The following is a 50,331-nucleotide window of genomic DNA, read 5'->3' as shown; positions in this document are numbered from 1 at the left end:
GGATATGGTCTCCTCTCGTTCGGTTGTTGTCCGCAACTTCAACTATAACCGATGAGGCCCTGTCCTTCATCCTTTTTTATTCAGATGTCCAATATGTATTGTAGTCCTACAACAATTTTTTCAGTTTTTTCTTCAGAGGGCTTGACACTTGTCCAGAGGTGTGGTAATATAATCTACGCTGTCTGGACGATTAGCTCAGCTGGTATGAGCATCCGCTTGACGTGCGGGAGGTCACAGGTTCAAGTCCTGTATCGTCCACCATTTAAATCCCCTGAAGCCGCAAGGCTTCGGGGGATTTTGTTTTGCCCAAAACAAGTTTTTAGCCTTATTTTTAGCCTTTTCGCATGGAGCCCATGATTGAGTTATCAAAATGGAACGTGCACATTCAATGATAACATATATTCCTCTTAAATTTCTTCCCGGCGGGTTCTTGAAATTCCAAATCGCAAAAGGTACAATAGGGGCGAAAACATCATTGCGGGCAGGGTATGACGGGCGGCAACCCGCCATACTTCTATGCGAGTGAATGCAGCACTCAGCACAGCAACATATGTTGCACCACGGGGTTATGATACCTATTTCACCGTACTTTTTCAAGGCGGAGGGATAGGTTTGATTGCTTTGTGCTTCGCATTGATTACTTCAAGGCGGTGTTGAGTACATAACTCGACACCGCTTTTATGTTTCCGGCGGACACCCTGAGCGGGGAGCACTCTCCGCCCAGGGCATCCACCGGAGCAGCAAATTCATCTAATACAGCAGGAAACAAGGGATGAAGAAACAATTGCTGGCTCTGGTATCAGCCGCCGCTTTGTGCGCGGGGCTGATGGGTCCGGTCTCAGCCGCCGGGCAGACATTCACCGATGTTCCCCAGGGACACTGGGCCTATGAGTCTGTCGACTACGCCGTGGATAAGGGGTACTTCTCCGGCACCGGCGTGGACACGTTTTCCCCGGACTACACCATGACCCGCGCCATGCTCTGGACGGTTCTGTCCCGTATGGACAACTACACCGGCACCTCCGCCCTTGGCCAGCCCTGGTATCAGAGCGGTCAGGATTGGGTGGTGAAGAACGGCATCAGCGACGGCACCAACCCGGACGCCGATATCACCCGAGAGCAGTTTGCCTCCATGCTCTATAACTTTGCCAGGCACGCCGGCCGGGACACCAGCACCGACAGCACGGTGCTCAATCAGTTTGTTGACCGGAGTTCCATTGCCTCCTATGCCGTGGACGCTATGGCCTGGGCGGTCACTCAGGGTATCGTGTCCGGCACCACCAGCACCACCATCTCCCCCGCTGTCGTCACCACCCGTGCCCAGGCGGCTACCATGCTCATGCGGTTTGACCGGATGGACGAAAACGGCGAGACCGTAAACCCTGGCCAATCTGATACGCCTGCACAGACGGCGGACTACACGACCACCATCCGCGTCATCGACGTGCCTCCCCTGTACCCCGGCGACCCCATTGAGATTGGCCATGTTGCTTATGTCGCCATCCAGTCTGATCCCTTTGCCGAGAATTTGAAGGCTGGCGTGGAGTACACGCTGACCTGTGCTGACCCCTCCATGGTCACCATACACCAGGCGAACGAAATTTCTCCGGGCGAGATCTGCTACATGGCGGAGGGCCTGAAGGCTGGCAAGGCAGTCCTCACTGCGGTAGGCTCCGATGGGTTCCGCGGCTCCGTCACCATTACCATCACGGACCCGGAGAATGAGAACACCGGTACGACTAGCAGCGTGGATTGGGGTACGTACGCGGAGCTGAAGCAGGAAGTCGTGAAGCTCATCAACGAGGAGCGCAACCGTATCGGGCTGAATACGCTGGAGGTAAGCCCGAAAGTCATGCAGGCGGCTGAGATTCGTGTCCAGGAATGTACGACTCTTTGTGACCACACCAGACCTGATGGGACTTCCTATAATACCGTATTCAAAGACGTAAAGCTTTCCTCTGGCGGAAATGAGATTTTGGCAAGAGGACAAAACGTCAGTGTGGAAACGGTAGTGGACGCATGGATTGCCTCTCCCGGACATTACAAATCCATGACGGATAGTGAGGTTAATTACATTGGTGTTGGGATTGCTGAGGGGGCAAACGGCACTATGTATTATATCGTAGAGCTCTGTGTTGCAGGGGATTGACGAGTAAACGCGCAAGCGTTATGGTTCAAAACTGCTAACCAAAGTCATACCCGCAGCGGATGTCGTCCGCTGCGGGTATTTTATCTTTATTCTCAAAAGGCCATGTGGCAGTCCCGTATTTGGTATGTCTGCGGGCGGATTTTTTAGCCTCAACAGATCGCTGCGGCTGTGTGCATGGGCCGTCGTCCTCCCGCGCTTCTAATTCTTGTATTTCTTTCCGTTGCAGCAGGCGTCACTCCCGTCCTTCCCGCTCCTCTTTCCGCTTCTCCAGGCGCTTGTCCAGGAGGGTGCCAATGGCGATGCCCATGATGGCCCCGAAGATGACCCCCAGCCCCACATTCTGGACCCGGAGCCCCACCAGCAGGCCAATGACCACCCCCGGAATGACAAAGATCCAGGTAAAAAAGGGCTTCTTAGCCATCTGGGACTCGTCCTTGAATTTTCCGTAGTAGGGGTTGTACGCCTCCCGGGGCGCTCCCAGCTTCTTCTTTTTGCCCACAATCCTCCGCCCTCTCCTGTTTGGTGGCACCATCATACCACAGTCCGCCCCAAAAGTCCAATCCCCCGCCCGGCTCTCGCCGGACGGGGGATCGTTTTTATGTTACGTTCTGCTTTTGCTTACAGCTTGCACAGCTCCGCAGCGGTCTTGGCGGCCAGACGGGCGTTGTTGAACACCAGCTGGATGTTGGAATCCAGGCTGTCGCCGCCGGTAAGCTCCTTCACCTTGGCCAGCAGGAAGGGGGTGCTCTCCTTGCCGTGGATGCCCTGGGCGTTGGCCTGGGCGATGGCCTCGTCGATGGCCTTGTTGATGACGGCGGGGTCCATAGAGAACTCCTCGGGGATGGGGTTGGTCACCAGCATGCCGCCCTTGAGGCCCATGTCCTGGCTGGCCTTGAAGGCAGCGGCCAGCTCGGCAGGGCTGTCCAGCTCATAGTCCACGGAGAAGCCGCTCTTGCGGGTGTAGAAGGCGGGCAGCTCCTTGGTGCCGTAGCCGATAACGGGCACGCCGTGGGTCTCCAGGTACTCCAGGGTGAGGCCCAGGTCCAGGATGGACTTTGCGCCGGCACACACCACCATGACGGGGGTCTGGGCCAGCTCCTCCAGGTCGGCGGAGATATCCATGGTGGTCTCGGCGCCCCGGTGGACGCCGCCGATGCCGCCGGTGGCGAAGATGCGGATGCCCGCCATGTAGGCGATCATCATGGTGGTGGTGACGGTGGTGGCGCCGTCGGCACCCTTGGACACCAGCACCGCCAGGTCACGGCGGCTGGCCTTGGTGACCTCGTGGCCCTTCTTGCCCAGGTACTCGATCTCCTCGGGGGTGAGGCCGGCCTTCAGGCGGCCACCCAGAATGGCGATGGTGGCGGGCACGGCGCCGTTTTCACGGATGATGGACTCCACCTTCAGCGCGGTCTCCACGTTCTGGGGATAGGGCATGCCGTGGGAGATGATGGTGGACTCCAGGGCCACCACGGGCTTGCCGGCGGCGACGGCCTCGGCCACCTCAGGGGAGACGTCCAGATACTTGTTGAGAGACATGATCGTTACCTCCATAATATATATCAATGTTTGTTGTGCTTTGCTCAAAGGCCGGCGCGGCGGCGCAGGGCCTCCACGCTCAGGTCAGGGTTGATGGTCTCCTTGCCCTCCATGGAGATGGCGGAGGCGGCTTCCCCCGCCAGGGCGGCCTCCCGGAGCCCCAGGCCCTCCAGCCAGCCCCAGGCCAGGGCGGCCATAAAGGCGTCTCCGCAGCCGGTGGTGTTCACCATTTCGGCGGGGAGGCAGGGTACCTTTTCCCGTCCACCCAGGTGGTCGGCGGCGTAGACGCCGTCGGCCCCCAGGCTGATAAAGACCCGGTGGAGTCCCGTCTCCAGCAGGGCGTCCGCCGCCGCGGCCAGGCTGGCGTCGTCGGTAATGGTCACCCCGGAGAGGAGCTCAGCCTCGATGCGGTTGGGCTTGAGGGTGTGGAGCTTGCCCAGCACCGGCTTCACCTTCACCGACTTAGCGGTGGACACCGGGTCCACAAAGACGGGCGCCTTGCAGTTCTCCGCCAGCCACTGGAGGCTCTCCGCCGGGATGTTGGTGTCGGCCACCACCAGCCGGGCGTTGTTCAGCAGGGCCTCCTTGGTGGCCAGGTACCGGGGGGTCAGGTGCTCATAGATGGCCATGTCGGACACCGCCAGGGCCATGTCCCCCTTCTCGTCGTTGAGGAAGAGGTAGGTGGAGGTGGTGCCCCCGGGGACCTGAAGGGAGGGAGCCAGGTCGATCCCCAGCTCGATGCAGGAGGTGGTGATCTTCTGGGCGTTCATGTCGTCCCCCAGGGCGGTGAGGAGCCGCACGTCCATATCCAGCAGGGCCATGTTGTGGGCGATGTTACGGCCCACGCCCCCCAGACTCATGGTCACCCTGCCCGGGTTGGAGTCCTGCCCCACCAGGGGGGCGAAAGGGGTGCCGCCGATGTCCATGTTCACGCCTCCCACCACTACGGCGTAGGCCTGGTCCCGGACGATGTACCCCTTGCCGCCGATGTAGCCCTTCTTCATCAGGTTGGAGATGTGGACCGCCACCGACGACCGGGTGATCCCCGCCCGGTCCGCCAGCTCCTGCTGGGAGATCATGGGGTTTTCCCGAATCCACTGGAGGATCTGTGCTTCCCGCTGGGTCATGGCATAACCTCCTAAGCTTTTCTTTAGTTTTTCGTCATATGTTTATGATACCTGTTTTCACGGAAAAGTCAAGGGGGCGGGAACGATTTTTCCCTTCTCTCGTCTAAAAGCGTACCAAAAAGGAGGGGATCTCGATGAAACGCCATCTGTTTGCCCTATTGCTCCCCTGTGTGCTGCTGCTCTCCGGCTGCGGCGGGGAACCCCGGGAGACCGCCATCCCCGCTGTCTCTCCGTCCGTGGAGCTGCCCAGCCTGGCCCAGGACGAGGAGCCCAGCTACCTCACCGCCACCATCGTGGACGGGGCGGAGACGGGGGAGCTGCTGCTGGCGGGGGAGGAGGCCTATGACGTCTACACCATCGGCGTGCAGGACCTGTCCGTGTGGCTGGACGGGGTCAAGACCGACTACACCGCCCTCCGGGACGGCATGACGGTGGAGCTGGCCTTCAACGGTTTCATCGCCGAGAGCTTCCCCGCCCAGCCCGGGGAGAGCTACGGCCTCACCGTGGTGGAGGAGGGGGACGGGCAGTGCGCCCTGTGGCTCCAGGTGCTGGAGGACCTGTGGGCCGTGGACGACGGTCTCAACGGCGGCATCACCCAGGTGGGGGTGGACCTGTCCCAGGTCCCCGGCCTCACCGAGGGGGAGCGGTCGGCCATCGCCTGGGCCTTCGCCAGCGCCCACGGCGTCAGCCCCGTCACCGGCACCCTGGAGGAGCTGCGGGAGGAGGGGTACTTCACCCCCACCACCGAGCCGGCGGAGGGGTATGACGACTCCCTGGCCCTCTACTGGTGGGAGGACGGGGTCCACTTCTCCATCGACGTGGACGAGGACGCGGTGTGGAGCCTGCCCAGCCTGGGTCCGGGGGAGGAGCCGCCGGAGCTGGTGGCCTTTGACGCCCAGAAGTGGCGCTCCGGCCTGGGGGCCTACTTTTTTGGAGACTGCGTGGGTCAGCGCGGCGAGGACGGCACCTGGACCTACACCGTGGGGGCTGAGATGATCTCCTGACCGCTTTCTGCAAAAAAGTTCCCTCTGCCATCAGGCAGAGGGAACTTTTTGTCTCTTTACCGGAAGAGCTCCGGGTGGGCGAAGTTGGCCACACCGCCGCCGGTGTGGAAGAACACCACGGTGTCCTCCTTGGTGAGGACCCCCTTGCGGATAAGGTCCACCATGCCGACAAGGGCCTTGCCGGCGTAGGTGTGACAGAGGATGAGGCCCTCGGTGCGGGCGGCCATGGACACCGCCTCCAGGGCGGCGTCGGTGACGGCGCCGTAGCCGGCGCCGATATAGTCATAGTTGACGGAGATCTGGTCGGCGGTGAACCGCTCCCCACAGCCCAAAAAGTCCATGGTGGCGTTGCACAGCTCGGCGATCTCCTCCTCCTTGGGCCGGGTGTGGTAGCTGACGCTGATGCCCAGCATCTTGGTGTCCATACCGGCCAGGCGCAGGCCGCACTCGATGCCGGCCTGGGTGCCGCCGGTGCCGGTGGCGGCGATGACATAGTCCGCCTTCACGCCCAGCTCCTTCAGCTGGTCATTGAGCTCGTCCACGGCGTTGATGTAGCCCAGGTTGCCCACGGGGGTGGCGCCCCCCAGGGGCATGAGCACCGGGCGCCGGCCCTTGGCCCGGTACTCCTCGGCGATCTTGCCGGTGATGGGGAAGACCCCCTGGATCTCCAGGTCCTCCACGTCCTGGGGCACGTTGGGCTCGTAGCGCAGCTCGGCCCCCATCAGGTGATCCAGCAGCAGGTTGCCCTGGAGGTCCCCCTTGGGAGGCTCCCCCTCCAGAACCACCACCGCCTCCATGCCCAGCTTTCGGGCGGCGGCCACGGTCTGCCGCACCCAGTTGGACTGAAGGCCGCCCAGGGTGATGACGGTGTCCGCCCCCTCTGCCGCCGCCTGGGGCAGCAGGAACTCCAGCTTCCGGGTCTTGTTCCCGCCGAAGGCCAGGGCGGTGAGGTCATCCCGCTTGATGTAGATCCTGGGTCCCCCCAGCAGGGCGGTCAGGTTGGGGGCAAACTCTAGGGGCGTGGGCAGCGGCGTCAGATGCAACCGCTCGTGTTCCGCGATGAGCTTTTTGATTTCCATAAAAACACCCCCGGTTAAAAATATGGGTTTAGGCTCTGGGCTGGGAGATGGACTCCACCATTCCCGCGTCCTGGAAAGGCAGGAGCACAAAGAGGGCCCGGCCCAGGATGCACCGCTCGTCCACCACCCCGATGTTGGGGGAGCGGCCATCGGTGGAGTTGTTGCGGTTGTCGCCCATGACGAAGACGCAGCCCTCGGGCACCTCCACGTGGGTGGCATACTCCTCGGGCAGCTCACGCATGGGCTCCAGGATATAGGGCTCGTCCAGAGCCACGCCGTCCACGTAGACGGTGTTGGTGTCGTAATCGATGTCCACGGTCTGGCCGCCCACGGCGATGATGCGCTTGACGATGGGGGCGCCGTCCCGGAAGGTGTTCTTGCTCAGCACCACCACGTCGCCCTGGTCGGGCTCGTAGCCGATGGACTGGAGCAGGAGCATGTCCTTATTGTGGAGGGTGGGCATCATGGACTCGCCGTCCACCCCGATGATGCGCCCCACGAAGGTAAAGACCAGGATGAGGCCCACCAGGGCCATCACCAGGGCCTGGAGCCAGAAATACATGTCCACCTTCATGGCGTCGCCGTCGGAGAGCTTGACGCCCTCCTCCTGTTCCTCCTCCGGCTCCTGGGCCGGGTCCAGCTTCCGTTCCTCGGACAAGTGGGATCAACTCCAAATCAAAATAATTATCGTCATTATACCCCTTCAATAAGGGGGTTGCAAGGGAAAGGACAGGAGGCGCCTCACCCCTCCAGGCAGGCCTTTTCCCGGCCGTGGCAGGTGAAGAGGAGGATCTGCCGCTCCTGCGAGAGGTCTTTCAGGCAGTCCAGGGCCAGGGCCATGCGGCCGTCGTCGAAGTCGGTGAGGGCGTCGTCCAGCACCAGGGGGGAGGGGTCCTCCGCAGGCAGGGCCAGCTCACACACCGCCAGGCGCACCGCCAGGTAAAGCTGGTCCACCGTGCCCTGGGACAGGGTGATGGCCCGCCGGGGCAGCACCGCCCCCGCCTCCCGGGCGGAGGCCTCCAGCTCCCGGGTGAGGGTGACCTCCTGATACTTTCCGCCGGTGAGGGCGGAGAAGAGCTCCCCCGCCCGCTGGTTGAGCCGGGGGGAGAACCGGGACTGAAGGGCGCTGTTGGCCTCCCGGAGGACCTCCAGGGCCGTCTCCAGGGCGGCGTACTCCCCCCGCCGCCGGGCCAGCTCCTCCCGGAGCTCCTCCTGCCGGTGCTCCAGCTCCTCCGGGTCCCCCAGGGCGGCGCGCTGGCCCTGGGCGTGGGAGAGAGCCTCCCGCACCCGCTGGAGCTCCCCCGTCACCGCCGACAGGGCGGCGGCGGTCTGCTGGGGGCTGTGCGCCACCGGCGGCGGCTCGGGGCAGTCGGTCTCTCCGGTGCGCTGAACCCGCTCCAGGATCACGTTGTTCTCCGCCGTGGGGGCGGGGAGGGAGTCCACCAGCTTCTGGGCACCCTCCACCTTCACCCGGGCGGTGGCGAGCCGCTCCTCCCGGGAGAGGCCCCGGGACAGGGCCGCCGACACCCCAAAGGCGTCGGTGACCTCAGGGGCGAAGCCGTGGACGAAGGTCAGCAGCTCCTGCCACAGTGTCCCCCGCTGGTCCTCCAGGTCCTTGATGGACTGCTCCAGCTGCCCGGCATTCCGCCGGGCCTCCTCCGCCGCCGTCCACTTCTCCCGAAAGGCATTGGCCTTCTCCAGGATGTCGTCGGGGAACTGGGCGCCGTACCGCTCCAGCAGGGCGGCCCGCTCCTCCCGCCGCTTGGCGGCGGTCCGGCGGGCGGTGAGCAGAAAGATGGCTCCGGCCACGACAAAGCCGCCGGCGGCGGCAAAGAAGGGGAACGTCTCCAGCAGAATCGCCGCCGCCGCAAAGCCGGCAGCGGCCAGAAGGCAGACCGCCCCCGCTCCGGTGAAGCCGGCGGCGCCGGACTTCTCCAGGTCCCGGATCTGGGCGGCGTCGCCGCTGGCCTGCTTCCAGGCCTCGTCCGGGTTGAGGCCGGGGAAGAGGGGGTCCACGGCGGCGGTCTCCGCCGCCTCCACCTGGGCCCGCACCGGCTCCCGCTGGCCTTTGGCCTCCTTGATGCTGAGGGCCAGGGTGTTATAGTAGGTCAGATCCCCCTGGGCCTTCCGCAGTTCCTCCCGGCTGGGGAGATGCTCCCCTTCCAGGGCGGAGAGGGCCTCCTGGGCCTTCCGCAGCTCCTTCACGGCGGAGCTGTACTGCTCCAGCACCGCCCAGTCCCGCCGGGCCCGCTGGGCGTCCCGCTCGGCCTCCAGCGCATCTTTGCGGGCCTCCAGGGCCTGGGACTGGACCTGGGCCTCCCGCAGCCGCCGCTGGTTCTGGACGGCAGCGGTCCGCTCCCCCTCCAGGGCGGAGAGCTCCTCCTCCAGCTGGGGGATGAGCCCGGTTTTGTTGTGTTTGCGGCGGTTGAGCCAGCCCTTCAGGGTCTGCTCCGTCTCGGAGAAGGAGACGTCCTCCTCCCCGGAGGACACCAGGGCGGCGATGCGCCGCTCCAGCTCCGGATCGGCGTCCACCCCCAGGCCGGACTGGCCCACGAAGGCGCTGCGCTGCCACACCTCCCGGCTGACGCCCAGCAGTACCTCGCCGCAGTTCTCCCCGGTGAGGCCGGGGACGGCCTCGCCGGTGGCGGCGTCCACCGCCTCAAAGCCACTGAAGGGGGACGCCCCCTTGGCAAAGCGCCGGATCACAATATCCCGGCCTCCCCAGGTGAGGAGGACCTCCCCCGCCATGGGGGAGCCCGACCAAGGGGCGTACCGGTTCTTCTCGGCCAGGGTAGTGCGGGTATCCCGCTCCCGGGTGGGGATGCCGTAGAACATGGCCCGCAGGAAGGCGCACCAGGTAGATTTGCCCCCCTCGTTGGGGAGCTGGAGGATGTTGAGTCCCTCCTTCAGCTCCAGCACGGCACTCTCCAGCTTGCCGAAGGTGGCCGTCATTTTCTTGATGATCATGCCATGGGCTCCTCTCTGTGCTCCAGGGCGGCCAGGCCGAACCGGACGGCCTCCTCCAGCCGCCCCCGCTCGTCCTCGTCCGCCGCCCCCTCCAGCCGCAGCCGCATCTGCCGCAGGAAGAGGCCGGTGAGGGTGTCCTCCTCCGCCCGGCTCCACAGGTCCCGGCGGACGGTGGTGCGGTCCAGCACCTGGGCGCTCCAGCACTTCGTCTCGGCCAGGGCCTTCAGGCGGGCGAGGTCCAGCCCCTCCACGTCGCTCTCCCCGGTGAGCACCACCCGGAGAATATCGTCTCCGGCGTCGGCCGGGAGGGTGGAGAGGAGGGCGTCCCCGGGGCTCTCCGCCCCGGAGAGGTCGACCTCCACCAGCCGGTAGCGGCGTCTGGCCAGGGGGAGGAACTCCGCCTCCACCGAGGCGCCGTCCACCGTCACCCAGAGGCAGCCCTTTTCTCCCAGCTCGTCAAAGCCCCGGCCCTCGGGGCAGCCGGGGTAGGCCCAGGCGGTCTCCCCGGCTCGCTGGAGGCCGGAGCAGGCGTGGATGTGGCCCAGGGCCAGGTAGGTGAGGCCGGAGGCGGCGATGTGGCTCTCCGGCAGGGGGGCGTAGCGCCCCTTGCCCTCCACGTCGGCGTGGAGGACGCCGATGTGGACGTCCCCGTCCCGGGGGGCGGCAAAGCCGTCCAGGGGGGAGTCCTCCCGGCTCACGCCGATGAAGGCGGCGCCCCAGATGGTGCAGCCCAGCTTGGGCAGGGGGACGGCCTCCATGGCGGCGGTCTGGAAGATATGGACGTTCTCCGGCCAGGACAGAAGGGCATAGGGGGACCGGGGCCCGTAGGGGTCGTGGTTACCTGGGGCGATAAAGACGGGGCAGCCGGTCTGGCCCAGGGCCCGGGAAAGGGCCTGGGCAGTCTCGGCGTAGGGGTCGGAGCCGTCGAAGAGGTCGCCGGAGAGGAGGACCAGGTCAGCCCCCCGCTCCCGGGCCAGCTCAGCCAGGCGGCGGGGCAGCTCCCGCAGCTCGGCCCGGCGCTGCCGGGCCTGTTCGGCACTCAGGCCGGTAAAGGGGGCGTCCAGATGGAGGTCGGCCCCGTGGAGGATGTGCAGCATGGGTGGCTCCTTTCGGTCTATCAGGTCTCATTTTCGCCGATGTCGATACGAGTGACCGACTGGCAGCGGCCGGTGGCGGTGTCGATGGCAAAGACGGCCCCCTCCAGCTTGCAGGGGCCCTCGGCGGGCTCAAAGCGCATGGGGAGCCCCCCCAAAAAGCGGTTGATGGCCTGGCTGCTCTTCATGCCCAGCACCGAGTCGGCGGGGCCGGTCATGCCCAGGTCGGTGAGGAAACCGGTGCCCTTGGGCAGCACCCGGCCATCGGCGGTGGGCACGTGGGTGTGGGTGCCCCACACCGCCTGGACCCGGCCGTCCAGATACCAGCCCATGGCCCCCTTCTCGCTGGTGGCCTCGGCGTGGAAGTCCACCACCTTGATCTCAGCGTCCACGTCCCGCAGGAGGCGGTTGGCCACAGTGAAGGGATTGTCGAAGTTGGGGTCCATCTCGCACCGGCCGATGAGGTTCATGACGGCGATGCGCAGGCCCTGGGGACCCTCATAGATGCCCAGCCCCCGGCCGGGGACCCGGTTGGTATAGTTGGCGGGGCGGAGCAGCCAGGGCACCTCGTCCAGCAGGTCCTTGATCTGGATGCGGTTCCAGGTGTGGTTGCCCAGGGTGACCACGTCGGCGCCGGCGGCGTAGAGGGCCTTGGCCTGCCGGGGCAGCACCCCCACCCCGGAGACGTTCTCCCCGTTGGCCACGGTGAAGTGGACGTTGTGGCGCTTTTTCAGCCGGGGCAGGTTGTCTTCCAGAAAGGCCAGGCCGGGCTCTCCCACCACGTCGCCGATGGCCAGAAGATTCAGAATCATCGTTTTTCTCCTCCTCAAAAAAAGGACCGCCCACGGGGATAGGGCCCGTGGGGCGCGGGCAATATTATATACCAAATCCCCCGTCCTGGCAACGTGAGCCGTCCCCCTTTTCCTAGGCTTGACCGGCCGGGCGGCCCACGGTATACTGGTGGAAAGAAAAGGAGGTTTTGCCCATGACGGAACGTGTCTCCCTGCCCCTTCTGTGCGCCGGACTGCTGCTCCTGGCCGGGTGCGGCGGCGCCCCCGCCGCCACGTCTGCCCCCGTCTCCTCGCCGCCGGTGGAGACCGTCCAAGCCGCCCCGTCGCCCTCACCCACACCCGTGGCCACGCACACTCCGACGCCCACCCCGTCGCCCACGGAGACCGCCGCCGCGGCGGAGACGGAGCTACCCGTCGAGACCCCCGCGGACCCGGGCTGGACGGCCCTGGACACCGGCTCCTCCTTCGGCCGGACCTCCGGCACCGGCGGGGCCCTGGTGGTGTATGATGTTCAGGCAGATGAGGACGGCCTCACCGTCACCCTGGCCCCTCTGCCCAACGAGGCCGATGTCACCGCCTTCCAGGAGGCGGAGGAGACCCTCCCCGCCGGCACCATCGAATACTGGTCCGACGCCGGAGCCCTGGTGCTTAAGCTGGAGAATACGGTCCTCTCCAGCGGTGAGATCGGCGGCGACGACTGGCTCCACGACTTTCTCCGGGAGGGGGGGCTGGAGTACCCCATGAGCACCCCCATGGGAGTGGTCCCCGGGAACTGCCCCGACTTTGAAAAGGCGGCCATTTCCTCTGACGGCGCCAATACCACCATTTCCCTCATCCCCCTGGGCGGCATGACCGAGTACCAGGTCACCTCCCTGGGGGTGGACGGCCTCACCGTCTCCTTCCGTCTGGCCCTGCAATAAGAGACGGGGGGTGATGCACCACATTTGTGTAGGGCGCGACGACCCGGCGCGCCAAACCACATGCAAAAATGGGGTCCCCGCGCGAGCCCAGCGCAGCGGGTCGCGTGGGGAGAGGACGAGCAAGGGAGCGGAGTGAGAAATGCCCGGCAGGGCGTTTTGAACGGTGCGGACTTTGCGAGGACGACAAAACCCGTTTCTTTTTCCCTGCTGGAAAAAGAATGGTTTTTGGAATCCAAAGAAAAAGGGGCTCCCGAGCGGGTTAGGTGATTCCAAATAGGAATCCGGCGGCCCGTCTTTACGCCCCCATAGAGCACCAGCACCGTCCACAGGTGACTCCGCTGGTGGAACAGGGACAGGCTGTGGTCCTATCCCACATTTTTTCGCCGCCTGCGTGGGTGGGTATCGGGGCGTGACACCGCTGCCTGGTGTTACCTCTATTGTGGCGTGCAGCTCCATCCCTCTTCACTGTTACCTCTTCCTTTGTCTGTGGGGCGCGACGACCTCGGCGCGCCAAACCACGCCGCAAAATGGCGTAGGGGCGGCCTATGGCCGCCCGAAAGACGTTTCATAGTGCGATATGAGCGCAAAAAAGCCCGCCTTTCGGCGGGCTTTTTTCTTGGCTGTGGCGCTCTTACTTCACGCCGTCCTTGAACATCTGGATGGCGGTGTCGTTGTCGCCGGAGATGATGAGCATGATGTAGTCGCCGCTGGTGACCACCTGGCCGTTCTTGGCCCGCTCCAGGGGCTCGGGCAGGTACTGCTCAAAGTTCTGCTGGGTGAGGGCCCGCTGGGCCTCCAGGGCGGCCTTGGCGTCGTCCATCTTGCCGTCGGCCACCTTGCCGATGATGACGGTGTCGGCGCTGACCATCATGGGGAAGAAGCCCACCGCCTCGGTAAAGCAGTCGCTGGGGATGTTGTAGCTCTCGGCCATGCCGGCGGCGTCCAGCTTCATGGTGGCGGCCATATCCACCTTGCTGATGATGCTCCGGGCCAGGCTCACCAGCGCATCGGCGTTGGGGGTGGTGACGGTGACGTCGCTGCCCTTGACCTGGGCGGTGTAGCCGTCCAGCTTTCCCAGCACGGAGGCGGGCACGAAGGTGATGCCATTGACGAAGGTGGCCTTCGTGTTGGCCAGCTTCTCGCCGTTGACCTCAATGGCGCCGGTGGCGCAGTCCACGTAGATGCTGTTGCCGTCCAGGGAGAAGTAGGACCGGTTCTCGTCGGCGTACCAGTCAGCGAAGCCGTAGTCGGCCTCGGCCACGGTGCGCAGGGGGATGACGGCACCGGCGGGGGCGTCGGGCAGCTTGGAGGTGTCCAGTTTGGTGCCGTTGAGGGTGATGGTGCCGGAGTAGGCCAGGGCGGAGGCGCCCAGGGAGAGGGTGAGGGTCATGGCCGCAGCGGCAGTGAGAACTCGCTTCATGAGATGTGCGCTCCTTTTCCTTTTGAAGTTCATACGGGCTCTTAGACGACGCCCAAATTGGAAAGTTCCCGTATTTCAGGAAACCGAACCGAAATTTTGGAAGGGGAAGAGCACCAGCTCCACCTTACCCAGGACGTAGCCCTCCTCCACCGCCCCCAGCGCCTCGTCCCGGCTGTCGTCGGAGATGTTGCGGTTGTCCCCCATGACGAAGACGCAGCCCTCCGGGACGGTGAGGGTGGTGATGCTCTGCCAGCTCTGCTGGACCATGGGCTCCAGGATGTAGTCCTCGGCAAGGACCACCCCATCCACCGCCACGGTGCCTGCGGCGTAGTCGATCTCCACCCTCTGGCCCTCCACGGCGATGATCCGCTTGACGATGGGGCCGATCACGTTCCGGAATTCCTTCCGGAGGACCACAACGTCCCCCGGCTCGGGGGTATAGCCCACCTGCCGGACCAGCATGAGCTCCCGGTCCTGAAGGGTGGGCAGCATGGAGTCCCCATCCACCATCACGGGTCGCCCTACGAACACAAAGAGCAGCACCAGGGCCACGATGGCGGCCACAATGGTCTGGAGCCAGATGTGGGCCTCCCTCGCGGCGCGGACGTCAGGCCGCTGTTCCATAAAAGCACACTCCTTTAAAAATGCCGCTGCCTCCAAAGAGACAGCGGCATAGGATCATTTCGCGTATTCGATGACCTTGGTCTCCCGGAGCACGTGGACCTTGATCTGTCCGGGGTACTCCAGCTCCTCCTCGATCTTCTTGGCGATGTCCCGGGCCAGCAGGACCATCTGGTCCTCGGAGACCTGCTCCGGCTTGACCATGACCCGGACCTCGCGGCCGGCCTGGATGGCGAAGGACTTCTCCACCCCGGGGAAGGAGGAGGTGACCTCCTCCAGCTTCTCCAGGCGCTTGATATAGTTCTCCAGGTTCTCCCGCCGGGCGCCGGGCCGGGCGGCGGAGATAGCGTCGGCCGCCTGGACCAGGCAGGCCACTACGGTACGGGGCTCCACGTCGTTGTGGTGGGCCTCGATGGCGTGGATGACGGCCTCCGACTCCTTGTACTTCCGGGCCAGCTCCACGCCGATCTGGACGTGGGAGCCCTCCACCTCGTGGTCGATGGCCTTGCCCAGGTCGTGAAGCAGGCCAGCCCGCTTGGCCTCGGCCACGTTGGCGCCGATCTCGGCGGCCAGCAGCCCGGCCACATGGGCCACCTCGATGGAGTGGTTGAGGACATTCTGTCCGTAGCTGGTGCGGTACTTCATGCGGCCCAGGAGCTTGACCAGCTCCGGGTGCAGGCCGTGGACGTTGGTTTCGAAGACGGCCCGCTCGCCCTCGGCCTTGATGGTGGCGTCCACCTCCCGCTTGGCCTTCTCCACCATCTCCTCGATGCGGGTGGGGTGGATGCGGCCGTCCTGGATGAGCTTCTCCAGGGCCAGGCGGGCGATCTCCCGGCGGACGGGGTCGAAGCAGGAGACCGTGATGGCCTCCGGCGTGTCGTCGATGATGAGGTCCACACCCGTCATGGTCTCCAGGGTGCGGATGTTGCGGCCCTCACGGCCGATGATGCGGCCCTTCATCTCGTCGTTGGGCAGGGGCACAACGGAGACGGTGGCCTCCGCCACATGGTCGGCGGCGCAGCGCTGGATGGCGCCGGAGATGAGCTCACGGGCGATGTTGTCGGCCTCTTCCTTGTAGTGGGCCTCGATCTCCTTGATCTTCATGGCGGACTCGTGGGTGACTTCCTGCTCCAGCTGGGAGATGATGTAGTTCTTGGCCTCCTCGGCGGTAAAGCCGGAGATCCGTTCCAGCACCTCCATCTCGGAGCGCTTGAGGGTGGCTACCTCCTCCCGGGCGTCCTCCAGCTCGGAGAGCTTGCGGGAGAGGGTCTCTTCCTTCTTCTCGATGTTCTCGGTCTTGCGGTCCAGGTTCTCCTCCTTCTGCTGGAGACGGCGCTCCTGCTTCTGGAGATCGGCCCGGCGTTCCTTGGCCTCTTTCTCATACTCGTTTCGGGCTTTGAGGATCTCTTCCTTGGCCTCCACCAGCGCCTCGCGTTTCTTGCTCTCGGCGCTCTTGATGGACTCATTGATGATGCGTTTGGCCTCCTCTTCGGCGCTGGCGATCTCCTTTTCCGCCACTTTCTTGCGGTAGAGGACCCCCAGCGGGAAGGCGATGACAAGCCCGATCAGAATTCCGATCAGGATAAATCCCATAGGTTCTCGATACACCTCCGTCTAATCATTTCGGTTCACGTCCCGGAGCGCATCCGCAGGCGGCGGACGGACTCCGGCACATAAAATGACTCGTGTGGGTCCCCGAGCATCAGACGGTCTTGGACTTTGATGCTCACCCACACGATCTCGTGAAAAACATCCCCTGAAGTTCTTCAGTTTTGTCCTTTTATATTGTAAGTCCCCCTCGCTTTTCTGTCAAGAACATTCGCAGGCGAAATGACGAAAAGCAGGGGGGACGCACCCCTCCGGTATGTGAAAAGGACCGCCCCGGTGCTTTCGCGCCGGGGCGGTCCTTTTTCCTTTTTTACACTTACCCGCAGCAGCCGCAGCCGTGCTCACCGCCCGGGGCCTCGCCCAGGGCCTGGGGCAGGCTGTCGTCCTCCCGGATCCAGTCCTCCACGTGGACCACGCTGTACTGGTCCGGGGTGCGGCGGATGACCACCCGCTGGATGCCGGCGTTGATGATGAGCCGCCGGCACATGGAGCAGGAGGTGGCGTCGGGGAGAAGCTCCCCGGTCTTGGCGTCCCGGCCGGCCAGGTACAGGGTGGAGCCCAGGGTGGCGCTGCGGGGGGCGGAGATGATGCAGTTGGCCTCGGCGTGGACGGAGCGGCACAGCTCATAACGCTGTCCCGAGGGAACCCGGAGCTCCTCCCGGGTGCAGCGGCCCAGGTCGGTGCAGTTCTTCCGGCCCCGGGGGGCGCCGTTGTAGCCGGTGGAGAGGATCTCGTCGTTTTTCACGATGATGGCGCCGTAGCACCGGCGCAGACAGGTGGAGCGCTTGAGCACCGTGTCCGCAATATCCAAATAGTAGTTTTCCTTGTCGATCCGGGCCATGTCGCCGCCTCCTGTGTTTTTTCCACCAGTATACAGGCTTTGCCGCCCCGGCGCAAGCAAAATCGGCGATGGCCGGCGCTCAGCGTTTCCGGCCCCGGCAGTCGGCGGCGGGATCGATGCCCAGCTTGGCCATCTTTTTGTAGAGGGCGCTGCGGTGAATGCCCAGCTCCTCCGCCGCCCGCTGGCAGTTCCCTCCCTTGTCCCGGAGGACGGCCAGGATGACCTCCCGCTCGTAGTCGTTCATGAGCTCGGTGAGCTGCTTGCCGGAGCCGGCGCCCGGCACCGCCGGTCCCCTGGGCTGGGACATCTTGCCCGGCAGGTCCCGCATGTCGATGGTGAAGCCGTCGCAGGTGGCGTAGGCTCCCTTGATGACGTTGTCCAGCTCCCGGATGTTGCCCGGCCACTGGTAGCTGGCAAAACACTGCTTGACCTCCGGGGAGAGGACGGTGGTGCGCTGGAACTCCTTGTTGAGCCGGGCCAGGAAGTAGTTGGCCAGCTCCAGGATGTCCGCCCGGCGGCAGCGCAGGGGCGGCATCTCAATGTTGATGACGTTGAGCCGGTAGTAGAGGTCCTCCCGGAACTCCCCCGCCTCGATGAGGGCGGGCAGGTTGCGCCGGGTGGCGGAGATCACCCGCACATCCACTGACACCGGCCCCGACCCGCCCACCGGCTCCACCTCCCGCTCCTGGAGGGCACGGAGGATCTTGGCCTGCATATTGAGGGGCATGTCGCCGATCTCGTCCAGGAAGAGGGTCCCCCCATTGGCCAGCTGGAACTTGCCCGGCTTGCCCCCCTTCCGGGCACCAGTGAAGGCGCCGTCCACGTAGCCGAAAAGCTCCGACTCCAGCAGCTCGTTGGGAATGGCGGCGCAGTTGATGCTCACCATGGGCTTGTCCGCCCGGCTGCTGGCCTTGTGGATGGACCGGGCAAAGACCTCCTTGCCGGTCCCCGTCTCTCCGGTGAGCAGGACGGGAAAATCCGTACGGGCCGCCTTGAGCCCCAGGCGCTTTTTTTCCAGAAAGGCCTCGGTGCTGCCCACGATGGATTCAAAGCTGGCCTGGCAGCCGCCGGTCTTGTGGTACTCCTCCTTATAAAACTCCAGCTCGGCGTACTCGCTCATGAGCCGCTTGGCCGAATCCAGGGTCTGGAGGCGGAATTTGACCTGGGCCACCCCCGCCACCACCCGGTCCTCTTCGTCGCAGACGCAGGAGCGGCTCACCAGCAGGAAGTTGTTGTCGTTCTCCTTGCTCTGTCCGGGCAGAAACTTGTGGAGGGCCAGCTCCTCGCTGTACCTCCGCTTCACGATGTCCACCATCTTGGAGTTGCTGATGGTCTTCTGGATGGGATAGCCCACGATCTCCTCCTTGGGCTTGCCCAGAAAATCGCAATACTGGTCATTGATGTCCGTCACGATGCCGTTGGTGTCCACGACGATGAAGCCGTCGTCGGTCATCCGGAGGATCTCGTCAAAAATGTGCTTGTAGCGTGCGATGTCCTGTTCCGACATATCCGTCCTCCTTTCGCACACTCCTCCTGTGCAGTCCATCATACCATAAATCGGAAAGCGGGAAAACCGTCATTTCGGTCGCAGACCAAAATGACGGTTTCCACTGTATGTGTTGGGGTAGGGAGGGATCTTGAAAAAGTTACTTGAGCAGCTCTCTGGCAATGACCACCTTCTGGATCTCGGAGGTGCCCTCGTAGATGGGCACGATGCGGGCGTCGCGGTACATGCGCTCGATGGGGTAGTCCCGCATGTATCCGTAGCCGCCGTGGATCTGGAGGGCCTTGTTGGTCACCCACACGGCGTTCTCGGAGGCGTAGTACTTGCACATGGCGGCCAGCTTGGAGAGGGGCTCACCACTGTCGGCGGCGCAGGCGGCCTCGTACACCAGCGCCCGGGCGGCCTCGGTACGGGTGGCCATATCGGCCAGGTACCACTGGAGGCCCTGAAGCTTGGCGATGGGCTTGCCGAACTGCACCCGCTCCTTCATGTACTTGATGGAGGCCTCGATGGCGGCGTCGGCAATGCCCAGGCCCTGGGCCGCCATACCGATGCGGCCGCCGTCCAGCGCCGCCATGGCGATCTTGAAGCCCTCGCCCTCCTGGCCGATCAGGTTGCTGCGGGGCACACGGCAGTCCTCAAAGATGAGCTCGGAGATATCGGCGCCCCGGATGCCCAGCTTTTCCTCCCGCTTGCCCACGGTGAAGCCGGGGGTACCCCGGTCCACCACGATGGCGGACATGCCCTTGGTCCCCTTCTCGGGGTCGGTGAGGGCAATGACCACCACGTAGTCGCCCTCGGTGGGGCCCATGTTGGAGATAAAGCACTTGCTGCCGTTGATGACGTAGTCGTCCCCGTCCACCACGGCCTTGGTCTTGGCGGAGGCGGCGTCGGAGCCGGCACCCGCCTCGGTGAGAGCGAAGGCGCCGATCTTTCCCTCCACGGCGGCGGTCAGATACTTCTCCTTCTGGGCCTCGGTGCCGTGCTTGAGGAAGATGTCGTTGACCAGGGTGTGCACCGCGATGACCTCGGCGGTGCTGGCACACTGCTTGGCCAGCTCGGAGACCACCAGCACCTTGCACACGGTGTCCAGCTCGGGGCCGCCATAGGCCTCGGGCACGTTCAGAGCGGTGAAGCCGATCTCCGCCATCTTGGCGATGATCTCCTTGGGAATCCGTTCCTCCTGGTCGATCTGGGCCGCGATGGGCGCCAGCTCGCTCTCGGCAAAGTCCCGGGCCAGCTGCTGGATGGTGGCCTGGTCCTCAGTCAAATGAAATGTCATGGAAAAAACTCCTTTCCGAAGCCTTACAGCTTGTCGATGTAGACCACCTTGGAATCGATGAGCTTCTGGATCTCCTCATCGGAGTAGCCGTGCTCCTTCAGGATCTCGGCGGAGTGCTCGCCAACCAGGGGAGCCTGCCGGTCCATGGTGGGGGCGATGTCCTCGATGCAGGAGGGCTCGGCGGTGGCGAACCGGATGGGGGTCATGGGCTGCTTGGTAATGGTGCCGTCCCGGTTGGCCACGGGGATGATGTACATGTTCTCCAGGGCCTGGGGATCGTCCAGCACCTCCTTGATGTGCTGCACCCGGTCATAGGCGATGTCGGCCCGGGCAAACATGGCGGCGATGTCGTCCATGGTGTGCTTGGCAAACTCGGCGCTGAGGATCTCCACCAGCTCGGCGCTGTGGGCCTTGGAAGCGGCGGCGGTGGCGTAGTCGGGATGGTCCACCAGATCCTCACGGCCCAGCTCCTTGAAGAGGGCGTTGTTGTAGCGGTCGGGCTCCAGGATGCTCATGTAGAACCACTTGTCATCGGAGCTCTTGAAGGTATCCATGACGGGAGAGCCGGGGTTCTTGCGGGTCTTGGGGTACTCGTCGCCGTACTGGGTGGACACCATGCCGGCGCTCTCGCTCCAGATGGCCTGGGAGAAGAGGGAGACCATGACCTTGCAGCCCTTGCCGGTCTTGGCTTTCTGGTAGAGGGCGGCGCAGATGCCGCCGGACAGGGAGCAGGAGGTGGTGGCGTCGCCGAAGCCGATGAGGGGGTTCACAGGGGAGGTGTCCTTCTCGGTGATGTCGATCATGGCGCCGGAGCGGGCCCAGAAGGCCACGGTGTCGAAGCCGGCGTTGTCCTTGGCGGGGCCGAAGTCGCCAAAACCGTTGATCTGGGCCCAGATGAGGTGGGGGTGCTTCTTGCTCAGGGAGTCATAATCCAGCCCCAGGCGCTTGAGAGCGCCGGTGCGGTAGCTGGAGACAAAGACGTCGGCGGTCTCCAGGAGCTTGTCCAGGACGGCCTTGCCCTCGTCGCTCTTCAGGTTGAGGGAGAGGCCCCGCTTGTTGGCGTTGTAGGCGGTGTAGAAGGGGTTGCAGTCCTTCTGGATGGGGCAGGACATGGTGGCGCCGGTGCCCCGGCCGGGATCGCCGAAGCTGGGCTCCACCTTGATGACGTCGGCACCCCAGTCGGCCAGGATGCGGGCGGCACCGGGGCCGGCCACGAAGTAGGTGAGATCGATGACTTTTACTCCCTCTAAGGGTTTGAACATAGGTCAGGCACTCCTTTCGGTCAAAGGGCGGTCAGAGGGGACGGCGCGTGGAAGGTAAACGCGCCGTCCCTCAGCCCGCATGTATGGATGATGGCAGTGATCCGCAGATGGAAGTTAGGGCAGGTTGGGGAAGATCGTAAACAGGGCCACGCCCACCAGAGAGCCCAGCAGGGGGATGACCACCGTGAGGGCGAAGGTGAGGCCGTAGGAGTCCTTGTGGGTCTCCCGGCACAGGCCGTTGGTGACGGTGACGATGTAGCCGTTGTGGGGCAGGGAGTCCAGCGCGGAGGAGGACAGGGCCATGACGCGGTGGACGATGCTGGGGGCGATCCCCATCTGGGTGTAGACCGGCCCCAGGATGGGCACGGCGATACCCAGGCCGCCGGAGGCGGAGCCGCAGATGCCGCAGATAACGGTGGTGCCGATGAGCAGGCCCAGCAGCTTGGGACCGGGGATGTTCACCATGGCGTCGGTGATGGTGGAGAACACGGGGCTGTTGGAGGCCACGCCGCCGAAGCCGTTGACGGCGCAGGTGTTGGTGATGGAGATGAGGGCCATGGCGGCGCCGTCGGCAAAGTGCTTGGGCAGCTCCTTGGGATCAATGTGCTTGATCATCAGGACCACGGCGGACACCGCGCCGGCCAGCACGCCGCCCTCCACGGGGCAGAGGGCCACGCCGCCGATCTTCACATTGACCAGGACGATGGTGATGACCAGGGGCAGCAGGGCGATCACGAAGTTGGGCAGCTTGCCGTCACCCTCCTCACCGAACTCGTCGCCCTCCTTGGCGATGAAGTGCTCGCCGTTTTTCTTGGCCTTGTTGAGCCAGAAGTGAAGGTAGATGATGCCGGCCACCAGCATGAAGCCGCAGGCGATGAAGCCGTTGACGGCGCCGGCCATATAGGTGGTACCCAGCTCGGTGGAGGGCACGTTGTTGTGGATCTGCACGGCGCCGGGGGCGATCATGGCGAAGGTGGAGCAGCCGAAGCACAGGGCGCCGGGGATGCCCCGACGGGGGAGATCGGCGGCACGGAAGACCTGCAGGGCGATGGGGAAGACGGCGAAGGAGCACACGAAGGCAGAGACGCCGCCGTAGCAAAGCACACCGCAGGCCACAGGGACAGAGATAAAGGCCCACTCGGTACCCATGACACGGATGATGGTCTTGGCAATGGACTTGGCCGCGCCGGTGACATCCATGGCCTTGGCCATCAGGGTGCCGGTAAGGAAGATGAGGTAGTTGTTCTTGAAGAACGTGGTAAAGCCGTTCATAAAGTGGACTTTATAGGCGTCGTAAATATTCATCTGACTGGTCACAGCCACCACCAGGGTGCAGACAAACACGGTCAGATAGATATTGAACCCCTTCATGATCATATACATCAGCAGGGCAAAGGCCAGGATGATGCCGATGATACCTAAGGCGGTCATAGATTCTCCTCCTTATTTCCAATCTTTTTATCGGGTGGTTGGAAATCTTTTACCTGTTATGGAACTCGGCGGGCCGCTTGGCCAGGAAAGCGTCCATACCCTCCTGCTTGTCCTCGGTGCCGAAGGTGATGGCGGCCAGGTCCTTTTCCAGCTCCAGGCCGGCCCGGAGATCCACGTCCATGCCCCGGTTGATGGCCACCTTGGAGTAGCGGATGGCCATGGGGGCCTTGGCGGTAATGACCGCCAGCATGGCCTTGGCCTCGTCCAGCAGGGACTCGGCGGGGACCACCTTGTTCACCAGGCCAATGGCCTTGGCCTCGTCGGCCTTCACCTGACGGCCGGTGTAGATGAGCTCCTTGGCGATGCCGGTGCCCACCAGGCGGGGCAGGCGCTGGGTGCCGCCGAAGCAGGGGATGACGCCCAGGTTGGCCTCGGGCTGGCCGAAGATGGCCTTCTCGGAGGCGATGCGGATGTCGCAGCTCATGGACAGCTCGCAGCCGCCGCCCAGGGCGTAGCCGTTCACCGCGGCGATGACGGGCTTCTCCAGGGCCTCGATCTTATTAAAGAGGGTCTGGGCACGGTTGGCGTAGTTCCGGCCCTCCTCGCTTCCGTAACTCTGCATCTGGGAGATGTCGGCGCCGGCCACAAAGCCCTTGCCCTCTCCGGTGATAATGACGCCCAGGACCTCACGCTCCGCCTCCAGGCAGGTGAACACGCGGTCAAGCTCCTCCAGCGTCTGGTCATTGAGCGCATTGAGCGCCTTGGGACGGTTCATGGTGATCACCACAATATTGCCGTCCCGCTGGACGCGGATGTTTTCCACTTCGGACATTACCTTCTCAAATCCCTTGCTCAAAAGAAAGACCTCCTTTGTTTCTCGATGGGCCGCACCGTCAGGCGCCGTGCCGGCAACGCCGCCCGGTCTGCTGCCCGCCCACTAATATTGCAAGTCAGATGCCAATTTCTTTTTTGTGAAAAATGTCGAATTATCCCGTATTTCCTTATTTTCTTTTACCATTTTTCCTTTTTCCATCCTTTCCCTTCTCAGCCCCACTGTCTCTGATCGGAGAAAACGTCTCCATTCAGAGACGTTTTTCCTGTCGGTTTTTGGGCCCATTTCACCTGTCCACACCTCTGCCTTCCTTGTTATCTTCTGATTTTTCCTGTTCTTTCTAGTTCAGGTGGTTCTTTTCCGCTGTTCAGACCCACCTGTCGGCCGCCCCGAACCGGCCTTGTCTCCAAAAGTGGTCACACCAAAATGCACACCCTCCAAACCGGCCCGTAACCCGGTCTTTCCCCCTGCTTTTGCGGTGTCCATGGTACAATTCACACTTTGTTTACGTTTGCTTTCTTGACGAGTACACATCCTACAGCTATGATAAATACATAAAAATCAAGGCATATGCGCACCTGCAAGGAAGGAGGCAACGGCCATGAACTTCATACAGCGGCTCCTTTATGGCCGGTATGGCTGGGATCAGCTCAACTTCTGCCTCACCGGAGTTGCACTGGTCCTCTATCTTTTAGACCTGTTTCTGGACGCTTCCCCCCTCTATATCCTCTATCTCCTGTGCATCCTGGTGGTGCTCTTCCGGGTCCTCTCCCGGAACTACGCCCGCCGCCGGGCCGAGAACGCCAAGTTCCTGACCGTGGCAGGGCCGGCCATCCGCTGGTTCAAGCTCCAGCGCACCATCCACCGGGACAAGGAGCATCGCTATTTCAAGTGTCCCAACTGCGGTCAGCAGCTCCGGGTCCCCCGGGGCAAGGGCAAGATCTCCATCACCTGCCGCAACTGCGGCGTATCCTTTGACGAAAAGACATAAAAAACGGCCTGCACCCTGGGGGTGCAGGCCATTTTTTATACTTTTTAGTAGCAGGCGATGTTGCTGTCGGTGCGGGACTCAGTGCCGCCCACCAGCACGCCGTTGTCCAGCCGGACGATCATCTGGCCCCGGCCGAAGCTGGGGGTGGAGAGATCGGCCCGGATGTCGTGACCCATGCGCTGGAGCTTACGGGCCATCTCCATGGAGAACCGGGTCTCCACAGTGACGGTGTTGTCCCGCATCCACTGCCAGCGGGGGGCGTCCAGGGCCTGCTGGGGGTCCAGGTGGAAGTCCACGTAGTTCATGACCACCTGGACGTGGCCCTGAGGCTGCATGTAGCCACCCATGACGCCGAAGGGACCTACGGCCTTGCCGTCCTTCATGAGGAAACCGGGGATGATGGTGTGGTAGCTCCGCTTGCCGGGCTTGAGAGCGTTGGCGTCCTTCTCGTCCAGGGAGAAGTCGTGGCCCCGGTTCTGGAGGGAGACACCGGTGCCGGTGACCACCACGCCGGAGCCAAAGCCCATGTAGTTGGACTGGATGAAGGAGACCATGTTGCCCTCCCCGTCGGCGCAGCAGAGGTAGACGGTGCCGCTCTTGGGGGGGATGGAGTGGGTGTAGACCTGGGCGGTGGTGCCGATCTCGGCGGCGCGCTGGGCGCCGTAGGCGGGGTCTAAGAGCCGGTGGTAGTCCAGCTCCATGTGGTCGGGGTCGGTGACATAGTGGAAGGCGTCGGCGAAGGCCATCTTCATGGCCTCCAGCTGACGGTGGTAGGTGAGGGCGCTCTCCTTCTCGGGGAAGTCGAACTCCTTGAGGATGTTGAGGGCCATGAGGGCCACGATACCCTGGCCGTTGGGGGGGATCTCGCAGACCTGGTAGCCGTGGTAGTCCACCGTGATGGGCTCCACCCACTTGGGTTCATAGGCGGCCAGGTCCTCGTACCGCAGGTAGCCGCCGAACTGCTTGCTGTCGGCGTCAATCTTCTTGGCGATCTCCCCGGTGTAGAAGGCGGCGGCATCGGTCTCACCGATGGCCTCCAGGGTGTCGGCGTGGTTGGGCAGGCGGATCAGGTCCCCCGCCTCGTAGGGCTTTCCCTCCGGGGTGAAGGTCTTGTACCACTCGTCAAAGACGGGGCCGGTACAGGTCCTTTGGAACTTGTCAAAGGCCCGCTTCCACATGACGGCCAGGTTGGGGGAGCAGGGGTAGCCCTCCCGGGCGTAGCGGACGGCGGGGGCCACGTTCTGGGCCAGGGTCCGCCGGCCGAAGCGCTTCGTCAGCTCGGCCCAGGCCTTGGGGGCGCCGGGCACCGTCACGGGGGTCCAGCCGTAGGTGGGCATCTTGCCCTGCTCATCGCTGCCGTCGGCCAGCAGCTTCTCGATGGAGGCCGCCATGGGGGCGGGGCCGCTGGAGTTGAGGCCGTAGAGCTTCTGATCCTTGGCCGACCACACCAGGGCGAAGGCGTCGGAGCCGATGCCGTTGGCGGAGGGCTCCACCACGGTGAGGGCGGCGGCGGCGGCCACGGCGGCATCCATGGCGTTGCCCCCGTTCTGGAGGGCCTCCAGACCGGCGGCGGCAGCCTGGGGACTGGAGCAGTTCACCATACCACCCCGGGCATAGAGGGGGTAGCGCTGGGAGGTGTAGGGCTGGTAGACGGGGTCGAAGGGCGTGTACATGGGACAGCCTCCTTGTAAATTGTGATAATATGCCATTTCCTGGAGCGCTTTGCGCTCCAGGAAATGAAAGTGGTCCTTATTTCTTGTCGTAGAGGTGGCAGGCCACGAAATGGCCGGGCTCCTGCTCCACGATGGGGGGCTTCTCCTTGGTGCAGATGTCCATACACTTGGAGCAGCGGGTGTGGAAGGGGCAGCCCTTGGGGGGATTCATGGCGCTGGGCACGTCGCCCTCCAGCACCGACTCGGTGGAGTGCTCCTGGCCGATCTTCAGCCGGGGCACGGCGGCCAGCAGGGAGTCGGTATAGGGGTGGAGGGGGTTGTGGAAGAGCTCCTTGCTCTCGGCCAGCTCACAGACGTTGCCCAGGTACATGACCACGATGCGGTCGCAGAAGTGCTTGACCACGCCCAGGTCATGGGTGATGAAGAAGTAGGTGAGATGCTTCTCCACGCTCAGCTCGTTGAGGAGCTGGAGGATCTGGGCCTGGACGGACACGTCCAGAGCGGAGACGGACTCGTCCAACACCACGAACTTGGTGTCCAGGGCGATGGCCCGGGCGATGCCCACGCGCTGCTTCTGGCCGCCGGAGAGGGCGTGGGGATAGGAGTAGTAGTGCTCCCGCTTCAGGCCCACCTTTTCCAGCAGCTCCATCACCTTTTCCTTCCGCACATCGGCGGGGTAATCGGTGTTGATGACGTAGACCTCTTCAATGGACTTGCCGATGGACTGCCGGGGGTCCAGGCTGGCGGCGGGGTCCTGGAAGATCATCTGCATCTCCCGGCGCATGTCCCGCATCTCTTCCTTGGTGAGCTTGCCCAGGTTGATGCCGGTCTCATAGTTGCCGTCCAGCTTGGCCTGGTAGGCGGGGTCCAGAGTGCGCTCGGTGATGGGGAGAACGTCCTTGCCGTGGTAGTCCTGCCAGGCCTTCACCCGGAAGCCCTTGGCGGCCTCCACGTGGCCCTGGGCCTCCTTATGGGCGGCCTCCATCTTCTCCTTGAGGGCGGTGTCGGCCTTGCCGGCCACCCGGCCCTCCTCGTACTGCTTCTCCAGCTCCCGGAACTTCCGGATAGACTCGGCGGCCTGGGCGGTCTCCTTCTGGGCCTTGTCGTAGAGGGCCTGGATAGCGGGCAGGTCCTTGCAGAGAATGAGCGAGCCCACGGTGCGGGAGCCCTCACGCAGCTGCCGGGAGGCGTCCTTCTTCAGCTCCTTGGACTTGAACTCCAGGGCGCTGAGCTTCTTCTGGAGGGCGGCCTCCTTCTTGACCTCCTTGTTGGAGCCCAGGGCGGAGAGGGCGTCGATCTCCTTTTTCAGGACCTCCGCCTTCTTGTCCACCTCCAGAGACTTCTGATAGAACTCCCCGGCCTTCTTCTGGTACTCGGGCAGCTTGGCCACCTCTTTGGCCAGGTATTTGGGGCACATCTCGTCCCGGGTGCGGCCGTGGTAGATGCACGCGCCGCTGGTCTGGGGGTAGAGCTGGAGGATGACGCGGCCCAGGGTGGACTTGCCGCAGCCAGACTCGCCCACCACGCCGAACTTCTCCCCCTCGTAGATGGAGAAGGAAACGTCCTCCAGAGCCTTGATGCTCACGCCCCGGCGGACGGGGAAGTATTTTTTCAGCTTCTTGAGCTCCAGAAGCACCTTTCTCTCGTCACTCATTTCCTGTGCTCCTCCTCCACTTTGTGGCAACATACCAGATGGCCGGGCTCGATCTCCAGCTCGGCGGGGACCTCCGTCCGGCACCGCTCGGTGGCGTAGGGGCAACGGGGGTGGAACCGGCAGCCGCCGATGTCCTCGGTGATGTTGGGGAAGGTACCTGGGATGGGCTGGATGTCGAAGTCATCCTCATCCACGTTGGGCACCGCCTTCATGAGGCCGATGGTGTAGGGGTGGAGGGGCTTGGCGAAGATGGTCTCGATGCTGCCCTCCTCCACCTTCCGGCCGGAGTAGAGAATGATAACCCGGTCGGCGATCTCGGCCACCACGCCCAGATCGTGGGTGATGAAGAGAACGCCGGTGCTCACGTCCTTCTTGAGCTTGTTGAGGAGCACCAGCACCTGCTTCTGGATGGTCACGTCCAGGGCGGTGGTGGGCTCGTCGGCGATGAGCAGGCTGGGCTCCACCGCCATGACCATGGCGATCATGATGCGCTGCCGCAGGCCGCCGGAGAGCTGGAAGGGGTACTGCTTCATCCGGTCCTCCGGGTTGGCGATGCCCACCTTCTCCAGGTAGGTGACGGCCACCTTCCAGGCCTCCTCCTTGCTGAGCCCCTTGTGGAGGCGCAGGCCCTCGGTGAGCTGCCGGCCGATGGTCAGCAGGGGGTTGAGGGCGGTCATGGGCTCCTGGAAGATCATGCCCATCTGCTTGCCCCGGAGGGCGTTGCGCTCCTTGGGGGACATAGTGGTGAGCTCCTGGCCGTTGAGCTTGATGCTGCCCGAGACCACACGGCCGTTGTTGGGCAGCAGGTCCATGATGGACAGGGTGGTGACGCTCTTGCCGCAGCCCGACTCGCCCACCATGCATACGGTCTCGTTTTCGTTGATGTCGAAGGAGATGCCCCGCAGCACCTCGTATTCCTTTTTGCCGATCCGGAAGGTGGTGACCAGATCCTTCACCTCAAGCACTTTTCCCATAGGAAGATCTGCCTCCTTGCTGTGTCCTAAGGTCTGGCCTCCGCCCGGGGCGGGGAACAGACCTTAAGACACATGTCCATGTGTCTTAAGATCCGGTGGACCCGGCGGGCAGCCGCCCGCCGGGGACCGGGAGTAGACTCATCGGTGATGATGGTCATGGTCACGTCCTTGATGGCGGGTTTCTCGCCCCAGTACTCCTCATTCCGGGTCAGCACCACGTTGGAGCCGGACACGGAGGAGACGAACTTGTAGGGGCCGGTGCCGCAGGGCTCCACCATCAGGTCCTGGTTCTGCTGGGCGGTGGGGGAGACGATGGCGGAGTTGGTGTGGGCCAGCTTGGCGGTGAACACACCGTCCTCATAGAGGAGGTGGAACAGGATGGTGTAGTCGTCGGGGCACTCCATGGACTCGATGGAGCCGGCAATGGAGGCGCGGGAGGAGCCGAATTCAGGGTCCTTGATGAGGTCGAAGGTGTACTTCACGGCCTCGGAGTTGAAGGGGGTGCCATCGTGGAAGGTGACGCCCTCCCGCAGCTTCACGGTGACGGTGAGGCCGTCCTCGGAATACTCGGGCATATCGGCGGCCAGCAGAGGCACATACTCATCGGTCTCGGGATCGATGCGGTACAGGGTCTCATAGATCTGGGCGTTGACGTAGGTGGAGGCGGAGTCGTTGGTCCGCAGGGGGTCAAAACCGGTAAAGGCGGCGGTGAGGGCCACGTTGAACATCTTGCCGTCGGTAGCGGCGTCGCCGCTGCCGACGGCGGAAGTCTCGGTGGCGGGGGTGGTGGTGCCGCTGCAGCCGGCCAGCAAAGAGACAGACAGGGCGCAGGCCGCGGTCAGGCTGAGCAGCTTTTTCCAGGATCTCATTTCTACTTTTCTCTCCTTTTGATTTTGTTATATGTCACCACAATGGGTGGGCATATCAACCTAAAAAGCGGGGAGATAGGGCTGCCGGAGCAGCGCCGGTATCCTTCCCCATGTCAGGCGCCGCCTTTTCGAGGGGGGTCCTACGTGACAGAGTGGTTCCCGGCGGGCGGAGCGGCCCGCCGGGACCTGTCATACACCTGCGCGGTGCTCAGCTGGCGTACTGGAAGTCCTTCACATAGAAGGTGCCGCCGGGATCGCGGGTGATGTTGGTGTACTCGCTGCTGTAGCAGAAGAGGTTGGTGGAGTGATAGATGGGCTGGACATAGGCCTCGTCCTGAAGCAGGTCGTTGCAGGCCACCAGGTTTTCGGTACGCACCGCCAGGTCGGTGGTGGTCTTGCTGGCCTCGATGTAGCTGTCCACCAGGGCCCAGTCATCCTCGTCCAGGCGCACGCGGCGCTGGCCGTTCACAGAGTGGAAGTTGGGCTCCATGAGCTCAGAGCCGTCGCGGGTCACGTTGGACCACGCGGCCAGGGTGATGTCAAAGCGGTTGTCCACCTTACTCTCGGTGAGCCAGGCGGACCAGTCGATGGTCTCGATGTTCACATTGTTGAAGCCGGCCTGGGTCAGGCTGGACTGGAAGTACTCGCCCATCTTGGAGTAGGCGGGGGTGGAGGGCACCAGGAAGCAGATCTCCTCATCGGCCCAGCCGGGGTGGGCGTCCAGAATGGCCTTGGCGCCCTCGGGGTCGTAGGCGATGTTGTGGGTGGTGGCCTCCTCGTCGTAGCCCACGATCTTGGGCCCGATGATGGAGGTGGCCACGTTGGCGTAGCCCTGCATCATATACTCCACATAGCCCTCCTTGTCAATGCCCTTGGCCAGAGCGATGCGGAAGTCCTTCTCGGCCATGATGGGGTTGACGGAGGAGGTGCTGCGCATGGTCAGGTAGTAGACCTGAGCGGCCTCGGAGGTGGCCACGGTGAGGGCGGAGTTGTTTTCCACACGGGAGAGCTGCTCCACACTGATGTTGGGCATGAAGTCGGCCTCGCCGGTCTCCATCCGGGACACGGCGGTGGACTCGTCGGAGATGATGGTCATGGTGATGTCCTTGATGGCGGGCAGGTCACCCCAATAGTCCTCGTTCCGGGTCAGCACCACGTTGGAGCCGGACACGGAGGAGACAAACTTGTAGGGACCGGTGCCGCAGGGCTGGGTCATCAGGTCCTGGTTCTGCTGGGCGGTGGGGGAGACGATGGCCGCATTGGTGTGGGCCAGCTTGGCCAGGAACACGCCGTCGTCATAGAGCAGGTGGAAGACGATGGTGTAGTCATCGGGGCACTCCATGGAGTCGATGGAGTTGGCGATAGAGGCGCGGGCGGAACCGAAGTCGGGGTCCTTGATGAGGTCGAAGGTGTACTTCACAGCCTCAGAGTTGAAGGGGGTTCCGTCGTGGAAGGTGACGCCCTCCCGCAGCTTGATGGTGACGGTGGTGCCGTCATCAGAGTACTCGGGCAGGTCGGCGGCCAGCAGAGGGGTGCTCTCGCCGGTCTCGGGGTCGATGCGGTAGAGGGTCTCGTAGATCTGGGCGTTGACGTAGGTGGAGGCCGAATCATTGGTCCGCAGGGGGTCAAAACCGGTGAAGGGTGCAGTGAGCGCGATGTTGAACATCTCTCCTGCAGCGGCCTCATTGCCGCTTTCGGTACCGGCAGGCGCAGCAGAACTGGGGGTCGTCGTGCCGCTGCAACCAGCCAGCAGAGAGACAGACAGAACACAGGTCGCGCTTAGGGTAAGCAGCTTTTTCCATAACTTCATTTTTCTTCTCTCCTTTTGATTGGTTTTATATGACGCCGCCTTTGGCTGACATATCGGTTGGTGCTCAGTCCTTCAGACTGGGGTCCAGAATGTCCCGGAGCTTATCGCCCAGGATGTTGAAGCAGATCACCGTAATCATCACGGCGATGCCGGGGATGAAGATGAGGCTGGGGGCGTCCCACAGGTACTGCTTGCCCGCGGCGATCATGCCGCCCCACTCGGGCTGGGGCGGGACCACACCCATACCCAGATAGCTTAGGGTGGAGATGGAGATGATGGAGGTGGCCATACGCATGGTGGCGATGACGATGATGACGGGCAGGCAGTTCTTGAGAATGTGGATGAAGATGATGCGGGAGTCCTTGGCGCCCAGGCTGCGGGTGGCCATGATGTAGTCCTCCTCCTTGACCTGGAGGACCTTGCCGCGGACCATCCGGGCAAAGCTGGGGATGGACCAGATGCTGATGGCCAGCATGGCGTTGAAGGTGTTGACGCCCAGCATGGCGATGATGAGCATGGCCAGCAGGATGCCGGGGAAGGTGAAGAGCAGGTCCATGACGCGCATGATGGGGTTATCCAGCCGCTTGTAGTAGCCGGCCAGCAATCCGCACACCACGCCCACCGCCAGGCCCATGGCGGTGGAGACGAAGCCCACCATCAGGGAGACCCGGCCGCCGTAGAGGAGGCGGGAGAGGACATCCCGGCCGTAGTCGTCGGTACCCAGGATGTGGCCGGGGACATACTGCTCGTTGGGATTATAGCCGGGGGCCTCGGGGTCGGTGACCACGGTCCACTGGGCCCAGAAGCCGGGCCGCAGGCGGATGGAGGGGTCCTGCTCGTCATAGCCGTAGGGGGCGATGACGGGGGCCAGGACCACCAGGACGATCTCCAGGATCAGAATGATAAAGCAAAGGGTGGCCAGCTTGTTCTGAAAGAGCTTTCGAAAGGCCACGCGGATGGGGTTTCCGTGTTTGTTGTCCATCGTGTGTGTCCCTCCTTATTCGTAGCTGATCCGCGGGTCGATGACGCAGTAGAGGATGTCCACGATCAGGTTGATGACAATGAAGATCGTGGCGATAACCAGGACCGTGCTCTGGACCACGGGGTAGTTGCGGTTGTTGATGGCGGTGATAAGATAGGTGCCCACGCCGTTGATGACAAAGACCTGTTCGGTGATGATGGCGCCGCCCAGCAGGCCGCCGAAGCTGGTGCCGAACTGGGTTACCAGGGGGATGAGGGCGTTGCGGAGGGCGTGGCCGAAGATGATGGTGCTCCTCTTCAGGCCCTTGCTCTTGGCGGTGCGGATGTAATCGGACTGGAGCACGTCCAGCATGGCGGAGCGTCCGATGCGGGTGAAGCTGGCCACGGTGGCGGTGCTCAGGGCGATGGCGGGGAGGATGGCCTCCCGCAAGCCCGTGGGCGTCCAGAAGTAGTGGGTCATGCCGCCGGTGGGCAGCCAGCCAAGCTTTACCGCAAAGACGTACATCAGCAGGGTGCCCAGCAGGAAGTTGGGGATGGAGATGCCCACCAGGGAGCCGGTGGTGAGGATGTTGTCGGTGAGCTTGTCCTTCTTCAGGGCAGTGATGATGCCGCAGGGGATGCCCACCAGCACCGCAATGATGATACTGGCCGTGGCTAGGTTGAGGGTGTTGGGCAGGCGGACCAGGATCTCATCCAGAATGGGCTGCCGGGTGGTGTAGGAGGTGCCCAGGTTCAGGGTGAGCAGATTCCTTAAATAAATGAAATACTGCACAAAGAAGGGCTTGTCCAGTCCCAGACTGGCCCGAACCACTTCGATGTCGGCATCGGTGGCACTGGGACCGGCCACCATGGCCGCCGGATCACCCGGAGCAATGTAAAGGCTGGCGAATACGATAAAGCTCATGCCCAGCAGCAGCAGGAACATCAGCAGGATCCGCTTGATGATGTATCTTCGCATGACGACGCCTCCCGAGAGATAAGCGCCCACGGTCCGTCCCTGGCGGTCAACCGTGCGGCAATAATTGCTTATAATGATAAATCGCGCAACAAAATTTTGCAACACTTTACAGTAGCATATTGTTAAAGTTTCTATTTTCTACAATTTTAGACGGAGCAAAATAAATATTTTTAGCAAATTAGCTCATAATTTGGAATTTTATTTCATTCATTTATTTGCTCTTGTGTCCACCGGTTAGAACTTTTTGACAAATTGGTCCTTCCACATAAGGCGCAAATATTTATAATATTCTCAACGGAGAAACGAACAGACTGTATTTTCCATGGTTGAAAGGAGTCCCGAATGGGGACGTTCAGGCATGGGGCACTTGATTTTATGCAGATCTTCCAGAACATTTATCTGGAGCGGCGGGACATCCATGAACTACCCCTGAAAAATTACAACGACCTGGCCATACTGGAATGGGAGTTGGCCCAGTGCCAGAGCGCCGCTTTCCCTCAGGAATGACCGTCTGTGTGTACTTTTGGACCGTCTGTCCCCTTTTCGTGGACAGGCGGTCCTCTTTTTCGTATACTGAGGGCGAAAGGAGGGGGCTTCCATAGACGTAAAGGTACGCATTGACCCCGCCGCCCCAGGTCTCTCCGTGACCATCACCGCCCCCGCCATGACCGACGAGGTCCGGGCCCTGGCCGCCCGCCTCTCCACTCGGGACGCCCTCCTCATGGCCTGGGCCGGGGAGACCGCCATCCCCCTCCGGGCGGAGGACATTCTCCGCTGCTATGGGGAGGACAAGGGGGTGAAGGTCCAGACCACCCGGGGCGTCTACGACCTGCGGGAGCGGCTCTATGAGCTGGAGGGCAGGCTGGACCGGCACACCTTCGTCCGCATCTCCCACTCGGAGATCGTCAACCTCAAAAAGGTCACCGCCCTGGACCTCTCTCTCACCGGCACCATCCGCATGACTCTGGCCGGGGACACGGTGTGCTATGTCTCCCGGCGGTATGTGAAAAAAATCAAAGAGGCCCTGGGCCTCTGAAAGGAGGAATCACCGTGCTCTTTCCCGACAAAAGGCAGGCTGCCAAGCGGGGCTTGGCCGGCGGCCTTCTAGGGGCGGCGGGCTGCCTGCTCCTGGCCTTCCTCACCCAGCCCGGCGCCCTCTTCACCGGCTCCCTGAGCCTGGATTTCACCTTCTGCTACAATGCCCACGTGCCGGAGGCCCTGGGGGCAGCGCTGGGCCTCCTCCTCTGGTCCGCCTTCGGCGCCGAGGTCGGCGTGGCCACCCTGCCCTTCGCCGACGATGGGCCCGCCCTGGTCCGCCGCACCTTCCTCCATTTCGCCGCCATGGCCGCCACCCTCTCCCTGTGGGTTCTCCTCAACTTTCAGGCCGCCCAAATCCCCTTTTTCCTTCTCCTCCTGGCCCTGGTCTATCTACTGATCTGGCTGGGACGCTGGGTGGGCTGGTACGCCGAGGTGGCCGCCATCCGGGAGAGGCTGGGCCTCTCCCCGGGCTCCTCCCCCCTGAAGTGGAAAGAAACTCTGCCCTATGCCCCCTTCGCCCTCTTTCTCTGCCTCCTGCTCCCCGCCGCGCTGTCCCTCTTCGACGCCCCCGACGTGCCGGTGCTCACCGGTCTTGTCTACCTCTATCTGCTCCTCCCCGTGGGCAGCTTCTGCTCCGGCCTCTCCCTAGCCGAGCGGCAGGGCCTCTGCCCCCTCTACCCCCTCCTATGTGCCCTCTGCTTCCTGGCAGCCGTCCCCCTGGTCTACAACGCCAGCGCCCTCCCCTTCTGCGCCGTGACCCTCTGCGCCTCCGGGCTGGGGGAACTGACCGGCTGGCTTTTGGCCCAGAGGAGGGGCAAGCGGAAATGAGACTCATCTTTCCATCCCCTCGTCCTGTGGTTCCGTGGGCGCGTCCAGGAGGCCGCACCCCATATATCCTCCGGAAAAGATAAAACAGCGGGCGCTGACGATGGCAGCGCCCGCTTTCCGTTTCCTATTCCATTGACCTATCGTCACCGGGCAAAAGCGCCGGTCCCGCACGGCAATCAGAGCGGTACCAAAGTTCTTTTTGGTTCTTTTTCTTACAAGAAAAAGAACTACTTGCCGACGCAGAAGCGGGAGAAGATACGCTCCACCACGTCCTCCCGGATGGTCCGGCCGGTGAGTTCGGCCAGGGCCTCCACGGCCCCCTCCACGTCGGTGAGGACGGCGTCGGGGGTGACCCCGGCCAGGAGTCCCGTCTCGGCCTCCCGCAGGGCGGCCAGAGCCGCCCCGGCCGCCTGGGCCTGCCGGGCGTTGGTGAGCATGGCCCCGGCCTCGCCGCCGCTCCCCTGGGGAAAGAGCCGGGCCACCGCCGCCCCCAGGTCCTCCAGCCCAGCCCCCGTCTTGGCACTGAGCCGGACCACCGGCGGCGCCTCCTCCCCGTGGACGGAGAAGCCCCGGTCCCGACCCTGTGGCAGGTCGGCCTTGGTGAGCACCAGCACCACCCGGGAACAGTGGGCGGCGGCCTCCTCCCAGAGGGCCAGCTCGGCCACCAACCGGTCGGTGTCGTCCCCGGGGTCGGAGCCGTCCATGAGCACCAGGGCCAGCTCGGCCCCGGCCAGGGCCGCCCGGCTCCGCTCCACCCCAAGCCGCTCCACCGGGTCGTCGGTGTCCCGGAGCCCCGCCGTGTCAATGAGCCGCAGCAGCACGCCCCCCACCACACACCGCTCCTCCACCGTGTCCCGGGTGGTACCGGGAATGTCGGTGACGATGGCCCGCTGGTAGCCCAGCAGGGCGTTTAGGAGGGAGGACTTGCCCGCATTGGGCAGGCCTACGATGGCGCAGGGCACCCCCCGGGTCAAAAACTTCCCCCGGTCGTAGGTGGCCAGCAGCTCCTCCAGCCCCCGCTCCGCCGTCTCCAGGGCCGCCTCCAGCTCCTGGGCGCGGAAGGGGTCAATGTCCTCGTCGGGGTAGTCCAGCACGGCGTGGAAGTGGGCCAGCAGGTCCACCAGACCGCTGTAAATCCCCTCCACCCGCCGGGACAGGGCCCCGGTGAGCTGCCCCGCCGCCGTCCGGACGGCCTGGGGCGTCTCCGCTTCCAGCAGGTCGGCCACCGCCTCGGCCTGGGTCAGGTCCAGCTTGCCATTGAGGAAAGCCCGCTGGGTAAACTCACCCGGCTTTGCCGGCCGGGCCCCGGCGGCGTAGAGAGCCTCCAGGCCCAGGGAGAGGACCACCGGGGCCCCGTGGCACTGGAGCTCCGCCGTGTCCTCCCCGGTGTAGCTGTGTGGGGCCCGGGACACCGTGGCCAGCACCTGGTCGATGACGTTCCCCTCCTGATCCAGCAGGGAGCCGTACACCAGACGCCGGTCCTCCGTCCCGGTAAGGGACCTCCCGCTCCTGGCCCGGAAAACCTTGTCGGCACACTCCACCGCCCCCGGCCCCGACAGCCGCAGGACCCCGATGGCGGAGGGCACCGCCGGTGTGGAGATGGCCGCGATGAGCTCTGACATGATCCGAACCTCCCTTACATTTCCGTGTCTTTATGGCCTTTTGTAAATTTGGCGAAAATGCCGCGCAACTTCCCCTTGACAGTCGTTTTATGTCTACCCCTATGAATAATCCACTTTTCCACGTTTACATAAACATATGTGGATAACCCTGTGGAAAATGTGGAAAACCCTTGTGGAAAGCCGCTTTCTCTCTGGGGCGCATGTGGACTGCGAATGAATACCACCCGAATATTCAATGTAGAAAAAAGCGCCGCCGTTGGGCGGCGCTTCTGAGCCTGCCGGCATCTGCCGGCAGGCTCTCTCGCACGTACAGGCACGCTTGCGCTGGGCTTTGCTCCGGTTCCCGTCAAATCTACCTCAGACCTTTTCCCGCAGACGCCGGGAGATCACCTGGGCCACCTTCACGCCGGAGGCGCCCGCCTGGGCCAGGCCGCGGGTGATGCCGGCGCCGTCGCCGATGGCGAACATGCCGGGCAGCTTGGTCTCCAGCTCGGGGGTCAGGGTGAGGCGGGAGGAGTAGAACTTGACCTCCGCGCCATAGAGGAGGGTATCGTAGTTGGCGGTGCCGGGGGCGATCTTGTCCAGCTGGTAGATCATCTCGATGATGTCGTCCAGCTGCCGCTTAGGCAGCGCCAGGCTGAGGTCGCCGGGGACAGCGGCGGTGAGGGTGGGCCGGGTGAAGGACTTGCTCATCCGGTGGGCGTTGGTGCGCATCCCCTTCACCAGGTCGCCGAAGCGCTGGACCAGCACGCCGCCGGCCAGCATGTTGCTGAGGGAGGCGATGTGCTTGCCGTAGCGGTAGGGCTCGTTGAAGGGCTCGGTGAACCGGTTGGACACCAGCAGGGCGAAGTTGGTGTTCTCGCTCTGGAGGGCGGGGTCGGCGTAGGAGTGGCCGTTCACGGTGTTGATGCCCTCCACGTTCTCGGCCACCACGTGGCCGTAGGGGTTCATGCAGAAAGTGCGGACCTGGTCGCCGTACTGCTTGGTGCGGTAGACCAGCTTGGACTCGTAGACCACGTCGGTGATGTGCTCAAAGACCCGGGCGGGCAGCTCCACCCGGACGCCGATGTCCACCTGGTTGTTGATGAGGGTGATGCCCAGGCGCTTGCACTCGTTGGCGAACCACTCGGCGCCGGAGCGGCCGGGGGCGGCGATGAGCCAGTCGCAGCACACATCCTCCCCCTTCTCCAGGCCCAGGCGGTAGCCGCCGTCGGCGGTGTCGATGGTCTTGACGGTGGTATTGAACCGGAATTCGATGCCCTTCTTCAGATCCTCATAGATGTTCTGGAGGATGAGCAGGTTCTTCTCGGTGCCCAGGTGCTTGCACCGGGCCTGGAGCAGGTGGAGGTCAAACTCCAGGGCCTTCTTCTCCAGGGCCTTGGCCTCGGGGGTGGCGGTGGAGAACATCTCGGTGGTGGCGCCGTGGGCCACATTGATGGAGTCCACATACTCGATGAGGTCCATGACCTCCTTGGCGTCCATAAAGTCGGTGAGCCAGCCGCCGAAGGCGGTGGTAAAGTTGAACTTGCCGTCGGAGAAGGCGCCGGCGCCGCCAAAGCCGCACATGGTGTCACAGACCTTGCACTGGATGCAGTCCTTCACCTTCCCCGCCACGATGGGGCAGCTGCGGCTGTAAATGTCCCGGCCCTGCTCCAGGACCACCACCTTCAGTCCGGGGTTCTGTTTCATCAGCTCGTAACCTGCGTAGATACCGGCCTCTCCACAGCCAATGATGGCAACGTCGTATCTCTCGCTCATGATGCGCTCTTCTCCTTTGTCTGTTCTTTCCGTCCCATATCCATGGGGACATACTACTTCTAGTATAGTATAGCATGTTTTGTCAAGTCTACGCCACTTCTCCGCAAAAAACGCCCCTCCCATCGGGGAGGGGCGCTGAGCATGCTCAGATGTTCGGGATCTTAAAAGACGGTGCCTACGGCGGTCATGCCCTGGTCCAGGTCGGCCCGGTAGTCCGGATCGGTGGGATTGAGGCTGTTGATGACCACGCCGTCGCTGCCGTTTTTCGCGGTGGAGTGGAGGTACTTCCCCTCTCCCAGGTACATGGCCACGTGGCCGGGGAAGAAGAGGAGATCGCCGGGCTTCATGTCTGCCCGGGGGATCTCGTGGACGGGGAAGCCCTCCTTGATGTTGGCGTCCCGGTAGATGACCACCCCGTTGAGGAGGTAGCTCATGGAGACCAGCCCCGAGCAGTCGATGCCCATGGGGGTCTTGCCGCCCCAGCGGTAGTGAGCTCCCTGGTAGGTAAGGGCGGTCTCCACCACTGCCTTCCGCAGCTGTTCCGGGTCCTCAAACCGGGGTTTTTCGTAATATTCCCCAAGGAAACTACATTTCGTATAGCCCTCCCGGCCATCGGGCAGCTCCACCCGGAGCCAGCCGTCGGCGTTGGGGGTGCCCACCGGGGAGAGGATGGCCCCCCGGGTGAGGGTGGCCAGGGGGAAGCAGGCCACGGCGGGGCCGGAGAGGACGTCACAGATGCCCTTCAGCACCACCTGCTTGGGCCGCTCAGTCCAGCGGCGGACCAGGTGGTCACCGGTGAGGACGTGCTCCGCCCGGAGGTAGCCCTCGTAGCGGTAGGGCGCCCGGGCCAGGTACCAGCCGGGACGGACCTCCTCCAGGAGCTCCACCACCATGCCGGCCAGGACCTCGTCGGCCCGCTCGCACTGGAGCTGGGGCCGGCTCATAAGGGGACAGACGGGTTCAATGACGATGGCTTTCATATCCGTTCAGCCTCCCGTGCAGAATGCCGGCGCCGGGGCGCCGTAGGTGTCGTAAATGGCCTTGCCCAGACGACCGATGAACTGTTTTTGGCGGTTATCGCCCTCGGGGCTGGGGCCGTCCCAGGTGAAGATGCCCAGGAACCAGTCGCCGCCGGGCTGGAAGAAGACACCGGCGTCATGGCTGAGGTAGTCCAGGCCGCCGGTCTTGTGGGCGAAATCCACGGGGTAGGGGTTGTAGCGCAGGATGTCGTCCATGGACCGCTGGCGGCGGAGCATGTCCAGGGCCACGGCGGTGAGGGACTCGTTTAAAATCTCCCCCCGGCACAGCTTGCGGTAGAGGGCAAACTGGTCGGCGGCAGAGGTGTAGTTGTTCCGGCCGGCGGCGATGGCGTCCCAGTCGAGCATCTGCCGCTGGCACACCGTGTGCCGGAGACCCAGCACGTCCCGGGCGTAGGCGTTGATGGCGTCGTAGCCCACGGTGGAGATGACCCGATTGGTGGCGGTGTTGTCGCTCTCCACGATCATCCAGTAGAGGAGCTCCCACAGGGAGCGGCTGGTGGGGCCGTACTCAAAGACCTGGGAGTCCTCCAACAGCACCTCGGCGGGCAGATCCAGGGTCTGGCCCAGGGAGAGCCGGCCCTGCCGCACCTCCTCCAGGGCGGCCAGGAGCACCGGCACCTTGATGGTGGAGGCCGACACCACCTGGGTGTCCGGCTCCAGGGCCCAGAGGACCTTGCCGCTCTCCACCTCGCCCACCAGCACGGCGGTCTTGCAGGGGAAGGCGGCGATCTCCTGTTTCAGATAGGTATCCAATGCTTGCTCCGTCATGACGGAAGCACCTCCAGTCGTCCGGTATCGGCGTCCATGGCGGCCATGGCGCCCAGGGGCAGGGACAGGTTGGGCAGGCTGTGGCCGCAGGCCAGGTCGGAGAGGACCGGCTTGCCCGCAGGGACGATGAGCTCCCGGAAGACCTCCTCCAGGGTGAGGGAGCGCTCCGGGTCCTCGGGGGGGCAGTCTGTCCAGTCCCCCAGGATCACCCCGGCGCAGTCCCGGAATTTTCCGGCGTTCCGGAGCTGGGTGAGCATGCCGTCGATGCGGTAGACCTTCTCCCCCACGTCCTCCAGGAAAAGGAGCTTTCCCTTCGTGTCGATCTCCCAGGGGGTACCCAGGGAGGCGGAGAGCAGGGACAGATTGCCGCCGCACAGCCGCCCCATGGCGCTGCCCGGGGAGAGGGCGGTGAGGGGCCGCCCGGCGGGGTTCTCCACCGGCCCGGTCAGGGAGCCGAAAAGGCAGCGCCGCAGCCGGGACATGGTGAGCTCGTCCACCGGCTGGTAGTAGTCGGAGGCGGGCATGGGTGCGTGGAAGGTGACAAAGCCGCAGATCTGGTTGAAGGCGGTGTGGAGGGCTGTGATGTCGCTGTACCCGGCGAAGAGCTTGGGCCGGCGGGCGATGGCGTCCAGGTCCAGCAGGGGGAGGAGGCGGTGGGCGCCGTAGCCTCCCCGGAGGCAGAGCACCCCGTCAATGGAGTCATCGGCGAAGGCGGCCTGGAGGTCGGAGGCCCTTTGGGCGTCGTCGGCGGCGAAGTAGCCGTGGCGGCTGGTGGCATAGCAGGAGGGGTAGGGGACCGGCTCCAGGCCCAGGGCCTTCACGGCGTCCTGGGCGGGCCCCAGCCGGTCGGCGGCCACGGCGGAGCTGGGGGCCACCAGGGCCACCCGGGCGCCGGGGTAAAGGGGGTTGGGAACGATCATTTCCTGGTCACATCCAATATCTGGTGAAGTGGCAGCTCACAGCTTGGCCCGGTAGGCGTCCAGCTCGGCCCGGCTGCCCCGGACAAAGTGGCCGGACTCCACCTCCTCCCACAGGGGAGGATTCTGGTCGGAGTAGCCGTGACAGCTGGGGTCGTAGACCTCCAGCACCTTCTGCCGTTCAGAGATGGGGTCGGGCTGGGGAATGGCAGAGAGGAGCGCCCGGGTGTAGGGGTGGAGGGGATGGGCAAAGAGCTGCTCGGTCTCGGCCAGCTCCTGGAGCTCCCCCTTGTAGATGACGGCGATGCGGTCGCAGATGAAGCGCATCACAGAGAGGTCATGGGCAATAAAAAGATAGGTGAGGCCCCGCTCCTTCTGGAGCTTGGACATGAGGTTGAGGACCTGGGCCCGGATGGAGACGTCCAGGGCGGAGATGGGCTCATCGGCGATGATGAACTCCGGGTCCAGGATCAGGGCCCGGGCGATGCCGATGCGCTGGCGCTGGCCGCCGGAGAACTCGTGGGGGAAGCGGCTGGCGAACTCGGGCAGGAGGCCCACGTCGCTGAGGGCCTTGGCCACCTTCTCCTCCCGCTGGGCCTGGGTGAGGTGGAGCTTCTGGGCATAGAGGCCCTCGGAGACGATGTAGTCCACCTTGGCCCGCTCGTTGAGGGAGGCCATGGGGTCCTGGAAGATCATCTGGATCTTCCGGGTAACAGTGCGGTCCACCTCGTGGCTCACTTTTCCGTTGATCTTCTCTCCCTGGAACCACACCTCGCCGCCGGAGGTGGGATGGATGCGGATGATGGCTCGGCCAATGGTGGTCTTGCCGGAGCCCGACTCACCCACCAGGCCGAAGGTCTCCCCCTTGTGGATCTGGAAGGAGACATGTTTCACGGCGTGGAAGGGCTTGCGGCGGGAGCCGAAGTCCACGCACAGGTCCTTGACGTCCAGCAGGACGTTGGCGTCAGGCTTGACCACGCAGACGCACCCCCTGTTCTCTGAGCTGTTTGATATGCTCCGGCGGCTCCACCTTGGGGGCCCTGGGGTCCAGGAGCCAGGTCCGGGCCTTGTGGGTGGGGCTGACCTCAAAGTAGGGAGGCCGCTCCACAAAATCGATCTTCAGGGCCTGGGGATTCCGGGGGGCAAAGGCGTCGCCCTTGACCTCATTAAAGAGGTTGGCGGGCGCGCCGGCAATGGAGTAGAGGGGCTCCCCCTTGATGCCCAGCTGGGGCAGAGAAGACAGCAGCGCCCAGGTGTAGGGGTGGCGGGGGTCGTAGAAGACCTCCTCACAGGTGCCGATCTCCACGATATCCCCGGCGTACATCACGGCGATGCGGTCGGCCACGTTGGCCACCACCCCCAGGTCGTGGGTGATGTAGATGGTGGTGAGGCCGTACTGCTTCTGAAGGGCTTTGATGAGCTCCAGGATCTGGGCCTGGATGGTCACATCCAGAGCGGTGGTGGGCTCGTCACAGATGAGAATCTTGGGCCGGCAGGCGATGGCGATGGCGATGACCACCCGCTGGCGCATGCCGCCGGAAAATTCATGGGGATACTGCTTGTAACGGCGCTCCGGATCGTCGATGCCCACATGGGTCAGGGTCTCCAGCACCACCTTCCGGGCCGCCTCGCCCTTGAGGCCCTGGTGGAGGACCACCGCCTCCTCGATCTGCTTGCCGATGGTCTTGAGGGGGTTGAGGGAGGTCATGGGGTCCTGGAGGACCATAGCGATCTCTTTGCCCCGGATGGCCTGCCACTCCTTTTCGGAGCGCAGCTTGGCCAGATCCATGCCATTCTGATAATGAATCGTGCCGCTTTCAATGGTGCCGTTCTGATCGGTGAGACCCATAAAGGTCTTGGTAAAGACGCTCTTACCTGAGCCGGACTCGCCCACAATGGCCAGGGACTCCCCCTGATAGAGGTCCAGGGAGACGTCGCGGATGGCGTGCAGGGTGCGGCCCCGGAGGGTGAATTTCACATTCAGATCCCGGACCGACAAAATGACGTCATGTTCTTTTTGTTCCATCTGCACACCTCCTCAGCTGACGTGATTTTTCGGGTCCGCCGCGTCGGCAAAGGCGTTGCCGATGACATAGAAGCAGACGGTGACGAAGGACAGGGCCACACAGGGGATGATGAGCTGATAGCTCAGGGAGGGCGTGGTCATCAGGGCCTTACCGGCGATGATGAGGGTGCCCAGGGAGGGGGTATAGACGGGCAGGCCCAGGCCGATGTAGGTGAGAAAGACCTCGTCGGTGATGGCGGTGGGCACTGCCAGGGCGGCCCGGAGCATGATGATGGACACCAGATAGGGCAACAGGTTGCGGTAGACGATACGGGGCGTGCTGCTGCCCAGGCAGCGGGAGGCCAGGTTATAGTCCCGGTCCCGGATGATGACCACCTGGTTACGGACATACCGCGCCATCTTCAGCCACCCCACCAGACACATGGACAGGATGATGGTGCTCATGGAGGGCCGCAGGATGTAGGAGATGAGGATGAGGATGATGGTCCGGGGCACATTGTCCACGATGTTGTAGGCAGAGGTGAGGAACTGATCCAGCCGGCGCACATAGCCCCACAGCACCCCGACGGTGATGCCGATGATACACTCGGAGAGGGCCACCACGAAGCCGATGAAGAGGCTGGTCCGGGTGGCGTACCAGGTCCGGGACCACAGGTCCTGGCCCAGGTTGTTGGTGCCCAAGATGAAGCCCTCTACCTCGCCGGGCTGCTTATTGGAGAGGGGCATGCCCGTCTCCTCGTTGTAGAAGATCTCGGTGGGGTCCTTCTGGTCGGGGAGGAAGGGCTGGATGAAGGTAAAGAGGAGCATGAGCCCCAGCAGGATGATGAGCAGGCGGGCAACCTTGTTGCGCCAGAAAATGCGCAGGGTGGAGCGCCAGTAAGAGTAGTTGGAGTAGCCTGTCCGCTCGGCGGCAGCGGCGTCATAGTCGGCCAGAGTAAAGAGCTGGGGGTCCAGGGCGTCGATCTCGGCCTGGGTGAGGCCTTTGGCCTTCTTCGCCAGGTCCTCCTCCAGAGAGGTGGCCAGCTTGTCCAGCTTGCGTTTTCCGATCTGCGGCATTTAGCGTCCCCCCCTTTCCTGACCCAGCTTGATGCGCGGGTCGGCCAATGTCATAAAGAAATCGCCCAGCAGCAGCCCCAGAATGCCCACGCTGGCAAAGATGAGCACCAGGGCCTGGACCATGGCGTTGTCCTGTCGCTTGATGACGTCCACCAACAGTCCGCCCATACCAGGCACCGAGAACAGGGACTCCACGTAAATGGAGCCGATGATGGTGTTGAGGAAGGAGGTGGGCAGCAGCTGGATGATGGGCACAAAGGCGTTGCGCAGGACGTGGTGGTACATGATGTCCCGGCGGGAGACGCCCTTGGCCATGGCCAGCTTCACATAGTCGGAGTTGAGCTGGTCCACCATATACCGGCGCATCCACATGGCGTACTCGGCAATGTTGGCCAGGGAGAGGCACAGGATGGGCAGAATCCAGCTGGTGGGGTCAGAGCGGCTGTATAGCATGGGCAGAGCCAGAGAACGGGAGCCCACCATCTGGATGACCAGATAGTAGACCACCACGGGCACAGCATTGAGCAGCACGATGAAGCCGGTGCCCAGCTTGTCGGGCAGACGGCCCTTGTAGCGGCTCATGACCACACCAAGTGGAATGCCCACCACCAGGGAGAGGACCATGGCCATGCAGCCCAGGGTGAGGGAGACGGGAATCTTCCGGGCCAGGATCTCAGTGACGGGCACGTTGGGCTGGTAGATCCAGGAGGTGCCCAGGTCGCCGTGGAACAGGTCCCGATAGAACCGGAACAGCTGCACCGGCAGAGGATCGGTGAGTCCCAGGTTCTCCAGGCCGTTCTGAATCATCTCCGGGGTCATCTTGTCGAAGTTGGGGAAGTAGCCCTCAATGGGCATGAGGCGCATAAGGGAGAAGATGACAGCCGTGATGATGAAAAGTGCCACCACAGCGAAGGCCAGGCGTTTTAATATGTATTTCAGCATGGGGGCGCTCCTTTCGGGATACAGATTGTATGTTGAGACGAGAGCGCTGAAAACGCTCTCGTCTCAACATACAAAGCCCGGACGGCGGGGACGTGTCCGGAGAATACGGACACGTCCCTCTTGCCCGGCGCGAGGGATCAGCTCTCAGCGGCAGCGGCCTCCAGGGCAGCCTGGCGGTCGGCCTCCCACTGCTCATACTGGGCGTAGTACTCGTCCATGCTGATGGGGGTATCCAGCAGGTGGGCACCCTCATAGCGATAGCTGGACACGCCGAAGGGGGAGAAGGGCCGGTCGAAGACGGACAGGTCGGAGACCACGTAGCCGTTGTCGGCCTGGCGGTGGAAGGGGATGACGATAGCGTGGTTGATGAGGAAGGCCTCGGCGTTGGCAAAGGCGGTGTAGCGCTTCTCAATGTCCAGCTTCTCGTTCTTGCCCTCCTGGACCATCTTGATGTAGACGGTCTCGGGGGTGCCGATGAACTTCTCATCGTCGAAGACGCCGGCGGCCATATCCTCCGCGGTATAGGTGTAGCCGGTCAGCAGGTCAGACTGAGTGGTGAGCTCAGGCCAGCTGTAGGTGTAGCCCAGGCTCCAGGGGTCGGAGTAGGTCTCCGGATCGGCGTAGTCGGGGCCCCAGTTGCACAGCATGAGGGAGTACTCGCCGCTCTTACGGACCTCAGCCAGGAAGTTGGTGGAGGGGCCGGCCTCCACGGTGATGTCGATGTAGTCGGTGCCCAGCAGGCTCTCCAGCTGCTGCTCAATGATCTGGCAGCTCTCGCCCCAGTAGGGGGTGGCGGGGTTGTAGGGCATGAGGATCTTGATGGGGAAGGTGGCGCCGGCGGCGGTGAGCTCCTCCACGGCCTGCTCCTTATACTGCAGGGCCAGCTCCTCGTTGAAGGGATCGGTGTTGGAGATGGCGGCCAGATCGCCCATCTGGGTGTAATCCACGCCGTTGTAGTCCACGAAGCCCTCGGGGGTGATGGTGCGGATCAGGTTGGCCTCGGTGTTGTAGGGCTCGTAGGGATACTCGGCCTTCTGACGGTCAATGCCGTAGGCGATGGAGAGGCGGAAGGCCTCGTTGTTGACGGCGATCTTCCAGTTGTCGGGCTCAAAGGACTCGTCCATCTTGGGATCGAAGTTGAAGAGCCACCAATAGGTGTAATAGGAGGTACGGGTGGGCCGGACCATATCCTTGGTGGTGTCGTCCTCCAGCCAGGCCTCCAGCAGCTCGGCGGGGATCTTGGCCTGGTCCACGGAGCCCTGCTTATACATGTCGGGGGCCAGCTTGTTGGCCTCGCTGTTGTAGGTGCGCTCGATGCGCTCGATGTAGACGTTGTCGGCGTTCCAGTAATTGGGGTTCTTCACCCACAGCTGGCTCTCCTGGGGGTTGAACTCCTGGCAGATATAGGCGCCGTTGTAGAGCAGGGTGTCAGCGCTGGTACCAAAGCGGTCCCCGACCTCGGCCAGGAAGTCGGCGTTCACGGGCATAAAGCACACATAGCTGAGCATGGACAGGAAATAGGGGGTGGGGGCATTGAGGGTGTACTCCACCGTCATGTCATCCACTGCGCGGACACCGATCTCATTGGGATCGGTGACGGCGCCGGAGTAGTACTCCTGGGCGTTCTTCACCACGCTGGAAACAATGTCGAAGGTCTTGGAGTCGTTGGCGGGGTCACAGACGTACTGGAGGCCGGTGACAAAGTCCTGGGCAGTGAGGTCGGCGTATTCGGAGCCATCACTGCGGTACCACTTCACCCCTTCCCGGAGGGTGAAGGTCCAGGTGAGGCCGTCCTCACTGGTGGTCCAGTCGGTGGCCAGACCTCCATGGGCCACGCCGAATTCGTCGTACTGGATCAGGGTGTCCACGAAGTTGGCGCACAGCTCAAATTCGGTGGCCTGAGAGGTCACCAGATAGTTGAGCGTGGTAGCCTCAGAGGCGTACAGCTCGCGGAAGGTGGTGGAGGCCTGGCTGTCTCCGCCTTCATCGCCGCCGCCGCAGGCGGCCAGACTCAGGGTCATGGCGCCGGCCAGCAGGAGGGCCGTCCATCGGGTGGTTCTTTTCATGCTTTCTCCTTCTTTCCTTTTCATTTTGGGGCGGTCCGTCCGCCCGCCGGGTCCATCAAAAGCCGCCATGCGGCGCTGATGCGGAAAAATAGAGCCTCTCTTTGGCTCAATGCCAGTCCTCACAGGGGACATTGGTCACGCCGATGCCGGGGTCGTCGCTCATGCGAATGACGGCCTCGTCAAAGACCGGCCCGCCGGTGAATGGGTCCTCGGCACACAGGGAGGGACCGTCCAGGTCACAGCGGGTGATGACGCTCCGGCCCGCCGCCAGATGGGCGGCGGCGGCCACCGACAGCCGGGACTCCAGCATACAGCCGATCATGCACTCCACGCCGTAGATCTCGGCCACGTCACAGATCTTTAGGGCCTGCCAGATGCCGCCGGTTTTCATGAGCTTAATGTTGATGAGGTCGGCCGCCCCCCGGCGGATGATCTCCACCGCGTCGGCGGGGGAAAAGACCGACTCGTCGGCCAGGATGGGGGTCTGCACCCGGCTGGTCACATAGACCATGCCCTCCAGATCGTGGGCGGGCACGGGCTGCTCCACCAAGTCAATGTCCAATCCCTTGTCCTCCATGGCCGAGATGATGGCCACCGCCTCCTTGGCCCGCCAGCCCTGGTTGGCGTCCACCCGGAGCTTCACGTCGGGACCCACCGCGCCGCGGATGGCCGCCATGCGCTCCACATCCGCCTTGGGGTCCTTGCCTACCTTGATCTTCAGGATGCGGTAGCCCCGTTCCACCGCCTCCAGGCTGTCCTTCACCATCTCCTCCACCGGGTTCACCGAGATGGTAAGGTCGGTCTCCAGCTCCCGCCGGGCGCCGCCCAGGGCCCGCCACACCGGGATGCCGTACCGCTTGCCCCAGAGGTCGTAGAGCGCCATGTCCACCGCCGCCTTGGCGGTGGTGTTCTTCACCATGCAGGCCTGGAGTTTTTTCATCACCCCGTCCAGGTCCTCCACCTCCATGCCCACCAGAGCGGGACGGATGAAGTCCCGGACGGCGCACTCTACGGAGCCCATGGTGTCGCCGGTGATGACGGCGGTGGGGGGCGCCTCGCCGTAGCCCACCTGTCCGTCGTCGGCCACCACCATCACCACCACATCCTCCAGATGGGTGACGGTACGCAGGGCCGTCTTAAAGGGGTGGCGCAGCGGCAGGGAAATGCGCCCGGTCCGTATATCCTGAATCACCATGGGTCATACCCCCTGAAATGAAATTTCAAAATTTCCAAGTTTCATGATTTGAAAATTTATTTCACTCTGAGACTTCACTTAGGTGAATTGTACCATCTCTTTCCCTGCTTGTAAAGAGACAAACTGACCGCGAGCGACCTCTCACCCCCTCTCCAACTCCTGGCACATGCAATTTTTACTTGTCAAAGCTGCATTGTTGGGGGGCCACCCCCAAAAAAGAATTTTCTTCCAAGTTATATAAAAGTCCTTTTTTTAGGACTTTTATTCTGGTAAGATAGAAAAACAGAGAGGAGGCGATGTCCGATGGCCAGAGGTGCGGGACAAAAGCAGAAGCTCCTGGTGCTCCAGCGGATGTTGCTGGAACACACGGATGAAGAGCATCCCATGACCACCCAGGCGCTGATTGACGGTCTGGCGGCCCAGGGGATCCCGGCGGAGCGCAAGAGCATCTACGACGACATGGAGGTGCTGCGGCAGACCGGTCTGGACGTTCAGAGCCGCAAGGGAAAGGACCCGGGCTGGTTCGTGGGAGGCAGGGCCTTCCAGCTTCCGGAGCTCAAACTGCTGGTGGACGCGGTGCAGTCCTGCAAATTTATTACAAAACGGAAGAGTGACGACCTCATCCGCAAGCTGGAGGGCCTCACCAGCGTCCACCAGGCCCGGCAGCTCCAGCGGCAGGTCTACGTGGACCGTCGGGTCAAGACCATGAACGAGAGCGTCTACTACTCCATCGACAAGCTCCACACCGCCCTGGCCGCCGGAAAGGCGGTGACCTTCCGCTACTTCGATTACGACGTAAAGAAGGAGAAGGTCTTTCGCCGGGGCGGCCGGCGGTACACCGTCTTTCCCCACGGTCTCATCTGGAACAGCGAAAATTACTACCTGGTGGGCTGGGACGGCGCCAAGAAAGAGGTCCGCCACTACCGTGTGGACAAGATGGCGGAGCTGGCCGTCACCTGCCTGAAGCTGGAGGAGGGGGAGGACCTGGACCGGTCCAGCTTCGACATGGCGGCCTATGCCGCCAAGCACTTCGGCATGTTCAGCGGCCGGGAGGGCAAGGTCCGCCTGCGCTGCGCCAACAGCATGGTGGGGGTCATGCTGGACCGATTCGGCCAGGAGGTCATTCTAGTCCCTGACGGCCCCGACCACTTCACCCTGACGGTGGACGCGGTGGTCTCCCCCCAGTTTTACGGCTGGCTCTTCGGCCTGGGGGAGGGGGTGGCCCTCACCGGCCCCGACTGGGCGGTGGAGGACTACCGGCAGCAGCTCCGGGCCGCCCTGGGGCAGGACCAATGAACAAAGAAGCCTGTCGAAAAAGCCAAAACGGCTTTTTCGACAAGCTGAAGGGCAGGGCTCCCTATGGGAGACCTGCCCTTTTTCCTGTTTACTGTGCCGCCTTTAGCTCCTCCGGCCAGTACCACTGGCGACTGCCATCGGGAAAGAGGACCCGGAAGAGTCCGCTCTCCCCCCGCTCGATGACCTTTCCCTCCGGGGACACCACCGGACGGCACCCCACAAAGGTCCTGCCACGGACCACCACCCGGCTCAAAAGCCCAATGGCGGCCGTTTCCACAGCTGCTGTGTGCATGTTCGCTTCTCCTTTCCGCATAGGGCATTCTTCCACAGCCTATGTGCAAAAGCCTGCGCACATGCGGAAAACCGGGGGGGGGGGGGGGGCGGGGGGGGGGGGGGGG

Annotated in this window: 44 protein-coding genes and 1 tRNA gene; 9 read left to right on the top strand and 36 right to left on the bottom strand. The window is 63.4% G+C overall.

The features are described 5' to 3' along the window. The first annotated feature begins 184 nt into the window (after nt 1-184). Nucleotides 185-261 (top strand) — tRNA-Val (locus ACTNBK_RS09610). 511 nt (nt 262-772) lie between these two features. Beyond that, a complete protein-coding gene (locus ACTNBK_RS09605) occupies nt 773-2,149 on the top strand; it encodes an S-layer homology domain-containing protein (RefSeq protein WP_441145599.1) in 1,377 nt (458 codons plus the stop codon). A gap of 232 nt (nt 2,150-2,381) precedes the next feature. Here the strand turns inward: ACTNBK_RS09605 and ACTNBK_RS09600 are convergent, their stop codons facing one another. The 3 genes from ACTNBK_RS09600 to ACTNBK_RS09590 form a co-directional block, all read right to left on the bottom strand. Then, nucleotides 2,382-2,648, bottom strand: a complete 267-nt coding sequence (locus ACTNBK_RS09600) for a hypothetical protein (RefSeq protein ID WP_441145597.1) — start codon at nt 2,646-2,648, stop codon at nt 2,382-2,384. Nucleotides 2,649-2,767: 119 nt separating this feature from the next. After that, nucleotides 2,768-3,688 carry a pseudouridine-5'-phosphate glycosidase gene (locus ACTNBK_RS09595; protein ID WP_441145595.1) on the bottom strand — a complete coding sequence of 307 codons (921 nt, stop codon included), beginning with the start codon at nt 3,686-3,688 and terminating at the stop codon, nt 2,768-2,770. A 44-nt stretch (nt 3,689-3,732) separates the two neighbouring features. Then, entirely contained in the window at nt 3,733-4,815 is a 1,083-nt protein-coding gene (locus tag ACTNBK_RS09590) for a PfkB family carbohydrate kinase (protein WP_441145593.1), read from the bottom strand. A 134-nt stretch (nt 4,816-4,949) separates the two neighbouring features. Between ACTNBK_RS09590 and ACTNBK_RS09585 the strand changes: the two genes are divergently transcribed. Continuing rightward, the gene (locus ACTNBK_RS09585) at nt 4,950-5,819 is read left to right on the top strand and encodes a hypothetical protein (protein ID WP_441145592.1); all 870 of its coding nucleotides are present in this window, start codon (nt 4,950-4,952) and stop codon (nt 5,817-5,819) included. 56 nt (nt 5,820-5,875) lie between these two features. Here ACTNBK_RS09585 and ACTNBK_RS09580 read toward each other — a convergent pair whose 3' ends face one another. The 5 genes from ACTNBK_RS09580 to ACTNBK_RS09560 all read right to left on the bottom strand — a co-directional run bounded on the left by ACTNBK_RS09580 (nt 5,876) and on the right by ACTNBK_RS09560 (nt 11,771). Further along, nucleotides 5,876-6,898 carry a D-cysteine desulfhydrase family protein gene (locus ACTNBK_RS09580; RefSeq protein ID WP_441145590.1) on the bottom strand — a complete coding sequence of 341 codons (1,023 nt, stop codon included), beginning with the start codon at nt 6,896-6,898 and terminating at the stop codon, nt 5,876-5,878. A gap of 28 nt (nt 6,899-6,926) precedes the next feature. Continuing rightward, on the bottom strand, nt 6,927-7,556 hold the full coding sequence (lepB, locus tag ACTNBK_RS09575) for a signal peptidase I (RefSeq protein ID WP_441145588.1): 630 nt from the start codon (nt 7,554-7,556) through the stop codon (nt 6,927-6,929). 83 nt (nt 7,557-7,639) lie between these two features. Next, complete coding sequence (locus ACTNBK_RS09570) at nt 7,640-9,865, bottom strand: ATP-binding protein (RefSeq protein ID WP_441145586.1); 2,226 nt, start codon at nt 9,863-9,865, stop codon at nt 7,640-7,642. Beyond that, nucleotides 9,862-10,962, bottom strand: coding sequence for a metallophosphoesterase family protein (locus ACTNBK_RS09565; RefSeq protein ID WP_441145584.1), 1,101 nt, complete (start codon nt 10,960-10,962; stop codon nt 9,862-9,864). The genes ACTNBK_RS09570 and ACTNBK_RS09565 overlap by 4 nt, the downstream gene beginning before the upstream one ends. Nucleotides 10,963-10,982: 20 nt before the next feature. After that, entirely contained in the window at nt 10,983-11,771 is a 789-nt protein-coding gene (locus ACTNBK_RS09560; RefSeq protein ID WP_441145582.1) for a TIGR00282 family metallophosphoesterase, read from the bottom strand. A 173-nt stretch (nt 11,772-11,944) separates the two neighbouring features. Here ACTNBK_RS09560 and ACTNBK_RS09555 point away from each other — a divergent pair, with 173 nt between their 5' ends. Next, complete coding sequence (locus tag ACTNBK_RS09555; protein ID WP_441145580.1) at nt 11,945-12,670, top strand: hypothetical protein; 726 nt, start codon at nt 11,945-11,947, stop codon at nt 12,668-12,670. Nucleotides 12,671-13,301: 631 nt separating this feature from the next. On the opposite strand, the gene ACTNBK_RS09550 is transcribed toward ACTNBK_RS09555, so the two are convergent. The 9 genes from ACTNBK_RS09550 to ACTNBK_RS09510 all read right to left on the bottom strand — a co-directional run bounded on the left by ACTNBK_RS09550 (nt 13,302) and on the right by ACTNBK_RS09510 (nt 23,471). After that, nucleotides 13,302-14,090 (bottom strand): DUF4358 domain-containing protein, encoded by a 789-nt coding sequence (locus tag ACTNBK_RS09550; protein ID WP_441145578.1) that lies wholly within the window; start codon nt 14,088-14,090, stop codon nt 13,302-13,304. A gap of 75 nt (nt 14,091-14,165) precedes the next feature. Further along, nucleotides 14,166-14,714 (bottom strand): signal peptidase I, encoded by a 549-nt coding sequence (gene lepB, locus ACTNBK_RS09545; protein WP_441145576.1) that lies wholly within the window; start codon nt 14,712-14,714, stop codon nt 14,166-14,168. Between the two features lie 54 nt (nt 14,715-14,768). Further along, nucleotides 14,769-16,304, bottom strand: coding sequence for a ribonuclease Y (rny, locus tag ACTNBK_RS09540; protein WP_294515768.1), 1,536 nt, complete (start codon nt 16,302-16,304; stop codon nt 14,769-14,771). A gap of 331 nt (nt 16,305-16,635) precedes the next feature. Further along, nucleotides 16,636-17,160: a deoxycytidylate deaminase gene (locus tag ACTNBK_RS09535; RefSeq protein ID WP_294515767.1), complete on the bottom strand. Its 525-nt coding sequence runs from the start codon at nt 17,158-17,160 to the stop codon at nt 16,636-16,638. Between the two features lie 79 nt (nt 17,161-17,239). Further along, a complete protein-coding gene (locus tag ACTNBK_RS09530) occupies nt 17,240-18,667 on the bottom strand; it encodes a sigma-54 interaction domain-containing protein (RefSeq protein ID WP_441145573.1) in 1,428 nt (475 codons plus the stop codon). Nucleotides 18,668-18,806: 139 nt separating this feature from the next. Then, nucleotides 18,807-19,946, bottom strand: coding sequence for an acyl-CoA dehydrogenase family protein (locus ACTNBK_RS09525; protein WP_441145572.1), 1,140 nt, complete (start codon nt 19,944-19,946; stop codon nt 18,807-18,809). A 23-nt stretch (nt 19,947-19,969) separates the two neighbouring features. Then, the gene (locus ACTNBK_RS09520) at nt 19,970-21,208 is read right to left on the bottom strand and encodes a CaiB/BaiF CoA transferase family protein (RefSeq protein ID WP_441145570.1); all 1,239 of its coding nucleotides are present in this window, start codon (nt 21,206-21,208) and stop codon (nt 19,970-19,972) included. A 114-nt stretch (nt 21,209-21,322) separates the two neighbouring features. Next, nucleotides 21,323-22,639, bottom strand: a complete 1,317-nt coding sequence (locus ACTNBK_RS09515) for a GntP family permease (protein ID WP_441145568.1) — start codon at nt 22,637-22,639, stop codon at nt 21,323-21,325. Between the two features lie 49 nt (nt 22,640-22,688). Further along, nucleotides 22,689-23,471, bottom strand: a complete 783-nt coding sequence (locus tag ACTNBK_RS09510) for an enoyl-CoA hydratase-related protein (protein ID WP_441145601.1) — start codon at nt 23,469-23,471, stop codon at nt 22,689-22,691. 601 nt (nt 23,472-24,072) lie between these two features. Between ACTNBK_RS09510 and ACTNBK_RS09505 the strand changes: the two genes are divergently transcribed. Continuing rightward, on the top strand, nt 24,073-24,462 hold the full coding sequence (locus ACTNBK_RS09505) for a hypothetical protein (protein WP_441145566.1): 390 nt from the start codon (nt 24,073-24,075) through the stop codon (nt 24,460-24,462). Between the two features lie 44 nt (nt 24,463-24,506). Here the strand turns inward: ACTNBK_RS09505 and ggt are convergent, their stop codons facing one another. The 7 genes from ggt to ACTNBK_RS09470 form a co-directional block, all read right to left on the bottom strand. Continuing rightward, nucleotides 24,507-26,135 carry a gamma-glutamyltransferase gene (gene ggt, locus ACTNBK_RS09500; RefSeq protein ID WP_441145564.1) on the bottom strand — a complete coding sequence of 543 codons (1,629 nt, stop codon included), beginning with the start codon at nt 26,133-26,135 and terminating at the stop codon, nt 24,507-24,509. A gap of 76 nt (nt 26,136-26,211) precedes the next feature. Then, the gene (locus ACTNBK_RS09495; protein ID WP_441145562.1) at nt 26,212-27,789 is read right to left on the bottom strand and encodes an oligopeptide/dipeptide ABC transporter ATP-binding protein; all 1,578 of its coding nucleotides are present in this window, start codon (nt 27,787-27,789) and stop codon (nt 26,212-26,214) included. Then, a complete protein-coding gene (locus ACTNBK_RS09490; RefSeq protein WP_294513227.1) occupies nt 27,786-28,763 on the bottom strand; it encodes an ABC transporter ATP-binding protein in 978 nt (325 codons plus the stop codon). The genes ACTNBK_RS09495 and ACTNBK_RS09490 overlap by 4 nt, the downstream gene beginning before the upstream one ends. A gap of 26 nt (nt 28,764-28,789) precedes the next feature. Beyond that, nucleotides 28,790-29,632: an ABC transporter substrate-binding protein gene (locus ACTNBK_RS09485; protein WP_441145560.1), complete on the bottom strand. Its 843-nt coding sequence runs from the start codon at nt 29,630-29,632 to the stop codon at nt 28,790-28,792. Nucleotides 29,633-29,840: 208 nt separating this feature from the next. Beyond that, nucleotides 29,841-31,442: an ABC transporter substrate-binding protein gene (locus ACTNBK_RS09480; protein WP_441145558.1), complete on the bottom strand. Its 1,602-nt coding sequence runs from the start codon at nt 31,440-31,442 to the stop codon at nt 29,841-29,843. A gap of 64 nt (nt 31,443-31,506) precedes the next feature. Next, nucleotides 31,507-32,424 carry an ABC transporter permease gene (locus ACTNBK_RS09475; protein ID WP_441145556.1) on the bottom strand — a complete coding sequence of 306 codons (918 nt, stop codon included), beginning with the start codon at nt 32,422-32,424 and terminating at the stop codon, nt 31,507-31,509. Nucleotides 32,425-32,439: 15 nt separating this feature from the next. Then, entirely contained in the window at nt 32,440-33,381 is a 942-nt protein-coding gene (locus tag ACTNBK_RS09470) for an ABC transporter permease (RefSeq protein ID WP_294513214.1), read from the bottom strand. Nucleotides 33,382-33,723: 342 nt separating this feature from the next. Between ACTNBK_RS09470 and ACTNBK_RS09465 the strand changes: the two genes are divergently transcribed. The 3 genes from ACTNBK_RS09465 to ACTNBK_RS09455 all read left to right on the top strand — a co-directional run bounded on the left by ACTNBK_RS09465 (nt 33,724) and on the right by ACTNBK_RS09455 (nt 35,247). Continuing rightward, complete coding sequence (locus ACTNBK_RS09465) at nt 33,724-33,888, top strand: hypothetical protein (protein WP_441145554.1); 165 nt, start codon at nt 33,724-33,726, stop codon at nt 33,886-33,888. 136 nt (nt 33,889-34,024) lie between these two features. Further along, complete coding sequence (locus ACTNBK_RS09460; protein ID WP_441145552.1) at nt 34,025-34,417, top strand: LytTR family DNA-binding domain-containing protein; 393 nt, start codon at nt 34,025-34,027, stop codon at nt 34,415-34,417. A 14-nt stretch (nt 34,418-34,431) separates the two neighbouring features. Continuing rightward, nucleotides 34,432-35,247: a DUF3021 family protein gene (locus ACTNBK_RS09455; RefSeq protein WP_441145550.1), complete on the top strand. Its 816-nt coding sequence runs from the start codon at nt 34,432-34,434 to the stop codon at nt 35,245-35,247. 227 nt (nt 35,248-35,474) lie between these two features. Here the strand turns inward: ACTNBK_RS09455 and mnmE are convergent, their stop codons facing one another. From mnmE to ACTNBK_RS09400, 11 genes are all read right to left on the bottom strand, one after another. Further along, nucleotides 35,475-36,869, bottom strand: a complete 1,395-nt coding sequence (mnmE, locus tag ACTNBK_RS09450) for a tRNA uridine-5-carboxymethylaminomethyl(34) synthesis GTPase MnmE (RefSeq protein WP_441145548.1) — start codon at nt 36,867-36,869, stop codon at nt 35,475-35,477. A 357-nt stretch (nt 36,870-37,226) separates the two neighbouring features. Then, nucleotides 37,227-38,627 (bottom strand): NAD(P)/FAD-dependent oxidoreductase, encoded by a 1,401-nt coding sequence (locus ACTNBK_RS09445; RefSeq protein WP_441145546.1) that lies wholly within the window; start codon nt 38,625-38,627, stop codon nt 37,227-37,229. Between the two features lie 161 nt (nt 38,628-38,788). Beyond that, on the bottom strand, nt 38,789-39,607 hold the full coding sequence (locus tag ACTNBK_RS09440) for a C40 family peptidase (protein WP_441145544.1): 819 nt from the start codon (nt 39,605-39,607) through the stop codon (nt 38,789-38,791). Nucleotides 39,608-39,613: 6 nt separating this feature from the next. Further along, on the bottom strand, nt 39,614-40,435 hold the full coding sequence (locus tag ACTNBK_RS09435; protein WP_441145542.1) for a serine hydrolase: 822 nt from the start codon (nt 40,433-40,435) through the stop codon (nt 39,614-39,616). Beyond that, nucleotides 40,432-41,355, bottom strand: coding sequence for a S66 peptidase family protein (locus ACTNBK_RS09430; protein ID WP_441145540.1), 924 nt, complete (start codon nt 41,353-41,355; stop codon nt 40,432-40,434). Before ACTNBK_RS09430 ends, ACTNBK_RS09435 begins: the two co-directional genes overlap by 4 nt. Nucleotides 41,356-41,391: 36 nt before the next feature. Then, entirely contained in the window at nt 41,392-42,330 is a 939-nt protein-coding gene (locus tag ACTNBK_RS09425; protein WP_294513186.1) for an ATP-binding cassette domain-containing protein, read from the bottom strand. Beyond that, entirely contained in the window at nt 42,317-43,378 is a 1,062-nt protein-coding gene (locus tag ACTNBK_RS09420) for an ABC transporter ATP-binding protein (protein ID WP_441145538.1), read from the bottom strand. Before ACTNBK_RS09420 ends, ACTNBK_RS09425 begins: the two co-directional genes overlap by 14 nt. Before the next feature lie 12 nt (nt 43,379-43,390). Next, complete coding sequence (locus tag ACTNBK_RS09415) at nt 43,391-44,434, bottom strand: ABC transporter permease (protein WP_294513179.1); 1,044 nt, start codon at nt 44,432-44,434, stop codon at nt 43,391-43,393. Beyond that, nucleotides 44,435-45,376: an ABC transporter permease gene (locus ACTNBK_RS09410; RefSeq protein ID WP_294513176.1), complete on the bottom strand. Its 942-nt coding sequence runs from the start codon at nt 45,374-45,376 to the stop codon at nt 44,435-44,437. It lies immediately after the preceding gene. Nucleotides 45,377-45,513: 137 nt separating this feature from the next. Then, complete coding sequence (locus ACTNBK_RS09405) at nt 45,514-47,442, bottom strand: peptide ABC transporter substrate-binding protein (protein WP_441145535.1); 1,929 nt, start codon at nt 47,440-47,442, stop codon at nt 45,514-45,516. Between the two features lie 106 nt (nt 47,443-47,548). After that, nucleotides 47,549-48,637, bottom strand: coding sequence for a dipeptide epimerase (locus ACTNBK_RS09400; RefSeq protein WP_441145533.1), 1,089 nt, complete (start codon nt 48,635-48,637; stop codon nt 47,549-47,551). Nucleotides 48,638-48,940: 303 nt separating this feature from the next. Here ACTNBK_RS09400 and ACTNBK_RS09395 point away from each other — a divergent pair, with 303 nt between their 5' ends. After that, complete coding sequence (locus ACTNBK_RS09395) at nt 48,941-49,933, top strand: helix-turn-helix transcriptional regulator (RefSeq protein WP_441145531.1); 993 nt, start codon at nt 48,941-48,943, stop codon at nt 49,931-49,933. An 88-nt stretch (nt 49,934-50,021) separates the two neighbouring features. Here the strand turns inward: ACTNBK_RS09395 and ACTNBK_RS09390 are convergent, their stop codons facing one another. Next, nucleotides 50,022-50,225, bottom strand: a complete 204-nt coding sequence (locus ACTNBK_RS09390) for a hypothetical protein (RefSeq protein WP_441145529.1) — start codon at nt 50,223-50,225, stop codon at nt 50,022-50,024. Nucleotides 50,226-50,331: the final 106 nt, after the last annotated feature.

The organism is Intestinimonas sp. HCP28S3_D6 (assembly GCF_052065695.1).
Classification (GTDB): Bacteria; Bacillota; Clostridia; order Oscillospirales; family Oscillospiraceae; genus Intestinimonas.
The sequence above is the reverse complement of the archived record's forward strand: the minus strand, read 5'-3'. Positions and strand labels throughout refer to the sequence as shown.

What these genes read in the sequence shown, in the direction of transcription:
- ACTNBK_RS09605 (WP_441145599.1), top strand. Translation starts at nt 773, where the DNA reads ATGAAGAAACAATTGCTGGCTCTGGTATCAGCCGCCGCTTTGTGCGCG.
- ACTNBK_RS09595 (WP_441145595.1), bottom strand. Translation starts at nt 3,688, where the DNA reads ATGTCTCTCAACAAGTATCTGGACGTCTCCCCTGAGGTGGCCGAGGCC.
- ACTNBK_RS09590 (WP_441145593.1), bottom strand. Translation starts at nt 4,815, where the DNA reads ATGACCCAGCGGGAAGCACAGATCCTCCAGTGGATTCGGGAAAACCCC.
- ACTNBK_RS09585 (WP_441145592.1), top strand. Translation starts at nt 4,950, where the DNA reads ATGAAACGCCATCTGTTTGCCCTATTGCTCCCCTGTGTGCTGCTGCTC.
- ACTNBK_RS09580 (WP_441145590.1), bottom strand. Translation starts at nt 6,898, where the DNA reads ATGGAAATCAAAAAGCTCATCGCGGAACACGAGCGGTTGCATCTGACG.
- ACTNBK_RS09570 (WP_441145586.1), bottom strand. Translation starts at nt 9,865, where the DNA reads ATGATCATCAAGAAAATGACGGCCACCTTCGGCAAGCTGGAGAGTGCC.
- ACTNBK_RS09565 (WP_441145584.1), bottom strand. Translation starts at nt 10,962, where the DNA reads ATGCTGCACATCCTCCACGGGGCCGACCTCCATCTGGACGCCCCCTTT.
- ACTNBK_RS09560 (WP_441145582.1), bottom strand. Translation starts at nt 11,771, where the DNA reads ATGATTCTGAATCTTCTGGCCATCGGCGACGTGGTGGGAGAGCCCGGC.
- ACTNBK_RS09555 (WP_441145580.1), top strand. Translation starts at nt 11,945, where the DNA reads ATGACGGAACGTGTCTCCCTGCCCCTTCTGTGCGCCGGACTGCTGCTC.
- ACTNBK_RS09550 (WP_441145578.1), bottom strand. Translation starts at nt 14,090, where the DNA reads ATGAAGCGAGTTCTCACTGCCGCTGCGGCCATGACCCTCACCCTCTCC.
- lepB (WP_441145576.1), bottom strand. Translation starts at nt 14,714, where the DNA reads ATGGAACAGCGGCCTGACGTCCGCGCCGCGAGGGAGGCCCACATCTGG.
- rny (WP_294515768.1), bottom strand. Translation starts at nt 16,304, where the DNA reads ATGGGATTTATCCTGATCGGAATTCTGATCGGGCTTGTCATCGCCTTC.
- ACTNBK_RS09535 (WP_294515767.1), bottom strand. Translation starts at nt 17,160, where the DNA reads ATGGCCCGGATCGACAAGGAAAACTACTATTTGGATATTGCGGACACG.
- ACTNBK_RS09530 (WP_441145573.1), bottom strand. Translation starts at nt 18,667, where the DNA reads ATGTCGGAACAGGACATCGCACGCTACAAGCACATTTTTGACGAGATC.
- ACTNBK_RS09525 (WP_441145572.1), bottom strand. Translation starts at nt 19,946, where the DNA reads ATGACATTTCATTTGACTGAGGACCAGGCCACCATCCAGCAGCTGGCC.
- ACTNBK_RS09520 (WP_441145570.1), bottom strand. Translation starts at nt 21,208, where the DNA reads ATGTTCAAACCCTTAGAGGGAGTAAAAGTCATCGATCTCACCTACTTC.
- ACTNBK_RS09515 (WP_441145568.1), bottom strand. Translation starts at nt 22,639, where the DNA reads ATGACCGCCTTAGGTATCATCGGCATCATCCTGGCCTTTGCCCTGCTG.
- ACTNBK_RS09510 (WP_441145601.1), bottom strand. Translation starts at nt 23,471, where the DNA reads ATGTCCGAAGTGGAAAACATCCGCGTCCAGCGGGACGGCAATATTGTG.
- ACTNBK_RS09505 (WP_441145566.1), top strand. Translation starts at nt 24,073, where the DNA reads ATGAACTTCATACAGCGGCTCCTTTATGGCCGGTATGGCTGGGATCAG.
- ggt (WP_441145564.1), bottom strand. Translation starts at nt 26,135, where the DNA reads ATGTACACGCCCTTCGACCCCGTCTACCAGCCCTACACCTCCCAGCGC.
- ACTNBK_RS09495 (WP_441145562.1), bottom strand. Translation starts at nt 27,789, where the DNA reads ATGAGTGACGAGAGAAAGGTGCTTCTGGAGCTCAAGAAGCTGAAAAAA.
- ACTNBK_RS09490 (WP_294513227.1), bottom strand. Translation starts at nt 28,763, where the DNA reads ATGGGAAAAGTGCTTGAGGTGAAGGATCTGGTCACCACCTTCCGGATC.
- ACTNBK_RS09485 (WP_441145560.1), bottom strand. Translation starts at nt 29,632, where the DNA reads ATGAGATCCTGGAAAAAGCTGCTCAGCCTGACCGCGGCCTGCGCCCTG.
- ACTNBK_RS09480 (WP_441145558.1), bottom strand. Translation starts at nt 31,442, where the DNA reads ATGAAGTTATGGAAAAAGCTGCTTACCCTAAGCGCGACCTGTGTTCTG.
- ACTNBK_RS09475 (WP_441145556.1), bottom strand. Translation starts at nt 32,424, where the DNA reads ATGGACAACAAACACGGAAACCCCATCCGCGTGGCCTTTCGAAAGCTC.
- ACTNBK_RS09470 (WP_294513214.1), bottom strand. Translation starts at nt 33,381, where the DNA reads ATGCGAAGATACATCATCAAGCGGATCCTGCTGATGTTCCTGCTGCTG.
- ACTNBK_RS09465 (WP_441145554.1), top strand. Translation starts at nt 33,724, where the DNA reads ATGGGGACGTTCAGGCATGGGGCACTTGATTTTATGCAGATCTTCCAG.
- mnmE (WP_441145548.1), bottom strand. Translation starts at nt 36,869, where the DNA reads ATGTCAGAGCTCATCGCGGCCATCTCCACACCGGCGGTGCCCTCCGCC.
- ACTNBK_RS09445 (WP_441145546.1), bottom strand. Translation starts at nt 38,627, where the DNA reads ATGAGCGAGAGATACGACGTTGCCATCATTGGCTGTGGAGAGGCCGGT.
- ACTNBK_RS09440 (WP_441145544.1), bottom strand. Translation starts at nt 39,607, where the DNA reads ATGAAAGCCATCGTCATTGAACCCGTCTGTCCCCTTATGAGCCGGCCC.
- ACTNBK_RS09435 (WP_441145542.1), bottom strand. Translation starts at nt 40,435, where the DNA reads ATGACGGAGCAAGCATTGGATACCTATCTGAAACAGGAGATCGCCGCC.
- ACTNBK_RS09430 (WP_441145540.1), bottom strand. Translation starts at nt 41,355, where the DNA reads ATGATCGTTCCCAACCCCCTTTACCCCGGCGCCCGGGTGGCCCTGGTG.
- ACTNBK_RS09420 (WP_441145538.1), bottom strand. Translation starts at nt 43,378, where the DNA reads ATGGAACAAAAAGAACATGACGTCATTTTGTCGGTCCGGGATCTGAAT.
- ACTNBK_RS09415 (WP_294513179.1), bottom strand. Translation starts at nt 44,434, where the DNA reads ATGCCGCAGATCGGAAAACGCAAGCTGGACAAGCTGGCCACCTCTCTG.
- ACTNBK_RS09410 (WP_294513176.1), bottom strand. Translation starts at nt 45,376, where the DNA reads ATGCTGAAATACATATTAAAACGCCTGGCCTTCGCTGTGGTGGCACTT.
- ACTNBK_RS09405 (WP_441145535.1), bottom strand. Translation starts at nt 47,442, where the DNA reads ATGAAAAGAACCACCCGATGGACGGCCCTCCTGCTGGCCGGCGCCATG.
- ACTNBK_RS09400 (WP_441145533.1), bottom strand. Translation starts at nt 48,637, where the DNA reads ATGGTGATTCAGGATATACGGACCGGGCGCATTTCCCTGCCGCTGCGC.
- ACTNBK_RS09395 (WP_441145531.1), top strand. Translation starts at nt 48,941, where the DNA reads ATGGCCAGAGGTGCGGGACAAAAGCAGAAGCTCCTGGTGCTCCAGCGG.
- ACTNBK_RS09390 (WP_441145529.1), bottom strand. Translation starts at nt 50,225, where the DNA reads ATGCACACAGCAGCTGTGGAAACGGCCGCCATTGGGCTTTTGAGCCGG.